This is a genomic window from Stenotrophomonas sp. NPDC077461 (assembly GCF_049545475.1).
Classification (GTDB): Bacteria; Pseudomonadota; Gammaproteobacteria; order Xanthomonadales; family Xanthomonadaceae; genus Stenotrophomonas; species Stenotrophomonas nematodicola.
Window position 1 is genome coordinate 296,048 of record NZ_JBMWDO010000001.1, and the last position, 57,671, is coordinate 353,718.

Annotated in this window: 45 protein-coding genes and 1 pseudogene (1 of these 46 cut by a window edge); 25 read left to right on the plus strand and 21 right to left on the minus strand. The window is 67.8% G+C overall.

What is annotated here, in order from left to right; genetic code table 11:
• Window positions 1-534, plus strand: the 3' portion of a protein-coding gene (locus tag ACPEH8_RS01380; protein ID WP_136004201.1) for a sulfurtransferase. Its footprint begins 372 nt before the window's first position; the window shows 534 of its 906 coding nt (coding positions 373-906); its start codon lies beyond the left edge, outside the window; the stop codon is at window positions 532-534.
• 13 nt (window positions 535-547) lie between these two features.
• Here the strand turns inward: ACPEH8_RS01380 and ACPEH8_RS01385 are convergent, their stop codons facing one another.
• Window positions 548-1,126, minus strand: coding sequence for an N-acetylmuramoyl-L-alanine amidase (locus tag ACPEH8_RS01385; protein ID WP_423665855.1), 579 nt, complete (start codon window positions 1,124-1,126; stop codon window positions 548-550).
• Window positions 1,127-1,183: 57 nt separating this feature from the next.
• On the opposite strand from ACPEH8_RS01385, the gene ACPEH8_RS01390 reads away from it, so the two are divergent.
• The 3 genes from ACPEH8_RS01390 to ACPEH8_RS01400 all read left to right on the plus strand — a co-directional run bounded on the left by ACPEH8_RS01390 (window position 1,184) and on the right by ACPEH8_RS01400 (window position 4,569).
• A complete protein-coding gene (locus ACPEH8_RS01390; RefSeq protein ID WP_017357554.1) occupies window positions 1,184-1,714 on the plus strand; it encodes an alpha/beta hydrolase in 531 nt (176 codons plus the stop codon).
• A gap of 158 nt (window positions 1,715-1,872) precedes the next feature.
• Complete coding sequence (gene rlmKL, locus ACPEH8_RS01395; protein ID WP_026071020.1) at window positions 1,873-4,017, plus strand: bifunctional 23S rRNA (guanine(2069)-N(7))-methyltransferase RlmK/23S rRNA (guanine(2445)-N(2))-methyltransferase RlmL; 2,145 nt, start codon at window positions 1,873-1,875, stop codon at window positions 4,015-4,017.
• 15 nt (window positions 4,018-4,032) lie between these two features.
• The gene (locus ACPEH8_RS01400; RefSeq protein ID WP_136004196.1) at window positions 4,033-4,569 is read left to right on the plus strand and encodes a GNAT family N-acetyltransferase; all 537 of its coding nucleotides are present in this window, start codon (window positions 4,033-4,035) and stop codon (window positions 4,567-4,569) included.
• Between the two features lie 196 nt (window positions 4,570-4,765).
• On the opposite strand, the gene ACPEH8_RS01405 is transcribed toward ACPEH8_RS01400, so the two are convergent.
• Genes ACPEH8_RS01405 through ACPEH8_RS01415 form a run of 3 tightly spaced genes read right to left on the minus strand, consistent with a single transcriptional unit; the run spans window position 4,766 to window position 7,052 of the window.
• Entirely contained in the window at window positions 4,766-5,101 is a 336-nt protein-coding gene (locus ACPEH8_RS01405) for a DUF3325 domain-containing protein (protein WP_153164399.1), read from the minus strand.
• Window positions 5,098-6,732, minus strand: coding sequence for a PepSY-associated TM helix domain-containing protein (locus tag ACPEH8_RS01410; protein ID WP_423665857.1), 1,635 nt, complete (start codon window positions 6,730-6,732; stop codon window positions 5,098-5,100). Before ACPEH8_RS01410 ends, ACPEH8_RS01405 begins: the two co-directional genes overlap by 4 nt.
• Window positions 6,729-7,052, minus strand: coding sequence for a DUF3649 domain-containing protein (locus tag ACPEH8_RS01415; RefSeq protein WP_243746332.1), 324 nt, complete (start codon window positions 7,050-7,052; stop codon window positions 6,729-6,731). The genes ACPEH8_RS01410 and ACPEH8_RS01415 overlap by 4 nt, the downstream gene beginning before the upstream one ends.
• Window positions 7,053-7,520: 468 nt before the next feature.
• Between ACPEH8_RS01415 and ACPEH8_RS01420 the strand changes: the two genes are divergently transcribed.
• Entirely contained in the window at window positions 7,521-8,717 is a 1,197-nt protein-coding gene (locus tag ACPEH8_RS01420; RefSeq protein WP_423665859.1) for an aminotransferase class V-fold PLP-dependent enzyme, read from the plus strand.
• Window positions 8,718-8,723: 6 nt separating this feature from the next.
• Here the strand turns inward: ACPEH8_RS01420 and ACPEH8_RS01425 are convergent, their stop codons facing one another.
• From ACPEH8_RS01425 to ACPEH8_RS01440, 4 genes are all read right to left on the minus strand, one after another.
• Window positions 8,724-9,125 (minus strand): DUF4124 domain-containing protein, encoded by a 402-nt coding sequence (locus ACPEH8_RS01425; protein ID WP_017357058.1) that lies wholly within the window; start codon window positions 9,123-9,125, stop codon window positions 8,724-8,726.
• A 98-nt stretch (window positions 9,126-9,223) separates the two neighbouring features.
• Entirely contained in the window at window positions 9,224-10,516 is a 1,293-nt protein-coding gene (locus ACPEH8_RS01430) for a DUF445 domain-containing protein (protein WP_017357059.1), read from the minus strand.
• Window positions 10,517-10,643: 127 nt separating this feature from the next.
• The gene (locus ACPEH8_RS01435) at window positions 10,644-11,519 is read right to left on the minus strand and encodes a plasmid replication/partition related protein (RefSeq protein WP_136004188.1); all 876 of its coding nucleotides are present in this window, start codon (window positions 11,517-11,519) and stop codon (window positions 10,644-10,646) included.
• A 92-nt stretch (window positions 11,520-11,611) separates the two neighbouring features.
• Window positions 11,612-12,964: an aspartate aminotransferase family protein gene (locus ACPEH8_RS01440; protein ID WP_423665861.1), complete on the minus strand. Its 1,353-nt coding sequence runs from the start codon at window positions 12,962-12,964 to the stop codon at window positions 11,612-11,614.
• Between the two features lie 112 nt (window positions 12,965-13,076).
• On the opposite strand from ACPEH8_RS01440, the gene ACPEH8_RS01445 reads away from it, so the two are divergent.
• Window positions 13,077-14,579 (plus strand): aldehyde dehydrogenase, encoded by a 1,503-nt coding sequence (locus tag ACPEH8_RS01445; protein ID WP_017357062.1) that lies wholly within the window; start codon window positions 13,077-13,079, stop codon window positions 14,577-14,579.
• A gap of 106 nt (window positions 14,580-14,685) precedes the next feature.
• On the plus strand, window positions 14,686-15,960 hold the full coding sequence (locus ACPEH8_RS01450; RefSeq protein WP_017357063.1) for an MFS transporter: 1,275 nt from the start codon (window positions 14,686-14,688) through the stop codon (window positions 15,958-15,960).
• Here the strand turns inward: ACPEH8_RS01450 and ACPEH8_RS01455 are convergent, their stop codons facing one another.
• Together ACPEH8_RS01455 and ACPEH8_RS01460 are read right to left on the minus strand one after the other, a co-directional pair.
• Window positions 15,961-16,422 carry a bacteriohemerythrin gene (locus ACPEH8_RS01455; RefSeq protein ID WP_017357064.1) on the minus strand — a complete coding sequence of 154 codons (462 nt, stop codon included), beginning with the start codon at window positions 16,420-16,422 and terminating at the stop codon, window positions 15,961-15,963.
• Between the two features lie 70 nt (window positions 16,423-16,492).
• Window positions 16,493-17,845: a GGDEF domain-containing response regulator gene (locus tag ACPEH8_RS01460; protein WP_153164393.1), complete on the minus strand. Its 1,353-nt coding sequence runs from the start codon at window positions 17,843-17,845 to the stop codon at window positions 16,493-16,495.
• A gap of 243 nt (window positions 17,846-18,088) precedes the next feature.
• On the opposite strand from ACPEH8_RS01460, the gene ACPEH8_RS01465 reads away from it, so the two are divergent.
• Window positions 18,089-18,499 (plus strand): hypothetical protein, encoded by a 411-nt coding sequence (locus tag ACPEH8_RS01465; RefSeq protein WP_037591605.1) that lies wholly within the window; start codon window positions 18,089-18,091, stop codon window positions 18,497-18,499.
• Between the two features lie 82 nt (window positions 18,500-18,581).
• On the opposite strand, the gene ACPEH8_RS01470 is transcribed toward ACPEH8_RS01465, so the two are convergent.
• Both ACPEH8_RS01470 and ACPEH8_RS01475 read right to left on the minus strand, forming a co-directional pair.
• Window positions 18,582-20,177 carry an MASE1 domain-containing protein gene (locus tag ACPEH8_RS01470; protein ID WP_423665863.1) on the minus strand — a complete coding sequence of 532 codons (1,596 nt, stop codon included), beginning with the start codon at window positions 20,175-20,177 and terminating at the stop codon, window positions 18,582-18,584.
• A 466-nt stretch (window positions 20,178-20,643) separates the two neighbouring features.
• Entirely contained in the window at window positions 20,644-21,930 is a 1,287-nt protein-coding gene (locus ACPEH8_RS01475) for an NAD(P)/FAD-dependent oxidoreductase (RefSeq protein WP_136004183.1), read from the minus strand.
• Between the two features lie 141 nt (window positions 21,931-22,071).
• Here ACPEH8_RS01475 and ACPEH8_RS01480 point away from each other — a divergent pair.
• The 7 genes and pseudogenes from ACPEH8_RS01480 (at window position 22,072) to ACPEH8_RS01510 (ending at window position 30,046) form a co-directional block, all read left to right on the plus strand.
• Window positions 22,072-22,831 (plus strand): annotated as a pseudogene (locus ACPEH8_RS01480) (gamma-glutamyl-gamma-aminobutyrate hydrolase family protein).
• Window positions 22,828-24,225 (plus strand): glutamine synthetase family protein, encoded by a 1,398-nt coding sequence (locus ACPEH8_RS01485; RefSeq protein ID WP_017357070.1) that lies wholly within the window; start codon window positions 22,828-22,830, stop codon window positions 24,223-24,225. The pseudogene ACPEH8_RS01480 and the gene ACPEH8_RS01485 overlap by 4 nt, the downstream one beginning before the upstream one ends.
• A 135-nt stretch (window positions 24,226-24,360) precedes the next feature.
• Window positions 24,361-25,464 (plus strand): polyamine ABC transporter substrate-binding protein, encoded by a 1,104-nt coding sequence (locus ACPEH8_RS01490; protein WP_136004178.1) that lies wholly within the window; start codon window positions 24,361-24,363, stop codon window positions 25,462-25,464.
• Between the two features lie 132 nt (window positions 25,465-25,596).
• Window positions 25,597-26,730: an ABC transporter ATP-binding protein gene (locus tag ACPEH8_RS01495; protein WP_017357072.1), complete on the plus strand. Its 1,134-nt coding sequence runs from the start codon at window positions 25,597-25,599 to the stop codon at window positions 26,728-26,730.
• Window positions 26,727-27,638: an ABC transporter permease subunit gene (locus tag ACPEH8_RS01500; protein ID WP_136004177.1), complete on the plus strand. Its 912-nt coding sequence runs from the start codon at window positions 26,727-26,729 to the stop codon at window positions 27,636-27,638. The genes ACPEH8_RS01495 and ACPEH8_RS01500 overlap by 4 nt, the downstream gene beginning before the upstream one ends.
• Window positions 27,635-28,480: an ABC transporter permease subunit gene (locus tag ACPEH8_RS01505; protein WP_017357074.1), complete on the plus strand. Its 846-nt coding sequence runs from the start codon at window positions 27,635-27,637 to the stop codon at window positions 28,478-28,480. Before ACPEH8_RS01500 ends, ACPEH8_RS01505 begins: the two co-directional genes overlap by 4 nt.
• Before the next feature lie 201 nt (window positions 28,481-28,681).
• Complete coding sequence (locus ACPEH8_RS01510; protein ID WP_423665865.1) at window positions 28,682-30,046, plus strand: NAD-dependent succinate-semialdehyde dehydrogenase; 1,365 nt, start codon at window positions 28,682-28,684, stop codon at window positions 30,044-30,046.
• Between the two features lie 79 nt (window positions 30,047-30,125).
• Here ACPEH8_RS01510 and ACPEH8_RS01515 read toward each other — a convergent pair whose 3' ends face one another.
• The 8 genes from ACPEH8_RS01515 to ACPEH8_RS01550 form a co-directional block, all read right to left on the minus strand.
• Window positions 30,126-31,124 carry a magnesium and cobalt transport protein CorA gene (locus tag ACPEH8_RS01515; protein WP_017357076.1) on the minus strand — a complete coding sequence of 333 codons (999 nt, stop codon included), beginning with the start codon at window positions 31,122-31,124 and terminating at the stop codon, window positions 30,126-30,128.
• Window positions 31,125-31,139: 15 nt separating this feature from the next.
• The gene (locus tag ACPEH8_RS01520) at window positions 31,140-32,402 is read right to left on the minus strand and encodes a DUF4105 domain-containing protein (protein ID WP_017357077.1); all 1,263 of its coding nucleotides are present in this window, start codon (window positions 32,400-32,402) and stop codon (window positions 31,140-31,142) included.
• Window positions 32,403-32,410: 8 nt separating this feature from the next.
• Window positions 32,411-33,292, minus strand: coding sequence for an HlyC/CorC family transporter (locus ACPEH8_RS01525; RefSeq protein ID WP_017357078.1), 882 nt, complete (start codon window positions 33,290-33,292; stop codon window positions 32,411-32,413).
• A gap of 64 nt (window positions 33,293-33,356) precedes the next feature.
• Window positions 33,357-33,917, minus strand: coding sequence for a hypothetical protein (locus tag ACPEH8_RS01530; RefSeq protein WP_051008651.1), 561 nt, complete (start codon window positions 33,915-33,917; stop codon window positions 33,357-33,359).
• A gap of 75 nt (window positions 33,918-33,992) precedes the next feature.
• Window positions 33,993-34,700, minus strand: a complete 708-nt coding sequence (locus ACPEH8_RS01535) for a hypothetical protein (RefSeq protein ID WP_423665867.1) — start codon at window positions 34,698-34,700, stop codon at window positions 33,993-33,995.
• Between the two features lie 3 nt (window positions 34,701-34,703).
• The gene (gene ybeY, locus ACPEH8_RS01540) at window positions 34,704-35,189 is read right to left on the minus strand and encodes an rRNA maturation RNase YbeY (RefSeq protein ID WP_017357081.1); all 486 of its coding nucleotides are present in this window, start codon (window positions 35,187-35,189) and stop codon (window positions 34,704-34,706) included.
• 56 nt (window positions 35,190-35,245) lie between these two features.
• Window positions 35,246-35,503: a hypothetical protein gene (locus tag ACPEH8_RS01545; RefSeq protein ID WP_423665869.1), complete on the minus strand. Its 258-nt coding sequence runs from the start codon at window positions 35,501-35,503 to the stop codon at window positions 35,246-35,248.
• Between the two features lie 310 nt (window positions 35,504-35,813).
• Window positions 35,814-36,797 (minus strand): PhoH family protein, encoded by a 984-nt coding sequence (locus ACPEH8_RS01550; protein WP_153164385.1) that lies wholly within the window; start codon window positions 36,795-36,797, stop codon window positions 35,814-35,816.
• Window positions 36,798-37,399: 602 nt separating this feature from the next.
• On the opposite strand from ACPEH8_RS01550, the gene ACPEH8_RS01555 reads away from it, so the two are divergent.
• The 9 genes from ACPEH8_RS01555 (at window position 37,400) to ACPEH8_RS01595 (ending at window position 54,989) form a co-directional block, all read left to right on the plus strand.
• Window positions 37,400-40,627, plus strand: coding sequence for a type VI secretion system Vgr family protein (locus ACPEH8_RS01555; protein WP_423665871.1), 3,228 nt, complete (start codon window positions 37,400-37,402; stop codon window positions 40,625-40,627).
• A gap of 3 nt (window positions 40,628-40,630) precedes the next feature.
• A complete protein-coding gene (locus ACPEH8_RS01560; protein WP_136004173.1) occupies window positions 40,631-43,966 on the plus strand; it encodes a phospholipase D-like domain-containing protein in 3,336 nt (1,111 codons plus the stop codon).
• On the plus strand, window positions 43,963-45,588 hold the full coding sequence (locus ACPEH8_RS01565) for a hypothetical protein (protein WP_262071635.1): 1,626 nt from the start codon (window positions 43,963-43,965) through the stop codon (window positions 45,586-45,588). The genes ACPEH8_RS01560 and ACPEH8_RS01565 overlap by 4 nt, the downstream gene beginning before the upstream one ends.
• A 693-nt stretch (window positions 45,589-46,281) precedes the next feature.
• Window positions 46,282-46,692, plus strand: coding sequence for a hypothetical protein (locus ACPEH8_RS01570; protein WP_136007018.1), 411 nt, complete (start codon window positions 46,282-46,284; stop codon window positions 46,690-46,692).
• A gap of 90 nt (window positions 46,693-46,782) precedes the next feature.
• Window positions 46,783-50,163 (plus strand): phospholipase D-like domain-containing protein, encoded by a 3,381-nt coding sequence (locus tag ACPEH8_RS01575; protein WP_423665873.1) that lies wholly within the window; start codon window positions 46,783-46,785, stop codon window positions 50,161-50,163.
• The gene (locus ACPEH8_RS01580; RefSeq protein ID WP_423665875.1) at window positions 50,160-51,800 is read left to right on the plus strand and encodes a hypothetical protein; all 1,641 of its coding nucleotides are present in this window, start codon (window positions 50,160-50,162) and stop codon (window positions 51,798-51,800) included. The genes ACPEH8_RS01575 and ACPEH8_RS01580 overlap by 4 nt, the downstream gene beginning before the upstream one ends.
• A 98-nt stretch (window positions 51,801-51,898) precedes the next feature.
• Entirely contained in the window at window positions 51,899-52,870 is a 972-nt protein-coding gene (locus tag ACPEH8_RS01585) for an HlyD family efflux transporter periplasmic adaptor subunit (RefSeq protein ID WP_136007013.1), read from the plus strand.
• Window positions 52,871-52,941: 71 nt separating this feature from the next.
• Entirely contained in the window at window positions 52,942-53,877 is a 936-nt protein-coding gene (locus tag ACPEH8_RS01590; RefSeq protein ID WP_423666146.1) for an ABC transporter ATP-binding protein, read from the plus strand.
• Window positions 53,874-54,989 carry an ABC transporter permease gene (locus ACPEH8_RS01595; protein WP_017356125.1) on the plus strand — a complete coding sequence of 372 codons (1,116 nt, stop codon included), beginning with the start codon at window positions 53,874-53,876 and terminating at the stop codon, window positions 54,987-54,989. Before ACPEH8_RS01590 ends, ACPEH8_RS01595 begins: the two co-directional genes overlap by 4 nt.
• Window positions 54,990-55,020: 31 nt before the next feature.
• Here the strand turns inward: ACPEH8_RS01595 and miaB are convergent, their stop codons facing one another.
• Window positions 55,021-56,466: a tRNA (N6-isopentenyl adenosine(37)-C2)-methylthiotransferase MiaB gene (gene miaB, locus ACPEH8_RS01600; protein ID WP_423665877.1), complete on the minus strand. Its 1,446-nt coding sequence runs from the start codon at window positions 56,464-56,466 to the stop codon at window positions 55,021-55,023.
• 207 nt (window positions 56,467-56,673) lie between these two features.
• On the opposite strand from miaB, the gene ACPEH8_RS01605 reads away from it, so the two are divergent.
• A complete protein-coding gene (locus tag ACPEH8_RS01605; protein ID WP_136007008.1) occupies window positions 56,674-57,618 on the plus strand; it encodes a lytic transglycosylase domain-containing protein in 945 nt (314 codons plus the stop codon).
• The last annotated feature ends 53 nt before the right edge of the window (window positions 57,619-57,671 follow it).

Here is a 57,671-nt window from a genome sequence, read left to right on the forward strand (position 1 = left end):
TGGTGGCTGCTGCGGCTGATCGGGCACCGTCGGGTCGCCGTGCTCGATGGTGGACTGGCCGCGTGGCAGGCCGCGGGCCTGGCGCTGACCGCCGAGGTGCCGCAGGTGCCGGCGTTGCCGCCCTATCCCGGCCAGTTCGACCGCAGCCAGATCGCCTCGGCTGGCGAGGTGGCCGCACGCCTGAAGCACGCACCGGGCTGGTTGCTGGATGCCCGGGCCGGCGAGCGTTTCCGCGGCGAGGTGGAGCCGCTGGACCCCATCGCCGGGCACGTCCCCGGCGCGGTCAACCGCCCGTTCGCGTTGAACGTCCACGACGGACGCCTGCGCCCGGCGGCGGATCTGCAGGCCGCGCTGCGCCCGCTGATCGGCACCCACGATCCGGGCCAGGTGGTGCTGATGTGCGGCTCGGGCGTCACCGCCTGTCATCTGCTGCTGGCGATGGAAGTGGCCGGCCTGCATGGCGCCCGCATCTACGCCGATTCGTGGAGCGGGTGGGTCAGCGATTCCAGCCGCCCGGTCGCCACCGGCCCCTGAAACACCTCCCGGGTCAGGGGCGGTGCGCATCCAACGGTTGCAGCGGCACCGCCGCCAACACGCGCGGCCACGGGAACAGCGGCCCGGGATCGCGCTTGCGCGGCACGCGCCGCTCGGGGTCGTCGCTGGCCACTTCCTCGCGGGTATCCAGCCATTCGTGACCGGCGATGTGCCGCAGCGCGGGCAGCGTGTCGCACAGGTGCTGCAGCAGGTCGATCAGCGCGGCGATCTGCGCCTCGGTGTACGGCTCGTCCATCGCCTGGTGGCGTGAATCCAGCCAGTGCGGGTAGCGGCCGGTGTTGACCAGCTCGATGCCGACCGAGCGCGGGTTGTAGCCGCTGACATGGTGGGCGATGCGGTCCAACGCCACGTACTGGACGATGCGGCCATCGCGGTCGATGTAGTAGTGCCCGCTGTTGCCGCTGCCGCTGTCGTACAGCACGCGCTCACCGTACTGGCGGGCCATCGCCAGGTCGGGCAGCTCGGTGCAGTGGATGACCACCAGATCGATGTCGGCCGGCGCGCGCGCGCCCAGCCGTGCCACGTAGGGCAGGGGCTGAAGGTCGATCGGGGGCGGTGCGCGGCCGGGCATGGCGCGATGCTAGCATTCCGTCATGAACGCTCATATCCACTCCCACAGGACGCGTGCATGAGCCGCGGCCACTGCATCCTTTCCCACGGGTTCGAAAGCGGCCCGGACGCCACCAAGGTGACCGCGCTGGCCGAGGTCGCCCAGCGGCTCGGCTGGACGCACGAACGCCCCGACTACACCGATCTGGACGCGATGCGCGCGGTAAGCAGCGTCGGCGACGTCCGCGCCCGCCTGCAGCGCCTGGCCGGCCTGGCCACGGCGGCTGCCGCACGTGGCCCGGTGGTGCTGGCCGGTTCCAGCCTGGGCGCCTACATCTCGGCCATTGCCTCGCTGCAGGTGCCCACCCGTGGTCTGTTCCTGATGGTGCCGCCGACCACGATGGGACCGATGCCGGCGCTGGATGCCGCCCCGGTGCCGACCAGCGTGGTGCACGCCTGGCACGATGAACTGATTCCGCCGGCACAGGTCATCGCCTGGGCGCAGGCCCGTTCGGCGCGCCTGCTGCTGGTGGACGACGGGCACCGGCTGAACAATCACGTCGAGGCCTCGGCCCGGGCGTTCGAGGACCTGCTGCAGTCGCTGGGGTGAGGGGGGAGCCGGCCAGCGCCCGGCACCCCCCACGCCACACGCCCCCGCCAGCCGGGCAGAGCCCGGCTCTACCGTACAATGGCCGTCCCGGCGTCGCGCCGGGTCGCTTGCCGTGCCCGGTGGGCACCTCCTTTCCGCTGACCTGCGATACCGATTCCGTGAAATTCTTTGTTTCCTGCGCCAAGGGCCTGGAGTACCTGCTCGCCGACGAACTGCTGGCGCTCGGCCTGGACAAGGCCACCGCCACCATCGCCGGCGTCAACGCCGAAGGCGAGCTGCCGCAGGCACTGAAGGTGGTGCTGTGGTCGCGCCTGGCCAGCCGCGTGCTGTGGCCGCTGACCGAATTCGACTGCCCGGACGAAGGCTCGCTGTACCAGGGCGTGTCGGCGATGGCGTGGGACCAGCACATCAGCCCGGAGCTGACCCTGTCGGTGGACGCGCACGTGTCCGGGACCGAGATCACCCATGCGCGCTTCGCCGCGCAGCGGGTCAAGGACGGCGTGGTCGACAGCCTGCGCGCCAAGGGCCTGGAACGGCCGTCGGTGAACACCGAGTTCCCCGATGTGCGCATCAACCTGTCGCTGCGCAAGGGCCGGGCAAGCATCTCCATCGACCTCGGTGGTGGCCCGATGCACCGCCGTGGCTGGCGCATGGCGCAGAACGAAGCGCCGCTGAAGGAAAACCTGGCCGCGGCCGTGCTGATGCGCGCCAACTGGCCCAAGATCCACGCCGAAGGCGGTGGCCTGCTCGACCCGATGTGCGGCAGCGGCACGCTGCTGATCGAAGGCGCGCTGATGGCCGCCGACGTCGCCCCGGGCCTGCAGCGCCACGGCAGCATTCCGCCCAGCCGTTGGCTGGGTTTCGACCGCGACGCCTGGAACACGATGATGGCCGAGGCGCGCGCTCGAGAGACGGCCGGGCGTGCCGCGCTCAAGCAGGTGATCCACGGCAGCGACATCGATCCGCATGCGATCCGTGCCGCCCGGGAAAATGCCGAGACCGCCGGCGTGGCCGAGGCGATCTGGTTCGGCGTGCGCGATGTAGCCGACATGCAGGTGCCGCCGCAGGAAACCGGCTGCGTGGTGTGCAACCCGCCGTATGACGAACGGCTGGCCGCCGATGCGGTGCTGTATCGCCGACTTGGCGATGCGCTCAAGCGTGCGGTGCCGCAGTGGCGGGCCAGCCTGCTGTGTGGCAGTGCCGACCTGGCGTTCGCCACCGGCCTGCGCGCCAACAAGAAGTACCAGCTGTTCAACGGGGCGATCGAATGCGCGCTGATCGTCTGCGATCCGATCGCGGTGCCGCAGCGCGACAACGCCGGCCAGCCGCGCGAGCTGAGCGAAGGCGCGCAGATGGTGGCCAACCGCCTGCGCAAGAACATCAGGAAGTTCAAGAACTGGCGCGCCCGCGAGGCAATCACCTGCTACCGCGTGTACGACGCGGACCTGCCCGAGTACGCGGCCGCGATTGACGTCTACGAAGAAGACGCCGGCGCGCGCCGCACGTTCCTGCACGTGCAGGAGTACGCGGCACCGGCGACGATTCCCGATGTCGATGTGCGCCGCCGCCGCAACGAGCTGCTGTCGGCCGCGCGCGAGGTGTTCCAGGTGCCGGCCGAGCAGGTCGCGCTGAAGTCGCGCGAGCGCGGCAAGGGCGGCAGCAAATACGGCCGCTTCGAACAGCGCGGTGAGTTCGTGCTGGTCCGCGAGAATGACGCACTGCTGCGGGTGAATCTGTTCGATTACCTCGATACCGGCCTGTTCCTGGATCACCGCCCGCTGCGCTGGCACATGGCCCGGGAAGCGGTCGGCAAGCGCTTCCTCAACCTGTTCTGCTACACCGGCGTGGCCAGCGTGCAGGCGGCGGTCGCGGGAGCGGCGTCGACCACCAGCGTGGACCTGTCCGGCACCTACCTGCAATGGTGTGCCGACAACCTGGCGCTGAACGGCAAGGGCGGCAGTCAGCATCAGCTGATCCAGGCCGATGCGCTGGCCTGGCTGGAAGCCGAACGGCACCGCTTCGACGTGATCTTCTGCGATCCGCCGACCTTCTCCAACTCGGCCCGCGCCGAGGACTTCGACGTCCAGCGCGAGCACGTGCGCCTGCTGCGGGCGGCCGTGGCGCGGTTGAGCCCGGAAGGCGTGCTGTACTTCTCCAACAACTTCCGCCGCTTCAAGCTGGACGAAGAAGCGATCAAGGAATTTGCCGAGTGCACGGAAATCTCCGCCGAGACCATCGGCGATGATTTCGAGCGCAATCCGCGCATCCACCGCGCCTGGGAACTGCGCCGCTACGGCGCGTGACGGCAAGGGGCTGACATGGACGACAGCCAGCTTCTCGCCGACGGACTGCTGCTACGTCCGTTCGAGGATGGCGATGCCGCCGCGTTCGCCGCGGCGGTGCGGGAATCGGCCGAGGGCATGCGGCGCTGGATGCCGTGGTGCTCCACCGATTACGGCGCCGAGCAGGCACTGCAGTGGTTCCAGGCCTGCCGCGATGGCCGCGCAGCGGCCACCGCCCATGAGTATGGTGCGTTCGACCCGGATACCGGCGCGTTTGTCGGCGGCGCCGGGCTCAACGCCATCCGGCACGATCACCGCTTCTGCAATCTGGGGTACTGGGTGCGGCAGTCTCGCCAGGGTCAGGGCATCGCCACGCGCGTCGTGCACGCGCTGGCGACCCACGCGTTCGCGCACATGGGCATGCAGCGGGTGGAGATTGTCGTGGCGGTGGGCAACCTGGCCAGCGAGCGGGTGGCGGTGAAGTCCGGGGCGCTGCGCGAGAGCGTGGCGCGCAACCGGCTGGTCATCGATGGCCAGTCTGCACCGGCCCACGTGTTCTCGCTGGTGCCCTGACCTGTGGTGGCGGCACCGGATTCCGGCCGCGCGCCGTGCGCGTCACACCATCAGAAGGCGGCCTTGCGCCTACGCCAAGGGCCGATGACCGCGCTCATACCCGCCGATTGCGGCCTGCCAGTACGGCGGGAGCCCGAGGTGGTCTTCGAGCCGCCACTGGCGACAGGGGCAGCGCTGCATCGCGCCGGTCTGCACGTCAGCGCGCGAACAGCGTCACCGCCAGCCCGACCGCCGGCAACGCCCACGCCAGCGGCGCGATCCAGCGGGGGCGGAAGGGGTACAGCCCGAACGCGATCAGAATGCCGCTGATCGTCAGCGCCCCGAGCCACAGCACCGGGCCGGCGGCCCAGCCGTGGTCCACCACACACAGGCCGAACGACAGCGCCAGCAACGCCCAACCCAGCCAGCGCCATGCGCGCCTGCGGGTCGGCGTAGCGGCGGCCTTGCCGTGCAGGTCCGCCTGGTGCCTGTCCATCGCCAGCGACAGGGCAGTGAACGCCGAGAAGCTCACGGTGATCGCCAACAGCATCATGCGCCCACCTCCGCGCCGGCATGCTGCTGCGCCTTCGCCGCCGCCTGCCGCTTCTTTCCGGCCGCGCTCAGCGCCGGCTGCCAGCGCTGCATGCGCAGGCCGCAGTAGGCGAGCATCGCGCCGAAGGCGAGCATGGTGAGGTCGAACCCGGCCAGCACCCAGTCGCCGCTGCGCAGGGTCACGCCCAGGTGCGCGTGGGTGGTCAGCGCGTTCATCACCGGGATCAGCGCGAACAACGCCGCGCCCAGGTACAGCTGCCAGGCCCACATCATCCGCTTGGGCCAGATGAACGCGGCCAGCAGCGCCGCGCCCCACGCGTAGAAGAACACGTCGGCTTCGGCCGCCGACCGTTCGGCCATCTGCAGCGGCAGCAGCCGGTTGCCCCAGAAGTACGCCGCGAAAGCGATCGGCAGGCCGGCCACCGCGCCGATGTTGAGCGCATCCACCAGGCGCAGACCAAAGCCGATCTTCCCCGACTTGGCATGCTTGGGCCGTTCCTTGACCGCCCACAGCACCACGCCGCTGGCGACCATCAGGCAGCCAACCAGCCCGGACAGGAAGAACAGGGCGCGCAGGCCCCAGTCGGCAAAACGCGCCAGGTGCAGGCCGTACATCACGCCACGGGTCTGGGTGGCGCCACCGGCGGCCGGACTGGCCTCGAGCAGCGCACCGGTCACCGCGTTGTAGCGCAGCGACGGCGTATCCACCGAAAGGCGCTTGCCGTCGCGCTGCTGGATGTCGATCACCGCGTTGGCCGCGCCCGGGTGGTACAGGGTGAAGCCGCCCACGTCGGCGCCCTTCCATTCGGCGCGCGCGCTGTCCAGCAGCTGCTGTATCGGCAGTGCCACAGCACGTCCCTCGGACGGCGTATCAATGTCGGCGAGGCGCGCGAACGCCTCGCTGAAGAACGCGTCCTCATCCTTGGGGTAGGCCACGCTCACGCCCCACGGCAGGTACATGAACATCAGTGTCACGATGCCCGTGTAGGTGATCATCGCGTGGTAGGGCAGGGCCATCACCGCGCTGACGTTGTGGAAGTCCAGCCACGAACGCAGGCCCTTGTCCTTCCGGAACGTAAAGAAGTCCTTGAAGATCTTCTTGTGGGTGATCACCCCGGTGATGATCGCCACCAGCATGAACATCGCGCAGAAGCCCACGAGGTAGCGCGCCCACAGCACCGGGATGTAGTGCAGGTCAAAGTGCAGGCGGTAGAAAAAGTCGCCCCCGCGGGTCTCGCGCGCGGCCACTTCCTGACCACTGTTGGGGTCCACCGTGGCGTCGCCGAAACGCCCGCCGCCGCGGCGGCGGCGCTTCTCGCCCTCGGCCGACGGCTTGACCATCGATTCGGGATTGCGCCAGAACATCCGCATCGCGGGGTTGCGCGGGTCGGGCAGGCTCACGTTCCAGCTTTCGGCCTGGGGCGCCTTGTGCTGCAGGAAGGTGATCGCGCGCTCGGCCGCCACATCGGCGTCGACCGTGCTGCGCGGCAGCTCCGGGCGCATCCAGCGGCTGATTTCCTCGCGGTAGTAGCTGGCCGTGCCGGCCATGAAGATCAGCAGCAGCAGCCACCCGACCAGCAGGCCGGTCCAGGTGTGCAGCCACGCCATTGATTGGCGGAATCCGTTCTTCATGCGCCCGCCCTCATCACAGCGGTGCCCAGCCAGAACAGTGCGGTGGGCATCAGGATGCCGACCCAGGCGCGCAGTGCGGTGCGCGTGGCGAACGCCCACAGGGCGGCACACGCGCACAGCGCGATGGCGACCAGCATGCCGGTCAGTACCGCCTGGCCGCGGGCGATCGGCAGCGCGACGGCGAAGAACATGGCGCAGGTCGCTGCCAGCGCATAACCGCCCAGGATCGCGGCCATCGAGCGCGACAGCACGCCCAGCCAGGGGCGGGCGAACACGGCGGTGAAACGGGTATGCCAGCTGGCGTTGGGCGTGCTGTTCACGGAAACCTGCAATAGCGAGTCGAACAACGGGCATCACCAGCCGCAGCCGGTGACAGGTAAAGGTGGCCGTCCGTGGCCGGGGCGGCGCCGTGCCGGCGCGTGGCCGGCAGGTCCGCATCCAATGCCGCGGTGGCAGCATCCAGCGCAGGGTCAGCCGCACACTGCGCGGTTCCGCCCACCCGGCAACGAGATGGCGCAGGCACGCCTGCCTCCGCCCGTCTGCCCGCTGCCAGGGGGACAATGCCGTTGGCGGCACACCCGGGGACGGACGCGGATGGCGTGGGGCAGTACACGGGGCGAAGCGAGCCGGTGCACATCGCGCGGCACTGGCCGGGTGGGGCTGGGCATACAACCAATGCTTGAATGATAGTCATTATCATTACGTTCGACAAGCGTCATCAGTCCGTTCGATGGTGACGCTGCGATACTGTGGTGATGGACGCTTGCGAATGGCTTGACCGTGCCGACGTGCCAGACCCGAACGGGCGTACGCCCGACGACCTTGCCGCCGATGACCGGTGGTGGCAGCGGGTACAGGCGCTGTACGACCTGGACGATGCGGTGGTGATGCTCGACAACGGCTACTGGGGCGCGATGGCGCGGCCGGTGCTGCAGGCCTGCCAGGACTGGACGGCGCGGGTGAATGCAGGCAACGCCTGGTTCGGTCGGCGGGCATTTCCGCCGCTGCTGGAGCAGGCACGCGCGCAGGTGGCGGGGATGCTCGGCGTGGACCCCGACGAAATCGCGATCACGCGCGGTGCGACCGAGGCCATGCAGGTGCTGATCGCCGGGTACCGCCGGCTCTCGCCGGGCGACACGGTGATGCATGCCGACATCGACTACGACAGCATGATCACCGCCATGCAGTGGCTGGGCGAACGACGCGGGGTGCGCAGCGTAGCAATTGCCATGCCGGAGCCGTTCACCCACGCGGCGGTGCTGGAGACCTATCGCCAGGCGCTGGCGGCGCACCCGCGCACGCGGCTGCTGCTGTTGACCCACGTCAACCACCGCAACGGCATGCTGCTGCCCGTGGCGGATATCGCCGCGCTTGCCCGTGCCGCCGGGGTGGAGGTGGTGCTGGATGCGGCGCACGGCATCGGCCAGGTCGATAGCGTGCTCCCGGCGCTGGGCGTGGCGTTTGCCGGCATCAATCTGCACAAGTGGATCGGCGCGCCGGTCGGGTTGGGCGCGTTGTACATCCGGCGCGACCGTATCGCCGATGTGGCCCCCTACCTGGGCGAGCATGACGACGGCCGTATCGATGCGCGGGTCCACACCGGCACGCTCAACTTCGCCGCGTGCCTGGCCCTGCCCACGGCGCTGGCCCTGCACGCGCGGATCGGCGTGGCCAACAAGCGGGCGCGGCTGCTGCGGCTGCGCAATCAGTGGCTGGAGGCGCTGCACGGGGACGACCGCATCGAACGGCTGGCCTCGCCGGACCCGCGTCTGTCCAGCGCGATCGCCGCATTCCGCCTGCGCGGTCAGACCACGATGGCGGCCAACACCGCTACCGCCGAACGCATGCTGCGCGGGCATGGTGTGTTCGTGGTGCCGCGCGACGGCCTGGCATCGGGCGCCTGTCTGCGCGTGACGCCCGGGATATTCACCCCGCCGGCGCAGATCGAGACGCTGGTGGCGGCGATACGTGCGGTGGCTGGCTGAGGCGGGTCAGCGCGCGGCGCAGGCCTGGCGTACCGCGTCGTTGACGCGCTGCGGAGCCTTCTGCCCGCTGAGGGTTTCGGCCAGATCGCGGCGGAAGCGCAGTTCCTCGCATTTCTCCGGATCGGCGGCCCCATCGATCACCGTGCCGCGGATCGGCGCAGCCGTGCGCCCGGCGTCGGCCTGCATGCGTTGGCGTGCCTCGTACAGTTCGCGCTGCGCGCGGCTGCGCTCTTCCCAGCTGAGCTTGGGGTCCTTGATGATCGGCCGCGTCACGCCGGTGTCCTGGTCGGCCGGGCAGGGCACCGACTGGTAGATGGTCTGTCCGTTGGCCGCGCATTTGTAGATGCGCCCGGCCTCGGCGTTGCCCGCCAGCGCGCACAGCGCCAGCAGCACGATGGTGTTGCGCATGGATCCCCCCAGGCAGGCCACTCCGGCCCCGAATGCGCCGCAGAATACGTGAGCTGCGGCACAAAAACACCCGGTCAAAGCGTCAAGTACGCCGTTCTCTACCAGTGCAGCCAGACGGTCAGGGCGTGCAGGAGCAGGCCGATCAGCCCGCCAACCAACGTACCGTTGAAACGGATGAACTGCAGGTCGCGGCCGACGCTCAGTTCCAGCTGTTCCACCAGGTGGCGTTCGTCCCAGCCTTTGACGGTCTGCGCGATGTGCTGGGTGACGCCCTCGCGCAGGCGGCTGGTGAGACGTTCGGCGCCGTCCATCAGATGCTGGTTGAGCGCCTCGCGCAGGGCCGGATCGTCCTGCAGCGATTGTCCGACCGCGGCCAGGCTGCGGCGCAGGTGGCCGGCCAGCGCCGAGTCCTCGCTGGCGAGGTCCTCGCGCAGGCTGGCATGAATGCGCGCCCACAGGCCCTGCACATAGTCCTGTACCGCAGGGTGGTCGATCATCTGCTGCTTGAGGTCCTCGACCCGGGCCGCCAGTGCCGGATCGCTGCGCAGGCGCTGGATGTACTGGCCCAGCCACATTTCGTAATCGCGCCGCAGCGGATGCTCCGGCTGTGCCAGGATCTGCTGCAGTTCGGCCAGCACCGCATGCGCGAGCCGTTCGGCCAGGCTGTCGCCGATTTCATCGATGGGTTTGACCCAGTTGACCGTGCTGGCCAGCTTGGGCCACTCGCGCTGGATGTAGCGCACGATCAGCGCCGACGCGCGCTGCTTGACCGCTTCGTTGCCCAGCCAGTCGCCGACCCGGGTCAGGCCCTCGTCCAGCACCCGCTGGTGCCGGTTGTCGGCGGTCAGCAGGCCCAGCAGCTCGCCGGCCGTGGCAGCCGCGTTCCATTGCCGCAACTGCTGGATCACGAAGGCCTGGATGCTGCGCCGGACCGCCGCCTCGTCAAGGAAATCCAGCGCCTGCAGCGCCCAGCCGCGCGCCATGTCGGCCAGCATCCGCGCCCGCGCGGGCTCGGCCAGCCAACTGCCCAGCCGGCTGGCCGGGTCGAACACCTGCAGCCGCGCCAGCAGCGCCTGGGGTTCCAGGAACTGGTCGCGCACGAATACCGCCAGGCTGTCGGCGATACGGTCTTTGCTGTGCGGAATGATGGCCGTATGCGGGATCGGCAGGCCCAGCGGGCGGCGGAACAGGGCCACCACCGCAAACCAGTCCGCCAGCGCACCCACGGCGGCGGCTTCGCAGAACGCGCCAACCCACGCCCAGACGCCTCGCTCGCCCATCCAGTGGCTGAGCACGAAGCCGGCCAGCATGGCCAGCAGCATCGCCAGCGCGATCAGTTTGAGGCGACGCAACTGGCGTCGGCGTGGGTCGGGGGTCGAAAGGGGCGTCATCCCGGCAGTCTACCCAACGGCAGGGCGTTCCCTGCCGAAACGCCGGGCGTGCGGACCAATCAACCGCACCCGCCCGGGGACCGCACTCCACCGCGATGCCGGCCGTTGGCCGGCAATGCGATGAACCTCAGGCCTCGGCCAGCTGCCGGCGCAACGCCGCCAGCTGCTGGCGCAGGGTGTCATTTTCCAGCGTCAGCGCGATCACCCGCTGGCGCAGCTCGGCCGGGCCTTCGCCCAAGGCGGTGAGCGCATCGGCGATTTCGGCGGCGCGGCTCGGGTCGACCTCGGCGTCTTCGTCCGCACTGTGCAGCACCTCCTGCGCTGGCTTGCGCGGCTTGCGCTTGGCGTCGCGCACGCGCTTGGCGGCCTGCTTCAGCTCATCCTTGCCCGCCGCAGCCGCCGCGCGCTGCTCGTCTTCAGGCAGCGCCGCCACCGCGGCGGCGGCGCTGATCGAGATCACGCCGGTCTTCACCGCTTCCACCAGTTCCGGCGCGGCCTGCTTGTGGATGCGCTCGATCATCGTGACCTGGCTGTTGCTCAGGCGCGCTTCGCGGGCCATCTCGGCCCGGCTCACCTTCGGTGCCGGCGCCCACGGCGGGCTGTCGGCATCGTCGGCAGCCGCGTCGGCGGTGGCCGTGCCATCGCTTTCCTTCTGCAGCTGCGCCTGTTCCAGGCGATGGCGCTCGGCCAGGATGTCGCGTTTGCGCAGGGCCAGCACGCCGCGCTGGAAATCCGAGACGCTGCGGCGGCCCAGGTGCTGCTCGATCATCCACAGGTGCACATCGTCCATCGACTGGAAGCGCGTGTTCTGCACGGTCTGGAACGGGAGGTTGTGCTTGCGGCAGATGCCGTAGCGGTTGTGGCCGTCCACCAGCACATCGCCCCACAGCACCAGCGCATCGCGGCAGCCCTCGGCCAGGATGCTGCGCTCCAGCGCGTCGTGCTCGTCCGCGGTCAGTGGGTCGATGTAGGCCTTGAGTTCTTCTTTGACGACAATGTCCATGCAATCCGATACGCGAGCCAAACGTGACCGACCATTGTAGTGCCGGTCGCCCGCCGGCACCCTGATCGACATGAACCGCGTCCGGCTTGACATCACCGGGTGGCGCGGATCACCTCTCCCAGGATGTCCACGATCCGGTCGATCTGCGCCTTGTCGATGATCAGGGGTGGCGACAGGGCGATCACATCGCCGGTGCAGCGCACCAGCAGCTGCCCGTCGCGGAAGCAGCGCTCGAATACGTCATAGCCGCGGCTGCCCGGCGCGTCCTTGCGCGGCGCCAGTTCGACGGCGCCGATCAGACCGAACGTGCGGATGTCGATCACGTGGGGCAGGCCGCGCAATCCGTGCAGGCGGGTCTGCCAGTACTCGCCCAGTTCGATGGCACGCTGGAACAGGTGTTCCTCCGCATACGTGTCCAGCGCCGCCAGTGCGGCGGCGCAGGCCAGGGGGTGACCGGAATAGGTGTAGCCGTGGAAGAACTCGATCGCTCCCGGCGGACCCTGCATGAAGGCCGCATGGATCGCGTCGCTGGCCAGCACCGCGCCCATCGGCACGCTGCCGTTGGTCAGGCCCTTGGCCATCGTCAGCAGGTCCGGGGTGACCCCGAACCGCTGCGCGGCGAAGGCGTTGCCGACCCGGCCGAAACCGGTGATGACCTCATCGAACACCAGCAGGATGCCGTGCTGGTCACAGAGTTCGCGCAGTCGCTGCAGATAGCCCGGGGCTGGCAGGATCACGCCGGCCGAGCCGGCAATCGGCTCGACAAAGACCGCCGCGATGGTGGACGCGTCGTGCAGGGCGATCAGCCGCTCCAGGTCCTCGGCCAGCTCGGCGCCATACCGGGGCAGGCCGGGACTGAACGCATTGCGCTCCAGGTCCAGGGTATGGCGCAGGAAATCGCTGCCGGCCAGCAGCGGGCCGAAGGTCTTGCGGTTGTTGGGCAGGCCGCCGATCGACAGACCGCCAAAGCCGACGCCGTGGTAGGCCTTCTCACGGCCGATGAAGCGGGTGCGCTGCCCGTCGCCCCGCAGGCGATGGTAGGCCAGCGCGATCTTCATCGCGGTGTCGACCGCTTCGGAGCCGGAGTTGGTGAAAAACGCATGATTCAACGTCGCCGGCGCCAGCGCGGCCAGGCGCTGGGCCAGCACGAACGGCAGGGGCGAGCCCATCTGGAAGGGCGGCGCGAAGTCCAGCGTCGCCGCCTGCTGCTGGATCGCCTGCACGATGCGTGGCCGCGCGTGGCCGGCGTTGCAGCACCACAGTCCGGCGGTGCCATCCAGGATCGGGCGGTCGTCGACATCGTGGTAGTACATGCCCTCGGCCCGCACCAGCAGGCGGGGGGCCGCCTTGAACTGGCGGTTGGCGGTGAACGGCATCCAGTACGCGTCGAGATCGGCCGGCATCTGCCGGGACAGCGCGCTCAGTGACGATTCGGAACGAGGCATGGCGGCTCCGCAGGGTCTGGATGGTCACGACTCTATCGCAGACGCCTCACGGCGTGCCGTGAGGGCGGCAGGTATAACCGCGATAGCCCATCCGATCAAACGAGGAGCGTCCATGACCGCCGCACGCACCCGCGCCGACTGGCAGCGCCAGGCCGAGGGCCTGCACATCCCCGACCAGGCCTTCATCGACGGGCGCTACGTCGACGCCGCCAGCGGTGCACGCTACGCCTGCATCAGCCCGATCGATGGACGCGTGCTGGCACAGGTGGTCGATGCCGACCACCTCGACGTCGACCGTGCGGTCGCCGCCGCCCGTCGCAGCTTCGAAGCGGGCCATTGGTCGCGGGCCGCCCCGGCGCAGCGCAAGCAGGTGCTGCTGAGGCTGGCCGAGCTGGTCGAACGCGATGCGGACGAACTGGCGCTGCTGGAGACCCTGGACATGGGCAAGCCGGTGCGCGACGCGCGGCAGGGCGACCTGGCGGGGGTCCTGCGCTGCCTGCGCTGGACCGCCGAGGCGGTCGACAAGGTCTACGGCGAGGTAGCGCCCACGCCGCTGGATACGCTGGGGCTGATCACCCGTGAGCCGATCGGCGTGGTGGCGGCCATCGTGCCCTGGAACTTTCCGCTGCTGATGGCCTGCTGGAAGATCGCCCCGGCCCTGGCCGCTGGCAATTCGGTGGTGCTCAAGCCGTCCGAGCGCTCGCCACTGAGCGCGCTGCGGCTGGCGGCGCTGGCGGCCGAAGCGGGCGTGCCTGACGGTGTGTTCAACGTGCTGCCCGGCCACGGCCAGCGCACCGGTGAACCCCTGGCGCTGCACATGGACGTGGATGCGCTTGCGTTTACCGGCTCTACGGCAGTCGGCCGGCGGCTGCTGCAGTGCGCCGGCCAGTCCAACCTCAAGCGGACATGGCTGGAATGTGGCGGCAAGAGCCCGAATCTGGTGTTCGCCGACGCACCGGACCTGGACACAGCGGCGCAGGCCGCGGCCACCGCGATCTTCTACAACCAGGGCGAAGTGTGCACGGCAGGCTCGCGCCTGCTGGTCCAGCGCTCGATCAAGGATGCGTTCGTGGCGCGCGTGCTCGCCTACGGGCGGCACATGCAGCCGCAGCATCCGTTCGAGCCGGACGCCGCGATGGGCGCGCTGGTCGATGATGCCCACGCCGACCGCGTGCTCGACCACGTGGCGCGGGGGGAGGCCGAGGGCGCCCGCCTGCTGCTTGGCGGTCGGCGGGTGGAGGTGGTGGCAGGCGGCAGCTATGTGGAGCCCACCGTGTTCGATGAGGTCGACCCGCAGCACGCCATCGCCCGCGAGGAGATCTTCGGTCCCGTGCTCGCGGTGATTCCCTTCGATCATGAGGAGGATGCGCTGCGCCTGGCCAACGATTCGGTGTATGGCCTGGCCGCAGGTGTCTGGACGCGCGACCTCGGCCGCGCGCATCGCGTGGCGCGCGGCCTGCGTGCCGGCAGCGTCTGGGTCAACCAATGGGACGGTGGCGACATGACCGCGCCGTTCGGTGGCTACAAACAGTCCGGCATCGGCCGCGACAAATCCCTGCATGCCTTCGACAAGTACACCGAGCTGAAGGCCACCTGGATCCATCTGGGCGCGTGAACCGCCGCAGCGGGCGTCGGCGGCGGACAGTCACGTCTGCAACCATCGTCCCGCCGCAGGCAACGGGCGTGGCAGAATCCGGCAGCTGCCCCTTTTCGTGTGTCCGATGTCGACTCCTGCCGCGCCTGCCGTCAATTCGCCCCGCCGTGTGCTGCTGGCCAGCCTGATCGGCACCACCATCGAGTTCTTCGATTTCTACATCTACGCCACGGCGGCGGTGCTGGTGTTTCCGCACCTGTTCTTCCCCGACAGCAGCGATGGTGCGGCCCTGCTGCAGTCGCTGGCGACCTTCGCGGTGGCGTTCATCGCGCGGCCGGTCGGCTCGGCGGTGTTCGGCCACTACGGCGACCGCATCGGGCGCAAGGCCACGCTGGTCGCCGCGCTGCTCACGATGGGCGTATCCACGGTACTGATCGGTGTGCTGCCCACGCATGCCAGCATCGGCCTGTGGGCGCCCGCGCTGCTGGCACTGTGCCGGTTCGGCCAGGGCCTCGGGCTGGGCGGAGAGTGGGGCGGGGCAGTACTGCTGGCGACCGAGAACGCGCCGCCTGGCAAGCGCGCCTGGTACGGCATGTTTCCGCAGCTGGGCGCGCCGCTGGGCTTCCTGCTGTCGGCCGGCGTATTCCTGCTGCTCGGACGCGCGATGAGCGATGCCGACTTCCTGCAGTGGGGCTGGCGCGTGCCATTCCTGGCCAGTTCGCTGCTGGTCGCGGTCGGGCTGTGGGTGCGCCTGAACATCCACGAGACGCCGCAGTTCCAGGCCGCACTGGACCGCAACGAACGGGTGCGCCTGCCGATGTGGACGGTCATCTCCGCGCATCCGATGACCCTGCTGCTGGGCACGCTGGGCGCGTTCGCCACCTTCGTGCTGTTCTACCTGATGACCGTGTTCACCCTCGGCTACGGCACGACCGTGCTGCATTATGCGCGCGAGGACTTCCTGCTGCTGCAGATGGCCGGCATCCTGTTCTTCGCCGCCGGCATCCCGTTGTCCGCGCGCTACGGCGACCGCTGGGGCACGCGCCGGACGATGATCGTTGCCAGCGGCCTGATTCTGGCGTTCGGCGTGCTGTTCGCGCCGCTGTTCCAGGCCGGCAGCCCGTGGATGGTGCTCGTCTTCCTGTCGCTGGGGCTGTTCCTGATGGGGCTGACCTACGGCCCCTGCGGCACCTTCCTGGCTGAAATCTACCCGGTGCAGGTGCGCTACACCGGCGCGTCGTTGTCGTTCAACCTGGCCGGCATTCTGGGCGCTGCACCCGCGCCGTACGTGGCCACCTGGCTGGCCGAACGCTTCGGCCTGGTCGCGGTGGGCTACTACCTCTGCCTCACCGCGCTGGTCACCATCGTCGCGCTGCTGGCGATGGGCCGGCGGGCGCGCTGATCAGCCGAAGAAGCGCTTGAGCGTGCGGCCCAGCCAACTGCCCTGCTGGTGCTCGCGGGCGAACTGGTTGAGGTGCTGCTTGACCTGCGGCGCATAGGCCTTGTCGTCGCCACGGATGTGGTTGAACAGCCAGCGCGACAGCATCGTGCGCAGTTCATCGGTGATGTCCTCGCCGGCCTGGAAACGCAGCCGGTACTCGGCCACGCGCTTGCCGAAGATCTCGTGCACGCGCTTGTGCGCGGCGCAGAACGGATAGCCGGCTTCCTCCATCAGCTCTTCCTCGAAAGCGAAGTGCGACATGGTGTAGTCCACCAGCTCGTCGATCACCTCGGCGACGGCCAGTCGCTCCAGGCTCTTCTGCGCGACATGCAGGTGGTTGAGCATCTCCACGATGCGCATGTGCTGGTGGTCGATGACCTCGATCCCGATGTTGAGATCGTCCTGCCAGACCAGAAGTGCCATGATGCGTTCCCTGTGCTTTTCAACTGGGCACGACTCTAGGCACGACGCGGCCAGGCCGCGTTGATCTCGATCAAGGCGCCAGCGCGGGTTCGCACGCGCGGGCGCCGGCACTGGTCGCGACCGTGGTGCAGTTGACCCGGTTGCGGCCGCCGGCCTTGGCCAGGTAGAGCTGGCGATCGGCTTCGGAGATCAGCCGGTGCAGCGAATCGTGCTGCGGGCGCAGGCAGCACAGCCCGATGCTGACGGTCATGCGCAGGGTCGTCTCGCCCAGGTTCACTTCCAGCGCGGCGATCGCCTGGCGCAGGCGCTCGAAGTAGGTCAAAGCCGCCTCCTGGTCCAGCCCCGGCACGAGCAGGCAGAACTCCTCCCCGCCGAACCGCGCGATCAGGTCCTGGTCGCGCGCGTGGGCGGCGACCGCAGCGGCCACCGCACGCAGCGCATCGTCGCCGGCCTCGTGGCCGTGGGTGTCGTTGATGTGCTTGAAATGGTCGATGTCGATCATCGCCACCGCCACCTGTTCGCCGTCCAGGTGCAGTTGCGGCAGCTGGCGCTGGCTCTGTTCCAGGAAGCAGCGGCGGTTGGGCAGCCCGGTGAGGAAATCGCGCGTGGCCAGGTCCTGCAGGGTGCCGATCAGCTCCAGCTGGTCCACGTTCTGCGAGACGCGGCAGAAGAACTCCTCGCGCGAAAATGGCTTGCGCAGGAAGTCATTGGCGCCGTTCTTGAGGAAGCGTGGAATCAGCGACGGATCGGTGTTGCCGGAAATGCCGATCACCGCGACCTTGTCGCGCGAGCGTAGCGTGCGCAGGCGGCGGGTGAACTCCACGCCTTCCATGCCAGGCATTTCCTGGTCCACCACCGCCAGGCGGATCGCCGGATGCGCCTCGATCGCCTTCAGTCCCTCGGCACCGTCGGCGGCCTCGTACACGTCGTGGCCGTACATGCGCAGCAGGGAGGCGGCGTACATCCGCGCCGACAGCGAGTCGTCCACCACCAGCGCGGCGATGCGCCGGTTGCGCTCCAGCCGCTGCACCAGCCACACGAGATAGTCGATGCTGCCGGGCGTGTTCTTCAACACGTAGTCGATGATCTGCTGCTGCAGCACACGCTTGCGCAGGTCTTCGTCGTAGACGCCGCTGACCACCACCGTGGGCAGCCCGCGCGACAGGAAGAACTCCACCACTCCATCGCGGTCGCCATCGGCGAGCACCAGCCCGGTCAGGACCAGGAACCAGCCCTGTTCCTCGTCCAGCAGCCGGCCCGCCTCGGCCAGGCTGGTGGCCACCGACACCGGTAGCTCCAGGCGTTGCTCGATCGCTTCGCGCAGCATGCTGGTGAACGTTCGCGAGTTCTCCACCAGCAGGATCCGCTGGGGCAAAGCATCACCGGGGTCGCTGTCGAAAGCGCCCTGCAACAGTGCCGGCATGAGGCGTACGCTCGGAGTCGAGTGGGTCGGCAGGGATAGCGGCCATTTCATATGAAACTTTAGGCGCGACGCAAGGCGGGACCAGGAGCATGATGGCCATCGGTCCGCCGGCAGGCAGGGCCAGCAGGACAATCGCGCCATTCCGGTTCGATATCGGGACGATGCGCAGGTAATATGCCAAGCGATGTTTTCATTGGCCCCAATCAGGAGGTGGACGTGCCTTTTCTACGTATAGGTAGTGCCGTGGCCAGCGTGATTCTGGCGGTGGTTCCGGCGTTGGCGTTGGCTCAGTCTGATGGTCATGGGGCTCCCCTGGCAAGAAGTGGGCTGGGCCAGACGCATCCAGTTGCCGTCAACCTGAGTCTCGACCCGGAGTGGCGGGTGTACGGGTTCCAGCGTGATGGCATCTCGTACTTCCAGGTCAACGATCTGGTTGGACGGGTACAGTTGATCATTGGACGTGCGGATGACGCGTTCTGGACGCTGCCCGCTGGCGAAAGCCCGGCCCGTGTGTCGTTGCCACTGCAACGGGTCCAGACTCCGGCGAACGCAGCCAGGTCCGAGGTCTATCGGGGAGCCGGCTTTACGCTGGTTCGTTACGGTCATGGCGCCGATGCCGTCTGGTCGGTAGAGGTCGCAGACCAGCAGCCATAGCGTTCCGGGGCGCATGTGGCCATGACGCGCTGCCGCGTGATACGCGGCAGCATCCGTTCCCGCACACCGGGAACCGTTCTTCCTATTGACCAGAGCGGAGACTCTCCCGAACCCAGTGCTGCTGGGGGAGGTCTGCCGCTCTGGCGGGTGTGCGCGTCGATGGCTCCGTCAGCACGATCCTGATCCGATTGCGGCGGCACTGCACAAGGCCGCCGTAGGCAAGCGGCAGGCCGGCCAGATGCTCATCGACCCTGGTAACGGTTGTTTCAGACAGCGCGTGTGCCGGATCGAGCAGTGCGACGACAACGAGGATTCCCCGCCGGGGCCCGAAGCGCCCGCAGCGGGCCCGGACCGTTATCTGTCCGTACTCGTGCTCGAGCAGCATGGAAACCGCTTCAGTGGTTCCCCGATAGGCGGCCAGTTGCAGCCCGGTGCTCAGGAGGCACGGGTCGCCTTCCAGGCGAGGCCGGGTCACCCGATTGCTCAGATCCCAGGATTCACGCACGCCGCCGGCCTGCAGCGCGACGTACAGGCCCAGCTGATCCAGTGTGGTGGGATAGACCATGCTTGCCTGCGCACGGAACAGTCGTGAATGTACTGTTGCCGTGTTCAACAGCCTGCCTGCTATTTCATTGTGGCCGTGCAGTTTCAGCCAGTTCACCACTTCTTTGAGCGACACATCAATGCCGTCGCCGAGTTTCTTCAGGTGAAGCGCACGTTCGCGCAGGCCATTCTCGGTCGCGATATGTGAATTGCGGGCCAGCTTTATGGCCTTTCCCGCCCCGTCTTCATGGATCCGGTAGCGATGATAGTAGTGCGTGATGCGCGACCCGAACAGAAGAAGGGCGATGCCGGCCACAGCCAGGACCATCTGCGACGTGAAGGTCGTCGGATCAAACGCCAAAGGATGCGGCTTGGGTGTCGTCAGCCCGATGATGAGATTGAGTGATGGAACGGCCAGCGCCGCTCCACGCCACCCAAGCAGGCAGGTAAGTGCTATGGCCGGTAGTGCCAACAACAGCTGCATGCCGGTCTTGGCGGTCGCCGATTCTGCTGGAATCAGCGACGAGGAGATGCCGATCAGGATCATTACCGCCACCGCAATGATGCTCGGCGTCAGGAAACGGCCTGTCCGTGCGGGCTCCGCGCGTCTCAATGCCCAGAGCAGGGCAAGCGGGACCACCGTCAGGATGCCGATGAAGTCTCCCACGATGTAGCGCGCTGCGCCGGCCAGCAGCGGCACATCCGGTGTCGGCCAGAGCAGGTGCATCAGCGCCAGGTTCAACGATGTAACGGCGACGGCCGATGCCGCGCCAACCGAGAGCAGCCAGACCTGGGTGGTGGCGGCCATCATGCGGCGATGCAGTCGTACGATCAGTGCCACTGTGGGCATCAGGGAGACGGAAGCGAGTATCACCCAGGTCAGCCCGTACTTTTCCACCATCGGGTAACGCATCTGGGCAAAGTAGGCGTACTCGCCGAGGAACAGGTAAGGCCAAAGGCGTGGCGGGCAGAGCAGCAGCGCGGCCACCCGTATGCCCGCAGGCAGGTAGAACTGGTCGAGGGACAGCTTGCGCGCGCCCCAGCATGCAAAGGCATACACAACTGCGAGAGCAAGTCCGACCGGGCGGATGTGCAGCTTCAGCTGAAGACCATCTTTCCACCATTCGCCTCGCACGCCTTCCCTCCTGTCCGTGCCCCGTCAACATCCATGCGGCGCAATACACTATGAGTGGACGGTATCCACACGGGAAGGATTATGCAATTGCGCAGGACAGTTGCCGGATTGCGGTGACCGTGGGTTTCAGCAGACGCGGCGCAGCATTCGGCCTTGAGTGTGATTTGCGTCTCTATTTTCTCTGCGGGTTGCCGCAGCGCACGTGGGTATATAGGCCGATGACGTGCGCTCCGGCAGGCGAGGGCATATACCGCGGCCAGAGCGAGGCCAGCGGGCCGAATGCGCAGGTTCAGTTGACGTCCGTTTCTCCACCAGTCCCATCGTGCGACGCCCCGGCGTGTCGTATGAGGCCGGTCTTCCGTCGCGGCGGAGAATCCATCCAGACGGCATTCCCGGAGAACGGGACAGTATCGGCAGTTTCCAGCGGTTGCAATCGCGACGGGAAACTGCGCGCGATCACCTCCGATCACCACAACGCGTCGCGCAGCTTGTACCAGGACATCGCCGCCACCAGCAGCGGGGTGCGCAGCGCACGCCCACCCGGGAAGCGGCGGTGCGGGATACGGGCAAACACGTCCAGCCGTTCCGACTGCCCCGCGATGGCCTCGGCCAATATCACCCCGGCCAGCCCCGCGGCCGCCACGCCGTGGCCGGAGAAGCCCTGCGCGTAATACACCGTGGGGTCCAGGCGCCCCCAGTCGGGCGCGCGGTTGCGGGTGATATCCACCAGGCCGCCCCAGACATAGTCCATTCCCACATCGGCCAGCTGCGGAAACACCTGGTGCATGCGCCGCGTCATCACGCCGCGCAGGCCCGGCGGCGGCAGCGCCGAGTAGCTGGCCCGGCCGCCGAACAGCAGCCGGTGGTCGTGGCTGAGACGGAAGTAATCCAGCGCCCAGCTCACGTCGGCCACCGCCATGTCGTTGCGGATCAGGGCCTGCGCGCGGGCCTTCCCCAGTACCTGCGAGGCACCGATATAGGTGCCCACCGGCATGATCCGTGCTTCCTGCGCCGGCGCGATGCCCTGCAGCAGGGCGTTGCCGGCGATCACCACATGGCTGGCGCTGACGCTGCCGGCGGCAGTGCGCAGCCGCGGGCGCGTGCCCCGTTCCAGCCGCAGCACCGGCGAGTGCTCGTGGATGACCGCGCCGGCGCATGCCGCCGCGCGTGCCAGGCCCTGCGCATAGGCCAGCGGATGCAGGTGGCCGCTGGCAGCATCGAACATCGCCCCGCGATAGCGCGGACTGTCCAGCTGCTGCTGGAGCTGGCTGCGGTCCCACCACTGCAGCGGATAATCGTAGCGTTCGGCCAGTGCGACCAGGCCCGCGCGCAGCCCGCGTTCCTGGCGGGCGTTGATCGGCACGCTGGCATGGCCGTCCCGCCAGTCGCACTGGATCTGGTGGCGCTGGAGTCGATCGCGCAGCAGGCGCATGCCGTCGCGCGAAAAATCGAACAGCAGGCGGGCATCGGCCGGGCCGACCAGGCGTTCCAAGGTGTCCACTTCACAGCCATAGCCGACGATGGCCTGGCCACCATTGCGTCCGGACGCGCCCCAGCCGACGCGCTGCGCTTCGAGCACGATCACCCGATAGCCGCGCCCGGCCAGCGCGAGCGCGGCGGACAGGCCGGTGTAGCCGGCACCCAGCACGCAGACGTCGGCGACATGGTCGCCATGCAGCGGCGCATGCAGGGCCACGTCCGGCACGCTGTCGGCGTACCAGCTCGGCGCATGCGCGACGGCGGTGCTGCTCATGCGCGGCACCGGCAGGGAAGGGAGGGGGCGTCAGTCATGCGCACAGCATGCCAGCAACGCCGGCAACGCATCGTGGAGGTCGCGCTTGCGTGGCCCGCGCGCGTCGGCGTACCGTGCAGCCAGGTCATCCGAGCACGATGCATGGACCCGTCACCCTGGGTCGGCCTGCCCACCGACAGCCTGCAGCTGGGCCATCACCGGTTTGCGATGGCGGGCGAAAAGTACGTGCAGGCGCTGGTCCAGGCGGCCGGCGTGGTGCCGGTGCTGCTGCCCAGCCTGCACCCCGCCTTGCCGGCCAGCCCCTGGCTGGACCGCCTGCAGGGGCTGTTGCTGACCGGCGCGGTCAGCAACATCGACCCCCGTCACTACGATGGTCCACCGTCCTGGCCTGGCAACCCGCACGACCCGGCGCGCGATGCCAACGCGTTCGCGCTGCTGCAGGCGGCGCTGGCGCGTGACCTGCCGGTGCTGGCGATCTGCCGCGGCTTCCAGGAGCTCAATGTCGCGCTGGGGGGGCAGCCTGCACCCACGGGTGCAGCGGGTGCCGGGCATGCTCGACCATCGTGAAGACCCCGCTGCCACGGTCGACGTGCAGTACGGGCCGGCCCACGCTGTCGTGCTCACACCGGGCGGTTGGCTGGCCGGCTGGGCGGGTGCGGAGACGGCGAGGGTCAACTCGGTGCACGGGCAGGGCATCGCGCGGCTCGCGCCGGGGCTGCAGGTCGAGGCGCGGGCGCCGGACGGGCTGGTCGAAGCCGCGCGCAGTCCCACGCATCGTTTCGTCCTCGGCGTACAGTGGCACCCGGAATGGCGTGTCGCCAGCGATGCGTTCTATCACAGTATTTTCCGTGCCTTCGGCGATGCTTGTCGCCGCTACTCCTCTACAGCAGACCGGTCATGACCACCCGAACGCGCTCGCGCAAGAAATCCGCCACGCCGCCCGTCCCGCAGGAGAGCGTGCTGTTGCGCTGGCTCAAGGACCGGCGCATCACCGAAGTGGAGTGCCTGGTGCCGGACATCACCGGCAATGCGCGCGGCAAGATCATCCCGGCTGACAAGTTTTCCCACGACTACGGCACGCGCCTGCCCGAGGGCATCTTCGCCACCACCGTGACCGGCGAGTTCCCCGACGACTACTACGAACTGACCTCGCCGTCGGATTCGGACATGATCCTGCGCCCGGACCCGGACACGGTCCGCATGGTGCCGTGGGCCACCGATCCCACCGCGCAGGTGATCCACGACTGCTACACCAAGACCGGCCAACCGCACGAACTGGCCCCGCGCAACGTGCTGCGGCGGGTGCTGGACGGCTACACCGCACTGGGCCTGCGCCCGGTAGTGGCACCGGAGCTGGAGTTCTTCCTGGTGCAGAAGAACACCGACCCGGACTTCCCGCTGCTGCCGCCCGCCGGGCGCTCGGGGCGCCCGGAGACCGCACGCCAGTCCTATTCCATCGATGCGGTCAACGAGTTCGATCCCATCCTGGACCTGATGTACGACTACTGCGATGCGATGAAGCTGGACGTGGACACGCTGATCCATGAATCCGGTGCGGCGCAGCTGGAGGTCAATTTCACCCATGCCGATGCGATGGACCTGGCCGACCAGGTATTCCTGTTCAAGCGCACCATGCGCGAGGCGGCGATGCGCCACGGGGTGTACGCCACCTTCCTGGCCAAGCCGATGGAGACCGAGCCGGGCAGTGCCATGCACATCCACCAGAGCCTGATACGTATCAGCGACGGCCACAATGTCTTCAGCGGCGACAACGGCGGTGAGGACTTCAGTCCGATCTTCGGCCACTACCTGGCGGGCCTGCAGAAGTACGTGCCGATGGCGATGGCGTTCTTCGCCCCCAACGTGAACTCGTACCGTCGGCTGGTGTTCGGCGAGGTGTCGCCGAGCAACGTGCATTGGGGCTTCGACAACCGCACCTGCGGGCTGCGCGTGCCGATGGACACCCCGGAGAACATGCGCGTGGAGAGCCGCTTCGCCGGGTCGGACGCCAACCCGTACCTGGCGATGGCCGCGACGCTGGCGGCCGGCCTGCTCGGCATCCGTGAGCAGGGCTCGCCGACCGCGCCGATCGGCGGCAGCGCCAAGGAGCTGGGCTACGACCTGCCGCGCTCGCTGGGCGAGGCGCTGGACGGGCTGGAGGGCTGCCCGGAACTGCGCGACATGCTTGGCGAGCGCTTCTGCCGGGCCTATGTCTCGGTCAAGCGCAAGGAGTACGAGACCTTCTTCCGCGTCATCAGCTCGTGGGAGCGCGAATTCCTGCTGCTCAACGTCTGAAGGCCGTGACGCACCCGGTGCGGCAAGGCCGTGAGGGCCGCGTGCTGGGAAAATGGGCGCGCGCCCGGTAGGCTGGCACCCGTCTTGCCGGTCCGGCCGGTTCCCCCATCTCGCACCTGACCTGTGGAGAGTCCGATGAAGCTGCGAATCCTCACCCTCGGCATTGCCGTGTCCCTGCTCAGCGCCTGTGGCGGCGGCAAACAGGAAGACGCCAAGGTGCTGAACGTCTACAACTACAGCGATTACATCGCCGAGAACACCATTCCGGACTTTGAGAAGAAGACCGGGATCAAGGTGACCTACGATGTGTTCGACAGCGATGAGATGGTCGAGACCAAGCTGCTGGCCGGTGACAGCGGCTACGACGTGGTGGTGCCGACGCTGAACTTCTTCGGGCGCCAGATCAAGGCCGGTGTGTTCCTGCCACTGGACAAGAGCAGGATTCCGAACCTGGGCAACCTCGACCCGGAGATGATGAAGCGCATCGCCCAGCAGGACCCGGGCAACCAGTACGGCGTGCCCTACATGATCGGCACCACCGGGATCGGCTACAACGTGGAGCTGCTCAAGCAGCGTTTCGGGGGCAGCACCGAGATCGCCAACAGCTGGGATCTGGTGTTCAAGCCGGAGAACATCGCCAAGATGAAGGACTGCGGCGTGACCATTCTGGACACCCCGTCGGACATGATCCCGATCGCGCTGCATTACCTGGGCGAGGATCCGCACAGCAACGATCCGGCCACCCTGCAGAAGGCGGCCGCGCTGCTCAAGAGCATCCGCCCGTACGTGCAGAACTTCCACTCCTCGCAGTACGTGGGCTCGCTGGCCAACGGCGGTACCTGCCTGGTGGTCGGCTGGTCCGGTGACATCATCCAGGCCCGTGACCGTGCCGCCGAGGCCGACAACGGCGTCACCGTGGCCTATTCGATCCCGCGCGAGGGCGCGCCGCAGTGGTTCGACATGCTGGCCATTCCCAAGGACGCCAAGCACCCGGAGGCCGCCTACGCCTTCATCAACTACCTGCTCGAACCCAAGGTCGCCGCGGCCAACACCAACTTCATCCACTACGCCAACCCGGTGACGGCGGCCACGCCGCTGGTGGACGCGGCCATCCGCAACGACCCGACCATCTACCCGCCGGCCGACGTGGCCGCCAGAATGTTCACCTACTCGATCAACACCCCGGAAGTGGACAAGCTCTACACGCGGCTGTGGACCGAGGTCAAGACCGGGCGCTGAACCGCCCCCGTCTGGTACACCCCTTCAACCGCCGGCCCTGTGCCGGCGGTGTCGGTTGCGGCCCATGACGCGGCCGCGACCGTTAAAATGGGATCCTCCCCCCGTCCCGACGCGCGCCCGGAGCCGCTCCCCATGCCACTAGAAGCCAAGCCGGAAGGCGAGGTCGTGCCGGTCCTCGAACCGGGCTATCTGTCCATCCGCGCGCTGCGCAAGGAGTTCGACGGCTTCGTCGCGCTTGACGACGTCAGTCTGGACGTGAAGAAGGGCGAGATCTTCGCCCTGCTGGGTGGGTCGGGCAGCGGCAAGTCGACCCTGCTGCGCTGCCTGGGGGGCTTCGAGACGCCCACCGCCGGCAGCATCGACCTGGATGGCCAGCGCATCAATGCGCTGCCGCCGTACCAGCGCCCGATCAACATGATGTTCCAGTCCTACGCGCTGTTTCCGCACATGACCGTGGAGCAGAACATCGCGTTCGGCCTGAAGCAGGACGGAATGGCGCGCGATGCGATCCGTACGCGCGTGGGCGAGATGCTGGAGCTGGTGCAGATGGGCAGGCTGGCCAAGCGCAGGCCGCACCAGCTCTCCGGTGGCCAGCAGCAGCGCGTGGCGCTGGCGCGATCGCTGGCCAAGGGGCCCAAGCTGCTGCTGCTGGACGAGCCGATGGGGGCGCTGGACAAGAAGCTGCGTTCGCAGATGCAGCTGGAGCTGGTCAACATCATCGAGACCTCGGGGGTGACCTGCGTGATGGTCACCCACGACCAGGAAGAGGCCATGACGATGGCCACCCGCATTGCGGTGATGGACGCTGGTTGGATCCAGCAGGTCGGCAAACCGGACGAGATCTACGAGCAGCCCGCCAACCGCTTCGTCGCCGAGTTCATCGGGTCGGTGAACCTGTTCGACGGCGTCATCGACGAGGACCTGCCCGAGTACGTCACGGTGCGCACCCCGCTGTTCCCGGCGCCGATCTATGTCGCCCACGGGATCACCGGTTACGAAGGCCAGCCGGTCGCCTTCGCGCTGCGTCCGGAGAAGGTGATGATCGGCAAGGACGAGCCCGAGGGCGCCACCAACAAGGCCCAGGGCGTGATCGAGGACATCGCCTATTTCGGCAGCCATTCGGTGTACCACGTGCGCCTGCCCAGCGGCGCCAAGGTGCTGTCCAACTTCGCCAACTCGCAGCGCTGGGCCAGCGACGGGCTGACCTGGGGCGACAGCGTGTGGGTGCATTGGCGCGACAACGACGGCGTGGTGCTCACCGCATGAACGCCACGGGCTGGAAGCGTTGGCTCCCCGGCACGCGCAGTGGCGTGATCGCTGCGCCGTACCTGTGGCTGCTGCTGTTTTTCGCGGTGCCATTCGTGATCATCCTGATGATCTCGTTCGCGCGCACCCAGGTCGGCTCGCCGCCGTACACGTGGCTGCTGGAGTATGTGGACGGCGCGTTCTCGCTCAATCTCAACCTCGGCAACTACGCCGCGCTGGTCAAGGACAACCAGTACGTGCTGGCCTACCTGAGTTCGATCAGGATTGCGCTGGTCTCCACACTGCTCACGCTGCTGATCGGTTATCCGATGGCCTACGTGATTTCGCGGATGTCGCCGGCCGCGCGCAACGTGGCCATGATGCTGGTGGTGCTGCCGTCGTGGACCTCGTTCCTGATCCGCGTGTACGCGTGGATCGGCATCCTGGACCGCAACGGCCTGCTCAACCAGTGGTTGATGAAGCTGGGCCTGATCGATGCGCCGCTGCAGATCCTGTACACCCCGACCGCCGCGTACATCGGCATCGTGTACTGCTACCTGCCGTTCATGGTGCTGCCGCTGTACGCCAATCTGGTCAAGCTCGACCATCGTCTGCTGGAGGCCGCCTATGACCTCGGCGCCAAGCCGTGGCGGGCGTTCCTGAGCATCACCCTGCCGCTGTCGCGCAGCGGCATCGTCGCCGGCTGCATGCTGGTGATGATCCCGGCGGTGGGCGAATTCGTGATTCCCGAAATGCTCGGTGGGCCGGACACGCTGATGATCGGCCGGGTGCTGTGGGGCGAGTTCTTCAACAACCGCGACTGGCCCACCGCCTCGGCGGTGGCGATCGTGATGCTGGCGCTGCTGCTGGTGCCGATCCTGGTCTTCAACCGCTTCCAGCAGCGCGAGCTGGAAGGGAAGCTGTCATGAGCATGGTGCGCGGCAACCGCTGGCTGGGCTGGGGCGTGCTGGGGCTGGGCTTTGCCTTCCTGTACCTGCCGATCCTGCTGTTGATGGTGTATTCCTTCAACGCCTCCAAGCTGGCCACGGTGTGGTCGGGGTTCTCCACCCGCTGGTACGGTGAGCTGTTCAACAACCGGCAGATCCTGGATGCGTTGTGGATCAGCCTGGAAGTGGCGTTCTGGACCGCCACGGCTGCGACGGTGCTGGGCACGATGGCGGCAATGGTGATGACCCGTTTCCGCCAGTTCCCGGGCAAGACGGTGTTCGGGGCGCTGATCACCGCGCCGCTGGTGATGCCGGAAGTGATCCTCGGGTTCTCGCTGATGACCCTGCTGGTGTCGATGGGCGGCATTCCCGGTTTCCCGAGCCGCGGCGTGGTCACAATCTGGATCGCGCATGTCACCTTCACCCTGTCGTTCGTAACGGTGGTGGTGTCCTCGCGCCTGCAGGAACTGGACCGTTCGCTGGAAGAAGCGGCGATGGACCTTGGGGCAGGGCGCCTGAAAGTGTTCTTCCAGATCACCCTGCCGATCATCGCACCGGCGCTGGTGGCCGGCTGGCTGCTGGCCTTCACGCTGTCGCTGGACGACGTGGTGATCGCCAGCTTCGTGGCAGGCCCGAACTCCACGACATTGCCGATGAAGGTGTTCGCCTCGGTGCGCATGGGCATCAAGCCGGAGATCAACGCGCTGGCCACCCTGATGGTGCTGGCGGTGTCGGTCGCCGCCGTGATCGGCTGGTACATCACCGCGCGCGGCGAGAAGCGCCGCCAGCGCGATCTGCAGATGGCGCTGCAGGACAAGGGGTGAGGCAACGGTCCTGCCAACCCAGCCACGCCGGCGCCCGGCAACGCACCCCACCATGCCCGCCCGGACGAAGCGATTGCCCGCGCTGTGGCTCTGGCTCCTGCGACGCCATGACGCACCCCGAGCCCGGCGCCCGCCAGCCGCGGCAACATCCGGATCACACCTCCGGGCGCAGAATGACGGTCTGTCTTCCGGAGTACCACGATGACCGTTGAAATCGTCAATCCCGCGACCGGCCAGGTCACGTACCGTCACGAACTGCTTGATGCCGTCGGGATCGAACAGCGTCTGGCGGCGGCGGCAACTGCCTTCCCGCTGTGGACGGCGCGCTCGCTGCAGGAGCGTGGTGGCATCCTGCGCGGCATCGCCGCGCAGCTGCGCGCCCGCAGGGATGACATCCAGCAGGCAATGACCGGCGAAATGGGCAAGCTCAAGGGCGAGGCGCTGGCCGAAATCGAGAAGTGCGCGCAGGCCTGCGAGTACTACGCCGACCACGCCGCCGATTACCTCAAGCCGCAGTTGATCGACACCGAGGCCCAGCGCAGCTACGTGCGCTACGAGCCGATCGGCTGCGTGTTAGCGGTGATGCCGTGGAATTTTCCGATCTGGCAGGTGTTCCGCTTCCTCGCCCCGGCGTTCATGGCCGGCAACGTGGCGCTGCTCAAGCACGCCAGCAACGTGCCGCAGTGCGCCGATCTGATCCTGGCGGTCTGCCGCGATGGTGGCCTGCCGGACGGTGTGTTCGATGTGCTGCATATCGACAACGACCAGGCGGCCGAGGTGCTGCGCGACAGGCGAGTCAAGGCGGTCACGCTGACCGGTAGTGAGCGCGCGGGGCGCTCGATCGCCGCCAATGCCGGCGACCAGCTCAAGAAGTGCGTCATGGAGCTGGGGGGCAGCGACGCGTTCGTGGTGCTCGACGACGCCGACCTGGACAAGACCGTCGCCGCCGCGGTGAAGTCGCGGTTCGACAACAGCGGGCAGACCTGCATCGCCGCCAAGCGTTTCGTGGTGGTCGATGCGATCGCCGATGCCTTTGTGGCGAAGTTCGTCGCGGCGGCCGCCGAGCGCGTCTACGGCGACCCGCAGGACGACAGGACCACGCTGGCGCCGATGGCGCGTGCCGACCTGCGCGATGAGCTGCACAGGCAGGTGCAGGCCAGCGTGGCCAAGGGCGCCACCGTGCTGCTTGGCGGCGAGCCGGTGGCCGGTTCGCATGCCGGTTACCCGGCAACCATTCTCGACCATGTGGCACCCGGCATGCCGGCCTATGACGAAGAGCTGTTCGGACCGGTCGCCGCGATCCTGCGCGTGCGCGATGATGCCGACGCGCTGCGCGTGGCCAATGACACCACCTTCGGTCTTGGTGGCAGTGTGTGGAGTGGCGATCCGGTGCGTGGCGAAGCGATCGCCAAGCGCCTGGAATGCGGCGCCGCATTCGTCAACGCCATCGTCAAGAGCGACGCACGCCTGCCGTTCGGCGGCACCAAGCGCTCCGGCTTCGGCCGCGAGCTGGCCGACCACGGCATCCACGAGTTCATGAACATCAAAACGGTCTACGTCGCCTGACGACGCGGGGCGAGGTGGCGGCCCGCAAATACGGGAACGGGCGTGGCCGGCATCTGCGGGAGCCGGCCAGCGGCCGACACTACAGCCAGCGTACGCGCTTGAACAGGCGGTACAGGCCCACGCAGACCGCGCCCACGCCGATGATCATCGCCGGGTAGGCCCACGGCTTGTCCAGTTCGGGCATGTGGGTGAAGTTCATGCCGTACCAGCTCGTGATCAAGGTCGGGGCCGCGAGGAGTGCGGCCCACGCGCCCAGGCGCTTGACCGTCTCGCCCTGGGCCAGGGTCACCAGCGACAGGTTCACGCTCAACGCGGTGCCCAGCATCTCGCGCAGGGTGTCGATCACATCGCTGATGCGCACGGCATGATCGTGCACGTCGCGCAGGTACAGCTTGACCTCGTCCGGCACCAGTTCGCCCTGGTAGCGCTTGATCTGCGAGAGCATGTCCTGCAGCGGGGCCACGGCCATGCGCATCTTGTTGAGGTCACGCTTGAGTTCGTACAGCCGCACCACGGTCTGGCGCTTGTAGCGGTCGGCGAAGATGTCCTTCTCCAGCAGCTCCAGCGTGTCGCGGTAGCGCTGGGTGATCGGCAGGTAGTTGTCGACCACGAAATCCAGCACCGCGTACAGGCAGTACGAGGGCCCCATCCGGCGCAGCAGCTCCGGCTCGCGTTCCACCCGCGCGCGCGGCGCGGCGTAGGACAGCGACGCGCCGTGGCGCACCGTGACCAGGAAGCGCGGGCCGAGGAAGGCATGGGTCTCACCGTATTCGATGCGCTCGTCGACCATCTGCGCGGTGGTGACCACCACGAACAGCGAATTGCCGTACGCCTCCACCTTCGGACGCTGGTGCGCGTTGCGCGCATCCTCGATGGCCAGCGAGTGCAGGCAGAACTCTTCCTGCAGCTTCAGCAGCACGCGGTCGTCAGGCTCGTACAGGCCCACCCAGACGAAGCCGTTGCCGCTTTCGATCACGTCGCTGATCGCATCCAGGCTGATGTCGTGGCGCTTGCCCTGGTCGTCGTAGTGCACGCAGTTGATGACGCAGGCGGGATTGGCGATCGGGACGGTCTGCATGGCGGGCATCGTGCGTCAGCGGGTCGTGACGGGCAAGTCACGGCGGCCCAGTGCCCAGGCCAGGGCGATGTGGATCGGCAGCAGCAGCACGATCCACTGCAGGTTGTACTGCGCCTGCAGGGTCAGCCAGTGCAGGACCAGGCCCAGCCCGGACAGCAGGGCCACCGCCCACAGCACGGCGCGGAAGCCGCGCCACGGCTGGCGGCCGCGCAGCAGGCTGATGGCGCCGGGCAGCAGCAGCAGGCACAGCGGCGAGAGCTGCAGCAGGTTGCGGTTGGCCCACGCAGCCTGGTGGGCACTGAAGCCCCACAGGTAGGTCAGCAGCGCACCGGCAATGCCGCAGAACAGCCAGAACGGCAGCGCGATGCCGCCCAGCCAGCGCCGCCGCGCACGCAGCGCCACCACGCCCGCGGCGGCAATCAGCCCACACAGCAGCCAGGGCCACCAGCGGCGTGCCGATTCGGCCGGCTCCGGTGCGATCCGGTGCGGCAGCAGCACCTGCTCGGCCTGCACCAGCGGGCGACCGTCGCTGTTGCGCGCCTGGCGGAGCGCATCGGCCAGGCGCATCGGCACGAACGCTTCCTGCCAGCGCGACAGCGGCGCATCGGCGAACGGTCCCAGACCGATATCGAAGCCCAGCCACATCCAGGGCGACGGCGAGGCCAGCCGCACCGATTCGCTGCGGTAGGTGTTGCCGCGCGAGCGCCCGGACAGCTGTGAATGCAGTCCGCCGCCGAGGGCCTGGTCGACCGCGTCGCGCACCATCGTGGCGCAGTTGGCGGTGTAGTAGTCGTAGTGGTAACGCGCGTTTTCCGGCTTGGCGCGCTCGGCCAGCGAAGCGGCCAGTGCGCGCGCCTGCTGCGGGTCCAGGTCCAGCCACTGGATGCTCGCGCCGCGGCCGCTCTCGCGGTAATAGGACAGGTCCTGCTCCAGCGGCAGCGCCACCAGGTAGTACATCATCTCGCCGCGCACGAAGCGGCCGATGAAGTCCGGTTCGGACGGATCGAAGTAGCCGAAATTGTAGGAAGTGGCCGCGCCGGTCACCGGGTCCACCACCACCAGCGCATCGTGGCCGAAGCGCTCGAAGAAGATCTCGCCCGGCTGCATGGTCACCACGCCGATGCGCGGTGCGGGCGTGGCAGGGTCAGCGGCGACAGGCGCCGGCGGCGGGGCAGGGGCCTCCTGGGCCAGCGCCATCGACGGCAGGCTGGCCAGGGCAAGTACCCACGACAGGAACAACAGGCGGCACAACGGCCACCGCATCAGCAGGGGCCGCATGGCGTGGGTCAATCCTCGTCCTGTACGTCGGGGGCCAGCACGGTCACGTGGAAGGCCTGCACCCGGCGCGCATCGGCACGCGCCACCCGGAACACGAAGCGGTCCAGGGTCAGTTCGTCGCCGGTTTCAGGCAGGTGGCCGATGGCTTCGGTCACCAGGCCGCCGATCGTGTCGTAGTCATCGTCGGGGAAGGCGGCGCCGAAACGCTCGTTGAAATCCTCGATCGGGGTCAGCGCGTCGACCACGTACTGGCCGTCGGCCTGGATCGCGATCTGCGCGGTGTGGTCCTCGGCCTCGTCATGCTCGTCGTCGATCTCGCCGACGATCTGCTCCAGTACGTCCTCGATGGTGACCAGCCCGGCGACACCGCCGTACTCGTCGACCACGATGGCCATGTGGTTGCGCGAGAGCCGGAACTCTTTCAGCAGCACGTTGAGCTTCTTGGCCTCGGGGATCAGCACTGCCGGGCGCAGCAGCTCCCGGATGTTGGCCGGCCCGTTGTCGGCCACCACGCCGCGCAGCAGGTCCTTGGCCAGCAGGATGCCGAGGATGTCGTCCTTGTTGTCGCCGTGGACGGGGAAGCGCGAATGGCCGGATTCGACCACCTGCTTCATCAGGTCCAGGAAGGGCGCTTCGACCGGCAGGGACACCATCTGCGAACGCGAAATCATCACGTCGCCGACGGTGAGCTCGGCCACCGAGATCGCACCTTCCATCATGCGCAGCGTGTCGGCGGCGATCAGGCCGTCTTCCTGTGCGGTGTGCAGGACCGCCACCAGCTCGTCGCGGGTGTGGGGTTCGCCGGAGAAGGCAGAGGTCAGGCGTTCCAGCCAGCTGCGCTTCTTCTCAATGTGCTCCACGGAGGAGCTGCTACTGTCGTCTTCAGACATCTCTGGAAAAAAGGCACCCGGCGAGCCGGGCGTTGGATTTAGTCTAGCAGGATGCGCGGCGCTGTCAGCGCCCCCCGGCAGGGGCCGCATTCACCGACGGGACGGGCAGGGCGGGTGGCGGTTCCGGCGCCTCCTCCTCCGGCGGCAGATCCAGACTGTAGGTGCAGCCGGCAAGGGTCTTGCCCGGGTGGCTCTTGACCGTGGACAGACTCAGGATCACCGACTCGATCTGCGCCTCGCCGGTCCTGGGGTCGGTCACATCGCGACTCACCAGCTCGCGGCCGGCCATGAACTTGTCCGGGCTGTCGACCGCGGTCTCCAGCGCCAAGCTGCCGGCCAGGGGGCGAGGGTCGGGCAGGTCCAGGATCGCCATGATGCTCGCACCGGCCACGGCGACGTACTCGGTGCGCTGGCCGAACACCGTCAGCGGGGCGGCCAGGCGGAACTCGGTCATGAACTGGTTGGTCTGCGGCAGTGGCTGCAGGCCGCTGGCCACCGCCTTGAGCGGGTCGGCGACCACCGGGGCCACGGCGGCGTAGTCGGCCACGCTCTGGCGGCATTCGATCAGGGCCGGCAGGTCCAGCGTGGGGGTGGCGCCGTCGGCGGCCAGCGGCAGCAGGCCCATCAGGCCGGCCAGCGCGGTGGAAAGGTGGGGCATCACGAGGCTTCCATCACAAACGACAACGGCGACAGGCGCCGATCATGGCATTCCCGCCGTCGGCGCAGGGGCGCGCCGCCAGCGGCCCAGCGCCCAGCCGATCGCGGTCAGCAGCAGGAACAGCAGCGTCCAGTGTGACAGCCAGGCCTGCACGTTCAGCGCGCCTGCCGCGATCCGCCACAGCGTTGAACCGCCCTGTTCCAGCTGCACGGCCGCCGGCGGCAGCAGGCGCACGCACAGCACGGCCAGGCCGAACAGGCCACCCAACTGGACGGCACTGGCGCGGAAGAACGGCTGCTGCTCCGGCGTCGGACGGCCACGATGCAGCGCCCGGTACACCGTGCGCCATGCCGAAGGTGCGGTCAGTACGGCGAGCAGGCCGAGCACCATCAGCGCACTGACGCCGCCCGGGCTGTGGGTCGGCTCGGACGGACCCGCCAGATACCGGGGCAGCACGAATCCGACCAGCTGGCTGGCCGCCAGGCTGGTGGCGCAGGTCAGGGCGATGGCGAGGCGGACGCGTCGCTGCGTGGTGGCGCTCAACCGCGCCCAGGCGGCCCGCCAGCCACGACGGGCCGGCGCCAGCAGGGCGACCGCCAGCACGGCCAGCACCGCGCAGATACCGAAACGCACCCCGCCCAGGCTCGACGGCGCCATCAGGAAAACCAGCGCGCACCCCAGCAGCGCCAGCACGAACAGCGCCGCCGGCCAACGCGCGGGGCGGCGGTCGAACAACGGTTCGTCGCGCATGGTTCAGCGCTCGCCGGCGTAGGGGTCGGCGATGCCGAGTTCAGCCAGGATCTCGCGTTCCAGTTGCTCCATCGCATCGGCTTCCTTGTCGTCTTCGTGGTCCCAGCCCAGCAGGTGCAGCACACCGTGCACGGTCAGGTGCGCGTAATGCGCGTTCAGCGCCTTGCCCTGTTCCACGGCCTCGCGGGCCACCACCGGCGCGCACACCACCAGGTCGCCCAGCAGCGGGAACTTGACCCCCTTGGGAAGGCCCTCGGGCACGTCGGCGGGGAAGCTCAAGACGTTGGTGGCGTAATCCTTGCCACGGTAGTGCCGGTTCAGCGACTGGCCCTCCTTGGCATCGACCAGGCGGATGGCCAGGTCGGCTTCACGGATGCGGCCCTTCAGCGCGGCGGCCACCCATTTGCGGAAGCTCACCGCCGAGGGCAACCCGGCACGGGGCAGGGCGTAGCTCACGGCGACATCGAGGCGGACAGGACCCTTGGTCATGGCGATACCGGCATTTCAGAACAGTCAGGAACCGACAGTATCGCGCGTGCGGGCCGTCACTGCGACGTCCAGTCCGATGCCTGGTAGTGGATCGGAATGACATCGGCCCCGACGGTGTGTTCGGCGATGCCGGCCGCATCGGCCGAGAGGTGGCAGCTGTACCCCTTGTGCGCCATCACCTGGCGGCTCAGTTCGGCAGCGGACTGCGCCGGTGTCGCGTTGACGTCGAGGTTGATGGTCGCGTTGGCGCAGCCGCCGACGTTGACCACCTGCATCGCCGGCACCAGCGCGCGCGGCACGGCCGGCGAGTGCATCGTCGGGCGCCATCCGCCCGGCGGCATACACGTACACGTTGACCACCACGTCCGGCTGTTCCTTCAGCCGATACAGGAAGCTGGCACCGGCCAACCGCTTGTCGGGATCGTAGCTGCTGCGTTCCAGGGTGAAGCCGCCGGCCGCGTGCGGGGCAACGACATAGCGGGTGTCGACGTATGCCTGCGGTGCCGCCGGCGCTTCGGCGGCTGCCGTGGCTACTGCCGCAAGCGGCAGCAGAACGAAGACGAGCCTCTTCCGTGGATCAGGCATGGCACTCCCTGTGCGCGCGGCGATAGAGCGGGTCTGCGGCTACTCCGCGCCCGGTTTCACCTGCTGCAGGTCGCGGCGATCATAGGCGCTGACGATGCGCGCCACCAGCGGATGGCGCACCACGTCACGCGCCTCGAAGAAGGTGAAGCTCACCCCTTCCACGTCGCGCAGCACCTCGATCGCGTCGCGCAGACCGGACTTCACGTGCTTGGGCAGGTCGGTCTGTGTAAGGTCGCCGGTGACCACCGCAGTGGAGCCGAAGCCCAGCCGGGTCAGGAACATCTTCATCTGCTCCACGGTGGTGTTCTGTGCTTCATCCAGGATCACGAATGCGTCGTTGAGCGTGCGTCCGCGCATGTAGGCCAGCGGCGCGATTTCGATGATGTTCTTTTCCAGCAGCTTGAGCACCTTTTCCACGCCGAGCATTTCGTACAGGGCGTCGTACAGCGGGCGCAGATAGGGGTCGACCTTCTGGCTGAGGTCGCCGGGCAGGAAGCCCAGCTTCTCGCCGGCCTCGACCGCCGGGCGCACCAGGATCAACCGCTGCACGCGCGATTCGTTGAGCGCCTCCACCGCACTGGCCACGGCCAGGAAGGTCTTGCCGGTGCCGGCCGGGCCGATCCCGAAATTGATGTCGTGGGTGGTGATCTGGTGCAGGTAGCGCGCCTGGTTGGCGCCCCGCCCGCGCACGGTGCCGCGCTTGACCTTGATCGCCACGTCCTGGGCCTCGTACGCGCGCTCCACCACGTGCTCCACGTTGGCCCGGTTCAGGCGCAGGTGGATGGCATGCGCATCGAAGCTGACCTCGGCCGCTTCGGCAAACAGCGCCTCGATGAGCGTCTGCGCCTCCTCGACGACGGCCTTCGGGCCGGTGACGCGGAACACATGCCCCCGGTTGGCGATCTCCACCCCGAGCTTGAGCTCGATCTGGCGCAGGTGTTCATCGAAGGGGCCGGCCAGGTTCGCGAGCTGCTCGTTGTTCTCCGGGGCCAGGGTGAAATCGCGTTGGGACAGTGCGGTCATTGCGTCTGGCGGCCCTCGATCCAGGGACCGGGCCGCGGGCAGGGAAAGGGGCTACAGAGTAGCGCGCGCTCCGGGTGCCTGCCAGCGCCGCCGGTTGTCCACACCGGGTGTGGAGGTCTCGTTGGCAAAGCTGTGGATATCCATTGGCAGCCCTTGTGCGGGCAGGCGGAAACAGCGGTGGTGAAAAAACCGCCGGTCGCGTCGCCGGTTGTCCACACAGGATGTGGACCTGGAGGCGATCAACCTGTGGATAGCATGGCAAGCGCCTTGTGCCGCAGGGCATGTGGCCGGGTGGTCAGGAAATGACCAGTACAGCCCCGCGCGTGAGGCGGATTCGCGTCAGGGATTTCTGACTTTGGCGTAAGAATTGCACTAAGGGTTTCACCGGAACCCGTGCGGGGCGGCCATCTGCGATATTCTTGCGCCGGGCAGACCGGTCGCCGGATGCGCTCATCGCACAGGGGGTGCGTGGGCCATCCCGGGTGCGACGCTGTTCGCAGAACATGGAGGTGCACGATGGCAGTCCACGAACCGGACCGCCGTGGTGCACGTTGGTTTCGGGACCAATGAGTCGGCCGGATGGCCGCGAATGGACGGGTACGATGCAGGATGCAGTCGCAGTGTTTTCCGCGCTGACGGGCGTGGCAGGAATGGACGGGGAAAGCCGCCCGCATCGCCTGGCGCTGGCCGCCGGCGCGCCGCTGCTGGTGGAGCGCTGGTGGGGTCACGAGCAGTTGTCGGACGGCTTCGAATGGTGGGTCGATGTCCTCGCCACCGATGCCGATCTGGATCTGGATGGCTGGCTGGGCACAACGGCCACGCTGCGCTCGCGGCAGACCGGTGGCCACGACGCGGTGCGCAGCGGCGTGGTCCGCGAAGCGGCCTGCATCGCCGCCGATGGTGGCCTGGCCCGGTATCGCCTGTGTCTGGTGCCCTGGACCTGGGCGATGGGCCAGGGGCGGCACAGCCGGGTGTTCCAGGAACGCACGGTACTGGAGATCCTGCAGAGCGTGTTCGAGCCGTACAGCGCGCATGCCGCCTGGCGGGTCAGCGATGAAGTGGGGGACTTCCTGGCGGCAGTGCCGGCGCGCAGCTACTGCGTGCAGTACCGCGAGTCGGACCTGGACTTCATGCAGCGCCTGCTGGCCGAGGAAGGGCTGGGCTGGCGCATCGAGGAGGACGAAGGTGCTCCGGCCGGCCACGCGCTGGTGGTGTTCGCCGACAGCGGCGCGCAGGCGCAGGACGCCACTGCCGAACGTGACGGTGGGCTGCGCTTCCACCGCAGTGATGCCACCGAGGCCACCGACAGCGTGCTGGCATTGGGCCGTACCCAGCGTGTCGGGGTGACCCGGCTGGTGCTGGCCAGCGACGACTACGTGTCGCGCCAGGCCCGCCAGGGGCAGACCCCGGTGCTGGCGGCGCAGCAGGACGGCACCGCACTGGAAGACTATGCCCCGGTGGGCGCCTACGCCTTCGCCGGCCGCGCCGCGGCCGAGCACTACAGCCGCCTCGCCGCGCAGGCGCACGAATCGCGTGGGGCGTCCTGGCTGGGCAGCAGCACCGCGCCCAGCCTGCGCACGGGGACGTGGTTCGGCGTGCGCCAGTGGCCGATGGCCGACCGTGGCGGTACCCCGTCCGTGCTGGTGACCCGCGTGCTGCATCAGGGCAGCAACAATTTTCCCACCGCCACGCGCGAGGCACTGCAGCAGCGCCTGGGTGAGCCGATGCCGGCGTCGAGCGGCACCGATGCAGAGCGCTTTGCCCGCCTCCAGGCCCGCGCCGAATCGCTCGGCTACGCCAATGCGTTCGACGGCGTGGATCGTGGCCAGCCGTGGCGCCCGGCGCGCGAGGATGGCACCGGTCTGCGCCTGAATCCCCGTCCCATCGCGCCGGGTTACCAGACCGCGCGCGTGATCGCGGCCGACGGCAGCGACACCGGCGAGGTGTCCTGCGACACGCTCGGCCGGATCAAAGTGCGCTTCCATTTCCAGTCCCCGGGCAGCGGCGACGACGGCAGTGCCTGGCTGCGCGTGGCGCAGCGCTACGCCGGCCCGGGCGTGGGCAGCCAGTTCCTGCCACGCGTGGGGCAGGAGGTGCTGGTGGCCTTCCTCGAAGGTGACATCGACCGGCCGCTGGTGGTCGGTGCGCTCTACAACGGCCGCGGCGAAGCCGGCGTTGCCCCGACCCCGGCCGGCGCTTCGGCGTCCTCTGATCTTGCGGCCTATGCGCAGGCAGGCGACACCCGTCCCAGCGCGCAGGGCAACCTGGCCGGTGGCCACGCGCCGGCCTGGCATGCGATGGGCAAGGGGGACGACGCGCACCGCAACGCCGCCGCGCTGTGGGGCATTCAGTCGCGCGAGTGGCATGGCGAAGGCCATTCGCGACTGGTATTCGACGACAGCGATGGCCAGCTGCGGCTGCAACTGGCCACCACCCACGCCAGCTCCCAGCTCAACCTCGGCCATCTGATCCACCAGGCCGACAACTTCCGCGGCAGTCTGCGCGGCGAAGGCAACGAACTGCGCACCGATGCCTGGGGCGCGGTGCGTGCGCGCGCCGGCCTGTGGCTCACCGCGCAATCGCGTTCGGCACAGGCGCCGGCCGGCGAAGCGGCGGCGCAGGCCGCCCTGCTGACCCAGCTGCGCGACCTGGGCAAGGCGCAGGACCAGGCCGCCAGGACGCATCGCAGCGTGGTGCTGGCCAGCCATGCCGGCGTGGCGGGGCAGGGCGACGAACCGGCGCCGCTGGCGCAGCTGCTGCGCAGCACCCGCACCACCGTGGGCGGCGACGCCTTCGACACCGGCCGCACCGATGCGCCGGCATTCGCCAGCGATGCCGGCCCCGGGCGGCTGCCGCATACCGGTGAGCCCACGCTGGGCCTGTCGGCCAGCGCCGGCATCGCCCAGGTCGCCGGGCAGAGCCTGCACTGGGCGGTTGGCGAGGTCCTCACCCTGGCCAGCGGCCTGGCGTCCGAAGGCATCGTGCAGGGCAGCGCACGCCTGCACGGTGGCCAGGCGCTTGGCGCACTGGCCGCCACGATGGGCACGCCAACCGGCAACAGCCTCAGCGTGGTCAGTGGCCTGGGCGAGCTGGTCGTGCAGGCCCAGGACAACCGGATACTGGTGCAGTCGCGGGCCGGCCTGCGCATGGCCAGCGCGTCCGCCGCCGTCGAGCTGGCAGCACCGACCACGTTGCACGTGGCCACCGCTGGCGGCGCCAGCATCACCCTGGAAGGCGGCAACCTCACGGTCACCTGTCCAGGCACCATCACCGTCCATGCCGGCAGCAAGTCGTTCGTCGGCCCGACCAACCTGACCTATCCGCTGCCAACCATGCCGCGCAGCGAATCGCCCGAGGTGATGCCGACCTTCGCCTTCCGTCTGCAGGATATTCCCGGTCCACAGGGCGTGGCGCTGGCCGGCCAGCCGTGGAAGATCGTGCGCACCCGGCAGGCCGCCACCGACACCCCCGACAACCTGCACGCGGTGGACGCCGACGAGTGGGTGGAGGTGCTCAAGGAGGGCAGCGCCGACGGCGACGGCAAGGTCACGTTGGACGATGCCGACTGCAAGGCGGTCTGGGATGCGGTGGCCCGCTTCCCGGGGCGCCTGTATCTGGTGCACGGCATCGACGCGATCCCGCTGCAGATGCGTCAGTTCAGTACCGGCCCGGGTGTCCGCGAGATGGTGGAAACCCTGGATGCCAACAACTACAGCAAGGATCTCCAGCTGCTGCCCGACAGCGACGCGCTGCGCGCCATCCGCCATCGGGTCGAGTACGAGTTCCAGTCCCGTTTGACTGCTGCGCCCAAGCAGCGCAAGGAGATCTGAGTCATGGCCGATGGGACCAACACCAGCACCGTCGCGCGCAACGCGCTGACCTGCCAGACCGGCCAGCAGAGCACGTCCAGCGGTGATTACTATGCGCCGCCGGATCGGCAGTTCGCACCGGTAAGGCATGGCAATGCCGTGCAGTCCTATACCGACGGCCGTTCGGCCATGCATGCGATGGCCGAGGCCATCCGCGGCGCGAAGAAATTCATCTTCATCGCCGACTGGCAGATGAACTTCGATACCGAGCTGACCGGGCGCGGAGAGAGCCAGCACCGCGGGCGCCTCAGCGAACTGCTGTTCGACGCCATCAACCTGCGTGGCGTGGACGTGCGCGTGCTGCTCTACGACAGCATCGAGGCGGCCGCCTACACCCATGAAAACGAAGCCCGGACCGCGCTGTACAAGATGCGCGATGAAAACACCCCGGGCAACATCGAAGTGGGCCTGCACAACCCGGCCACCGGCCGCTCCGACGCGTTCAATATTGCGTTCTCGCACCACCAGAAGATCCTGGTGATCGACGGCAGGATCGGTTTCGTCGGCGGTCTGGACGTCGCGCATGGCCGCTGGGACGATGGCAACTTCGACGTGGTCTGCGACCCGGCGCTGCATGTCATCAACGATCACTACAACAACAGCGTGACAAAGGCGCGCGGCATGACCCAGGACGAGTGGGAGCTCACCCGCGACATCATGGATACCGGCCCCGACGCCGCCGGGCGCAAGCGCCCGGGGTTTGCGGCGGCCTATCTGCCCAACATGGCCACAGCGATGGACCTGCTCAAGGAGCAGTGGGAGAAGGGGGCCGCCCTGGCGGAAATCCTCGACTACGCCGACAAGGCCGGCATTCCCGACGCCGCCGAACATGCGGTGACCGAGAAGATCCGCGGCCTGGTCATTCCGGGTTACTCCACCGCCACCAGCCTGGTCCAGACCCTGGGCACCCTGCTGGAGGGCATCCAGAAAAGCCTGGCGCAGGCCGACCTGAAATACTCGGAGGTCCTCGCCTCCGGCAACCGCAGCTACGACGAACTGGGCAAGGGCAATGTCAGCGGCGCGGCCGACCATGCCTTGAATGCGGCCAAGGCCTTCGTCGACATCCAGGCCAAGGGCTTCATGGCGCGCTGGGATGAGCTGAAGGCGACCGTCGAGGCCGTCCGCGAGACCGGTGGCAAGGTGATCGACCGGGCGGGTGACTACATCGATGATCCGTCTGAAATCGGCAAAGACGTGGACAAGCTCAAGGCGGCTGCGCTGGACGCCCTGCAGAAGGCCAAGGATGCGTTCCTGGCGTTCGAGAAGTGGCTCAACGAGCCCATCGACCGCGCGCAGATGCTGCTGGATCCAGGACGCCACGCGCGCATGCCCTGGCAGGATGTCCACGCCCGGCTGGAAGGTCCGGCCGTGTTCGACATCTGCCGCAATTTCATGCACCGCTGGAACGCGATGGTCTGGCAGAACCAGCGCGGCGACCGGGCGGCGGGCCAGAAGATCCGCGACGCCACCAATGCGGGCATCCGAACGGCCAACAGCATCGGTGCCGCCATTCCCGAACAGGTCTCGTTGGCACGCGGTCGCGAACTGACGCCGCTGTCGGGGAAATGGCTGGAGGCGATGGGTGGGCGGCAGGCACTGTTCGGCGACGTATCGCGACGCGGCACCGCGGGTGGCATCACCGTGCAGGTGGTCCGCTCGTCCGGTACGGCGCTGCATACGATGGAACGCGACGCCTGCAGGGAGCACGGCCTGGACATGAATGATGCCGGGTTGAGCCCCTACTGGGACCGGAACCAGCCCATGCGCTCCATCCAGGATGCGATGCTCAACTGCATCGAATCTGCGCAGGCCTATGTCTATGTGGAGACCCAATTCCTGATTTCAGACTGCGGCTTCTCCGATGCCGAACCCGGGCGAAAGCTGGACACCATCATCACCGGCGGCCGTCGCGGCGAATTGACGCCGGCGCAGGACAAGAAGGCCAAGATCGCCGACCGCGGACTGGGCGCCACCCAGGGCGTCGCCGATCGGCTTGGCGCCGGCAACGCGATCAAGGACATCCGTGAATTCCGGCAGGGTCAGCCGTCCGCCGCGCACAACAAACTGGTCGCCACCCTGGCGTCGCGCATCATCAAGGCGATCGGCTGCGGCCAGGACTTCCACGTCTACGTGACCTTGCCGGTTCACCCGGAAGGCAGTCTGTTCGATGGCGCGGTGCTCAAGCAGCAGTACTGGGTGCAGCAGAGCCTGCTGCGGGGTCGCGACAGCCTCATCCGGCAGATCGCGCGCGCGCTGGTGGCACGCAAACTGAAGATCCGCCGCGAGAGCGTGAGCGAAGCCGATCTGCGGGCAGCGGTCGCCGAAGGTGGCTGGAAGGACTACCTGACGATCCTCAACCTGCGCAGCTATGGCGTGTTGAAGGACACCAACCACGACAATTACCGCAGCGCGCCGCCAACCGCCGAGGGCAGCAACGCGAATCCGCCGCTCTATCTGGTCACCGAACAGTGCTACGTGCACTCCAAACTGCTGATCGTCGACGATGCGGTGGCGATCATCGGCAGTGCCAACTGCAATGACCGCAGCCTGGAAGGCACTGGCGACACCGAGATCGCGGCCGTCATCGTGGACACGGAGAACAGGGTGCGCAATCTGGGCAATGGCGCGATGGTGGTGACGCGCACGTTCGCCCGCGACCTGCGTCTGCGGCTCTGGAAGAAGTTCCTGGGCAAGTCCATCGAGACCGGCCCTGTGCTGGGGCGCGTCGCCAAGGACCTGGGCTACACCAATGCGGCGGGGAGCGCCTATCACCCGCCGATCCTGCCGAGTAAGGGCGACGTATCCTTCATCGAACAGCCGGCCAGCCGTGCGTGCTGGACCGCCATCCAGAAGCTTGCCGACGCCAATGCGGCGGCGTTCGAGGAGGTGTTCCAGAACGTGCCGCGCAACAGCATGGGCACCTACGATGCGGTGTTCCAGGGTTTCGCCACGGCCGGCATGGACGAGAAGCGGGAGAAGGTCCGGCGCTACATCTACGCCCAGCCGTCAGATCTGCAGGCCGGCTACATGTCGGTGCCAAGTGTGATGGACGGCGAGGTAACCCGGACCGTGGGGCGTCACAATGTCAGCAAGGGCCTTGCGCGACTGCGTGATGGTGTAAACGCGGTACAGGGGTTCTGGGTGACCATGCCGCTGGAGTGGGGGCACAACATGGACGACCCGGCCGCCGCAATGCCCAACCAGATCATCGCCGCCGTGCCGCCGCACCGTGGCATCAACGACGAAGGAACACGCATGGCATCGGTCAACCCGATCAAGACGGGCACGGAGCAGGTATGAGATTCAGGCGCTGCGTGACGGGGGCGGTGTCGATCGCACTGGGAGCGGTGGCGTTCCAGGCGACGGCCGCCTGTACGGACCGGACCGACCCGCTGGCGTCGCCCGTCGCAGGTGTGACCCTGGTGTTCAACGACGGCGCCGCCGCGCGGGTAGCGCTGCAGCACGGCCAGATCCAGGAAGACGGCCGTCTGCGGCAGCCGGCATTGGTGCCGTCCGCCGCCAGGCTCCCGGCGGGCCGGTTCGGTCCGGCCGAGGGCCAGGTGGTCTATCTGGAATCGGACGACAAGGGCGGCCGGCGCGTGTGCCGGCTGGAGCAATGGGAAAGCCGGGTGTACAGCCCCCTGGAGCGCGCGCAACCGGATGGAAAACCCGGTCTGCGTCGCGACCCGGCCGGCAAGGTGCAGGCGGCTTCCTCGCGTCCCATGCCCGGGCAGCAGCGAAATCCGATCCTGGCCAAACTGACTCCCCACTACTTCATGACCCGCGTCGATGCCTTCTTCTACGACGCGGGTGGGCACCTGGTCGAGGCGCGCATGCATGAGACGCCGGAAATCACGGTGGCCAGCAATCACGCCGCGCGCTCGGTGGTGGCTGACCGGTTGACCTTCTGTGCCCGCTACGACGCGCAGGGGCGGATGACGATGGCCAGCGGCCCGAGCGAGGCAGTGAGCGTCCAGCCGGGTTTCCAGTGCAGCCAGGTCGCGCCGGACACGGCGGCGATGACCACGTATGCCTATTATCCCGACGGTACGCTGCTGTCGCAGCTTCGCACCCCGGGTCCCGGGCAGGCGGACGACGACACGGCGTCGCAGCCGCCGAGCGCGCGCGGTCGAGGGCAGGGCAACGCGTGGCTGAAAGACAAGGACGCCAGGCGCCAGGAGGCACTGTTCAATTTCATTCCGAAGCAGGGCATCTACACGTTCGCCACGCATGACATGGGATTTGCCACCTTCGATGCCCAGCCGCCTTACGAGCAGCGCAGCACGGATGGCAGCGCCAAGCTGGCATATGACTTCCCGACCCAGCCTGTCCCGCTCTCGGTCATCGACGATCAGTTCGCCTCGCTCGACAGATACCCGCGCATCCGCACCTACCCGCATCGCAGCGGTTCCACGGTAATGGAGTTCTTCGATGCCAACCGCCGCGCACCGCGCCAGCGTCAATGGCGCGGTGCCGACCTGAACCGCCAGGAGATGTATGGCGCGGACGGCAAACTGACCCGGGTGATCCACTACGGGGGCATGCCGCAGGAAGTTGCCAGGGAAGATCTCAAGCGCTACGCCGAAAGCGGCGTGCTGAAGGTCACGCCCACCACCAGCGGCTACGCCAGCTATCGCGTCTACGACTACGACGCCACGGGCAGGGAGCGCCTCGTCTTCGTCTGCTGGCAGCACGATGTGCCGAGCAACAGGCCGTTGCGTCACTTCCCGTGGTGGACGCCCGATCCCACGCCCAAGCGCAGCAAGGAAGATGCCCTGATCTATGGCATGAAGAACGTCGCCAACCGCTGCGGCACGCCGGACGGAAAGATGCTGATCCAGGGGCTGGCGCAGATCAATGCGTACATGGCCAAGCAGTACGGCTACGACGTGGAGAAGCTGAGCTACGACGAGGTGCGGTAAGGCATCGCAGGCACATCGACCCGCACCGGAGACGAGATGGCTTGGTCTGCATCAGCTGTGAGCGTGAAGCCCGGTGTGCTGGGTCTGCTGGTGGTGGCACTTTGGGCTACCTCGGCGCGGGCCGGCGCGGCCTGCTCGGACCGCGCCGATCTCCTCGCTTCGCCCGCGAGATGGCAACGGTGGTCAGCGTGTGTGCCGACTGGAACAATGGGAGAGCCGTGCCTGCAGTCCGATGGAGCGTCCGCGGCCAGACGGCACGCCTGGCCTGCGTCGAGACGAGAGCGGCACCATACGGGCAGTCCCTTACGGATATGACGTGGAAACGCTGAGCTACGATCAGCTGCGGTGAGGCGACTGCGTAGGACCTGAGTACGCGTGACTCCTTGTGCACATGCTCGCACACGCCGGTGCCTTCCCTCTGAGGGCAGGCACCGGCGTGCCCTGCCTGGCCGGCATCACGAGGCCTCGTGACCAGGTTGAACGCTGCTGCTTGATGACCCTCGTAGGCGTCCTTGGCCACGACGCAGTGGATGCCCGCAGCACGCCCGAAAGAGGTGAGACGCCGAAGGCCGCAATGGCCCGTCAGGAGATTCTCCTGCCAGACGCGTCCCCTGCAGCGCGGCTGGGCCGCGTACGGCGACGATCCCGATCCCGGTCTTCTGCCGAGACGGCAGCGTGCCGTCGAATCCGCGCATGTCCGGGTCTGCCCTGGCCGATGACGACACCCCGTCGTGGCAGCAGGATCATGCGACCTACAGCGGCGACGACCGCTGCAATGCCTGCGATTGCGATGAAAAAGGGCAGGCAGTCCGCAGCCGTCATCTGCTGGCAGCACGACATCCCCGGCAACACGCCGCTAGGCTCCTTCGCGCGATAGCCGCTGAACTGCACGCTCGGGCGCTGCAGCCATCACGCGCTCATCCACTGCATGAACCGCGCCGCGACTCGTCGCGGTACGCCGGACGCAACAGGCTGTCCCGGCGGCCGGCACAGGTCGACGAATACAGCGGCAGTCAGTTCGGCCGCAAGGCGGAGATGTCGCGTGCGGAAGTGGAACGCGAGCCGGTCCCTGTCGGTCTGGCCCGCGTCCACCACCGTTTTTGAAGCGGGGGACAGCAGAAGCAGTCGGTACGACCGGGGCAGTTCCTGCCCGGGCTGAACACCAGGCGCGGACGGCGCAAGGAGAGGTTGATCATGGCAGATGGCACCCATACCCATACCCGTACCGTCGCGCACACTGCGCTGACGTGCCGGAACGGTCAGCAGGGCACGTCCAGCGGGGACTACTACGCGCCGGCAGAGCGGCAGTTCGCACCGGTGCGGCACGGCAATGCCGTGCAGTCCTTCACCGATGGCTGTTCTGCCATGCATGCGATGGCAGAGGCCATCCGAGGGGCGAAGAAGTTCATCTTCATTGCCGACTGGCAGTTGAACATCGATACGGAGATGACCGAGCGCGGAGGGGGCGGAGACGGGCGGCTGAGTGAACTGCTGTTCGACGCCATCAATCATCGCGGTGTGGACGTGCGCGTACTGCTCTATGACAGCATCGAGGCGGCCGCGTACACGCACGAGAACGAGGCCCGTATCGCGCTGTACAAAATGCGCGACGACAATACCCCGGGCAACATCGAAGTAGGTCTGCAGAACCCGGCCACCGGTCGCGCCGATGCGTTCAACATCGCCTTCTCGCATCACCAGAAGATTCTCGTGGTGGATGGAGAGATCGGCTTCCTTGGTGGGTTGGATATCGCGCACGGCCGCTGGGACGACGGCAACTTTGATGTGGTCTGCAATCCGGCGCTGCATGTGCTCAACGATCACTACAACAACAGCCTGTCGCGTTCGCGCGGCATGACGACCCTGGAGGTCGATCTCACCCGAGACCGGATCGACGACAGTCTGGAGGCGTGCGGCAGGGTCCGTCCTGGCTTCGCTGCCGCGTACCTGCCCGGACTGGCGATTGCCGTTGATCGCATGAAACAGCAATGGGACGAGGGCGCGGCGCTGTCGGAACTTCTCGACTATGCCGACAAGGCCGCCATCACGCCACTGCTGGAGGAAAAGGGCAAGCAGGTACTCAGCGACGCGATCATCTCAGTGCTTCAGGAAATGTCGGACGTCAAAGGCATCTCCGAGATGATCACCGTCGTGCGGACGGTGGGCGGGGTTCTCAATGCCATCAGGATCGATCTGGACCAGGCCCGGCACCGCTATCGTGAGGTGATTGCCGCCGGCAACCGCACCGTGGACCAGGCCGGGAACGGCGATGTCACAGGTACCCTTGAGGCAGCGTCGGACATTGTGGACGCATTCACGGCCATTCACGCCAAGGATCTGGAGGACTGGATCGCAGGGAAGTCTGCGATGCTCACGCGATACCACCGACGTTTCGTGAAGGGGCTGGATCGGATGATGATCTACCCCGGCGATCCATCCCAGATGGACGCGGACATCGAGAAGGCCAAGGCCAAAGCGCTGGAGAAGCTCGCCAGTGCCAGAAAGAAGTGGGACGACCTTCGCACCTGGCTGGCGACCGACGTAGACCGCACCCAGGCACTGCTGGACAGCGGTCGCCAGCCGCGCATGCCGTGGCAGGACGTGCATGCCTGCATTGAGGGGCCGGCAGTCTTTGATATCTGTCGCAACTTCATGCATCGCTGGAACGCCATGCTGTGGCAGAACCAGCGTGGCGCAAGGGGCGGGGGCCGGGCAGCGGTGGGGGGCATCAATGCGGGCATCGATTGGGCGGCGGAGCATGGGAAGGCGGTACCAAGGCAGACGTCCCTGGGGCGCGGCCTGGAGCTGACGCCCCTGGGTGATGCTTGGTTGCAGCGCATGGGGGGTGCCCAGGCGCTCTTCGGAGACCTGTGCCGTCCTGGCACCGCCGGTGGAGTCAGCGTGCAGATCGTGCGCTCGTCTGGCACCGCATTGCACGACATGGAGCGCAGGGCCTGCCGCAGGTACGGCCTGGACCTGGACGACGGCAGCAATCTGACGCCCTATTGGGAGCGCGATCAACCCATGCACTCCATCCAGGACGCGATGCTCAATTGCATCGCATCGGCCAGGGCGTTTGTCTATCTGGAGACGCAGTTCCTGATCTCAGGCTGCGGCTTCTCCGATGTCGAGCCCGGACGCCCGCTGGACAGGCGCATTCGCGATAGTCGGCGCGGTCCGTCCACGGAGGAGGAAGAGACCAAGGCACGGCGGATCACGCGGGGGCTGGGGATGGTGGGCGGGCCGGTGGACGCTGCGCTGCCCGGTACGCCGGTCGCGGACATGCTCGCCTTCAAGCCGGGTGTGCCATCGGCGGCGAGCAACCCACTGGTCGAAGTGATCGCCACCCGTATCGCCAAGGCGATCCGCAGCGGGACGGGCTTCCATGTCTACATCACCTTGCCGGTACACCCCGAAGGCAGCGTGACCGACGGCGCGGTGGTCAAACAGCAGTACTGGGTGCAGCAGACCCTGCTGCGAGGGCAGGACAGCCTGATCCGGCGGATCTGCCGGACGCTGGCAGCCAGGCGCCTGGGTATCCGCGATGTCAGTGTGAGCGAGGAGGATCTGCGTGCGGAACTCCGCCAAGGTGGGTGGAAGGCCTATCTGACTGTCCTGAACCTGCGCAGCTATGGCGTGCTCAAGGACACCAACCATGACCTGTACACCACGGGCCCCCGAACCGCAGGCGGCAGCGAGGCGAATCCGCCGCTCTACCTGGTGACCGAACAGTGCTACGTACACTCCAAGCTGCTGATCGTGGATGATGCCGTGGCCATCATCGGCAGCGCCAACTGCAATGACCGAAGCCTGCTGGGCAATGGCGACACGGAAATTGCGGCGGTGATCGTTGATGGCGAGGCAACGCTGCGTGATCTGGGCAACGGCCTCCACGTGGGCACGCGTGCGTTTGCACGGGATCTTCGGATGCGCCTATGGAGAAAGTTCCTGGGAATGTCGATCGACAGCAGTGAGAAAATGCGGCAGATGGGCAAGCCTGATGGCTACACCAATGCAGCCGGAGACAGTTTCCATCCGCCGTTCGTGATGCAGCCTGACGATCTCGTTTCCATCGTAAAGCCTGCCGATCCCATTTGTTGGAAGGCAATCCAGAAGCTTGCAGCCAACAACGCTGCGATCTACGAAGAGGTGTTCAGGAACGTGCCAACGGATGCTATGCCCCGCTACGATTCGGTGCTCGAAGGGTTTCCATCTGCTGGATGGAACGAAGAGAAGAAGGCAGTGGAACGTTATGTTCACACGCAGCCGCCGGATCTCCAGCCGGCCTACATGGCCGCTCCAAGCGTGATGGAGGGCGATGTCACCACGGTAGTGGGGTGTCACAATGTTGCCAAGGGGCTTGCTCGCCTCCGAGGCAGGAAGGGCGACCCTGTGAAAGCGGTTCAAGGCTTTTGGGTAAGCATGCCCTTGGAATGGGGCCACGGCATGGATGACCCGGCGTCGGCGTTGCCCAGCCAACTGATCGCTGCTGCCCCCACCCACACCGGCCTGCATGCTAAAGGAACCCACATGGCTTCGGTTCTATCGACCCGCAACGGCAGGAAGCAAGGATGAGCATTGCACGCCGACTGGCGCCCGTTGCGCTGCTCACGTTGGTGCTGTCTGCACAGGCCGCTGCCAACTGCTCGGACCGTGCCGATCTGCTCGTGTCGCCCGTCGCCGGTGTGAGCCTGATGTTCACAGGCACTACGGGCCAGTGGGTCTCCCTCTTGGGGCCGCAGACCTATGACGAGGGTACTGTGGATGTTCCCGCCCTGGTGCCGACCGTGGCGGAGCTGAAGCGGGGCATGTTGGGGGCCGCGGAAGGCCAAGCGGTGTATCTGGAGCCGGATGGCAACGGTGGACAGCGCATATGCAGGGTTGAGCATTGGGAGAACCGAACGTTCGATCGGATGCAGCCACCACAACCCGATGGCACGCCGGGGCTGCGTCATGACAGGGAAAACAAGGTGCGGGCCGTTCCGTATCGCCGCCGGCCAGGCCAGGAGCGGAACCCGATCCTGGCCGAATTGACCCCGCACTACTACATGTCACGTGTGGATGCGTACTTCTACGATCAGGACGGGCATCTGGTAGAGGCCAGGGTCCAGGACACCGAGGATGTGAACGCACTCCGCCAGCGCTACCCCAATGAGCTGAGGATCGACCGCCTGGCATTCTGCGCGCGGTACAACGCCCAGGGGCAATTGATCTGGACCACGGGAGGGATGTTCGAATCGTTGGTCAAGGTGCCGGGCGCCCAATGTGCCGGGCTTCAGACCGGGCGGATGGAAACCACTTCTTATAGCTACCAGGCCGATGGCAGCCTGCTGGCACGACTCTTCGTGCCGAAAAAAAGGGATGCAGCCGAGCCCAGGGGCGAAGGGCTTGCACTGGACGCGGACGAGTGGTGGGGGCAGGGTACCGCATGGCCCAGCGCCTCTGTCCCGCAGCACGAGCGGAAGCTCGTGTATTTCGGCTTTACGAACAAGGCGGGAATCCTCGGGCTGTACACCGAAAACATGGGGCTCGCGGCCTATGACGCGCAGCTGCCGTACAAGGAATTGTTGCGCGATCCGAACAGAAAGCTGAGGTATGACTTCCCGCAGCCGGTTCCGCTGTCCGTCGTTGATGACCACTTCGCCACCCTCGACAAGTACCCGCGTGTGCGACGCTACCCGCACCAAAGCGGTTTGAATGTCATCGAATTCTTCGATGGAAACAGTCGAACGCCTCGGCTTCGTCAATGGCGTTCGGTGGAACTCAGTCGCCAGGAGACCTACAACGCCGAGGGAAAGCTGGTCCAGGTGATCTACTCCGGTGGCCGGGCACTCAAGGTCTATCCAGAAGACCTCCAGCGCTACGCTGAAAGCGGCGTACTCAAGGTCACACCTACCAGAAGCGGCTACGCCAGTTATCGTGTCTACACCTACGATGCCAGCGGCAAGGAGAGCCTGACCTTTGTCTGCTGGCAGCACGATGTGCCCAGCAACAGGCCGCTGCATCGTTTTCCGTGGTGGACGCCTGATCCCGCACCGACACCCACGCGCGGCCGCGAAGCGGCGCTGATCTACGGCATGAAGAACGTCGCCAACCGCTGCGGCAGGCCGGATGGCACGATGCTGATCCAGGGGATGGGGCCGATCAACACGTATATGGCCACGCAGTTTGGATATGACGTGGAGCAACTGGTCTACGACAAGGGTCGCTGAGGCCGGTGGCAACACTGCAAGCCCGCCCGCGCCTCCTTCACGGCTGACCACCGGGTCGCGAGGCAGCATGGTGCGGTCCGCACCGATCGGTACCTGTGATGGCTGCTTCGCTCTGCTCCCGCCTGCTTCGTCTCGGTGTGCCGGCGGCACTGCTGCTCCTCGCCGCCTGCCGGCCGGCGCCGCCCGAGGCCCTGGGCACGCTCGAATGGGACCGGATCACGGTGCCGTCGCCGGCGGCCGAAACCATCGTGGCGGTGTCCGTGCGCGAAGGCCAGCGCGTGCCGGCCGGTGCGCCCCTGCTGCAGTTGGAGACCACCCGCACGGCCGCGCAGATGGCCGCGCTGCAGGCGCAGGCGCAGCGCGCCGGGCAGGCACTGGAGGAACTCGAACACGGGCCACGGGTGGAGGAGGTCGCGCAGGCCCGCGCAAACGTGGCCGCCGCCAGGGCGCAGGCCGTGGACGCAGCGGCGTACTACGCCCGGCTGCAGCCGCTCGGCCAGCAGCGGCTCGTGGCGGCCGCCGACGTGGATCGCGCGCGTGCCGCCGCCGGCAATGCCGACGGCCTCGTGCGTGCGGCCGAGCAGGCGCTGCTGGCACTGGAACACGGCACGCGCCTCGAGCAGATCGGGCAGGGCGCCGCAGCGCTGGAGGCCGCGCAGGCGCAGCAGGCCGAGCAGGCCGTGACCCTGCGCAAGCTGGCGCTGGTCGCGCCGCGCGCTGGCGTGGTGGACGCGTTGCCGTATCGGCTCGGCGACCAGGCCCCGGTCGGTGCGCCGCTGGCGGTACTGCTGGTGGGCGAACATCCCTACGCACGTGTCTATCTGCCATCGCCGCTGCGACCGTCGGTGGCCGTCGGCTCGGGCGCGCAGGTGTACGTGGAGGGCCGCGAGACAGCGTTGTCCGGACGGGTCCGCGCGGTCCGCAGCGATCCGGTGTTCACGCCGTACTACGCGTTGAGCGGCGATGACGCCGCCCGCCTGAGCTACCTGGCCGAGATCGAACTGATCGACACCGATGCCGCCACGCTGGCGCGACTGCCGGCCGGGCTGCCGGTGCGGGTGACATTCTGATGGCCGTCGACCCCGTCGACCCCCAACGGTCCGCGCCGGCAACGGGCAAGGGCGGGCAGGGCGACCTTGCCATCCGGGCGCGCGGGCTGACCAAGCGCTTCGGTGCACTGGTGGCGGTCGACCATGTGGACCTGAGCGTGCCGCGCGCCGCTGTCTACGGCTTCCTCGGCCCCAACGGATCGGGCAAGTCCACCACCATCCGCATGCTGTGTGGCCTGCTGACCCCGTCCGAGGGCGACATCGAGGTGCTCGGTCTGCGCATTCCCGAGCAGGCCGAAGCGCTGCGGCGGCGCATCGGCTACATGACCCAGCGGTTCTCGCTGTTCGAGGACCTGACCGTGCGCGAGAACCTGGAGTTCCTCGCGGCGGTGCAGGACATGCCGCGCGCCGACGCGCGACGACGTATTGGAGAGCTGGTCGAGCAGTACCACTTCCAGGACCGCCAGACGCAGTTGGCCGGCACCCTCAGTGGCGGCCAGAAGCAACGGCTGGCCCTGGCCGGCGCGGTGATCCAGTCGCCGGAGCTGCTGTTCCTGGATGAACCCACCAGTGCGGTGGACCCGGAGTCGCGGCGCGACTTCTGGGAAAAGCTGTTCGACCTGGCCGACACCGGCACCACGCTGCTGGTGTCCACGCACTACATGGACGAAGCCGAGCGCTGCCATCGCCTGGCGATTCTGGATCAGGGCGTGCTGGTGGCTGATGGCAGCCCGGCCACGCTCACCGCCGCGCTGGAAGGACGTACGTTGGCGGTTTCGGCGCCGCAGCCGCGTCAGGCACAACGGGTGCTGGCGGCCGTGCCGGGGGTGCTCAGTGTGGCGCAGATCGGCAACAGCCTGCGGGTGCTGCTGGCGGTGCAGGACGATGCGCAGGGCAGGCTCGAGGCAGCCCTGCGACGCGGCGGCCAGCAGGCCGAGGTGATGCCGGTGTCGGCCAATCTGGAGGATGTCTTCGTCTCGGCCACGCGCGGACGCGAGGGTGGCCAGGCCGGGGACACGGCGGCATGAGTCTGCGCCGGCTCTGGGCAATCATCCTCAAAGAGCTGCGGCAGATGCGGCGCGACCGTATCACCCTGGCCATGATCGTCGGTATTCCGGTCATGCAGCTGGTGCTGTTCGGCTACGCGATCAACCTCAATCTGCGCAACCTGCATGCCGGGATTGCCGATCAGGCCGGGACCGCCGCGTCACGCGCGCTGGTGATGGATATGGTGGCGACCGGGGTGATCGCACCCACGTTGGCCGCGCGGACGCCGGATGAGCTGATGGCGGCGCTGCGGCACGGCCAGATCAGCGTGGGCGTGGTGATTCCGCCCGACTTCGAGCGCCGCCGCTTCGAGGGGCGCGAGGCGGTGCAGGTGCTGGTGGACGGCAGCGACACCGTCGTGCAGAGCGCGGCGATCCAGCTGGCGCAGGTACCACTGGACAGCCAGCCGCTACGCAACGACCGGCCGCTGCGCAGCGGTGCGGTGGGCGGTGGCGGGCAGATCAGCGTGGTGGCGTTCTACAACCCGCAGCGGCGCTCGGCGGTGAACATCGTGCCGGGTCTGATCGGCATCATCCTGACCATGACGATGGTGATGTTCACGGCGGTGGCGATCGTGCGCGAACGCGAACGCGGCAACATGGAGTTGCTGATCGCCACACCGTTGAGCCGCAGCGAGCTGATGATCGGCAAGGTGCTGCCGTATGCGGCGATCGGTCTGATCCAGACCACGCTGGTGCTGCTGCTGGGCCTGTGGCTGTTCGAGGTGCCGATCCGCGGCAGCGTGGTGGACGTCTATCTGGCGGCGATGCTGCTGATCACCGCCAACCTCACCCTGGGCCTGCTGATCTCGACCAAGGCGCAGTCGCAGTTCCAGGCCATGCAGATGACCATGTTCGTGTTCCTGCCGTCGATCCTGCTGTCCGGTTTCATGTTCCCGTTCGCGGGCATGCCGCGAACGGTGCAGTGGCTGGCCGAGGTGCTGCCGCTGACGCACTTCCTGCGCCTCATCCGCGGCATCATGCTGCGCGGCGCGCGGATCTGGGAGCTGTGGCCGGAGGTGCTGGCGCTGCTCGCCTTCATCGCAGTGATGATGACCCTGGCGATCCTGCGCTTCCGCAAACGCCTGGATTGAGTGGATGCCGACCGGCAGTCGGCACGCTCCCTCAGGCGACGACCATCCGTCCGCGCAGCGAATTGCTGTACGCCTCGGTGATCTCCACATCCACGAACTGGCCGATCAGACGCGGGTGCCCCGCGAAGTTCACCGAACGCATGTTCTCGCTCTTGCCGGTCAGCTCGTCCGGGTTGCGCTTGGACGGGCCTTCCACCAGCACGGTCTGCACGGTGCCGACCATCTTCTCGGAGATCGCCGCGGCCTGCTCGTTGATCCGCGCCTGCAGGCGCGACAGGCGCGCGTGCTTTTCAGCATCACTGATCGTGTCTTCCAGATCGGCGGCCGGCGTGCCGGGGCGGCGCGAGTAGATGAACGAGAAGCTCTGGTCGAAGCCGATGTCTTCGATCAGCGTCATGGTCTTCTCGAAATCGGCCTCGGTCTCGCCCGGGAAGCCGACAATGAAGTCCGAGCTGATCGAGATGTCCGGCCGCACCGCACGCAGCTTGCGGATCTTGGACTTGAACTCCAGCGCGGTGTAGCCGCGCTTCATCGCCGACAGCACCCGGTCGCTGCCGGCCTGCACCGGCAGGTGCAGGAAGTTGGCCAGCTGCGGCACGTCGCGGTAGGCGTCCACCAGCGAGTCGCTGAACTCCAGCGGGTGCGAGGTGGTGAAGCGGATCCGGCCGACGCCGTCGATCTCGGCGATGGTGCGGATCAGCAGGCCCAGGTCGGCGAACTCGCCGTCGCCGTACGGCCCCCGGTAGGCGTTGACGTTCTGGCCCAGCAGGTTGATCTCACGCACGCCCTGTGCGGCCAGTTGCGCCACTTCCACCACCACATCCTCGAACGGGCGGCTGACCTCGGTGCCACGGGTGTAGGGCACCACGCAGAACGAGCAGTATTTGGAGCAGCCTTCCATGATCGACACGAAGGCCGAGCCACCATCGGCACGCGGCTCGGGCAGACGATCGAACTTCTCGATTTCCGGGAAGCTGATGTCGACCTGGGACCGGCCCGATGCACGGCGCTGGCGGATCAGCTCCGGCAGGCGGTGCAGCGTCTGCGGGCCGAACACCAGGTCCACGTGCGGGGCGCGCTTGATGATCGCCTCGCCCTCCTGCGACGCCACGCAGCCGCCCACGCCGATGATCACGCCCCGGCCGTTGTTCTTCAGCGCCTTCCAGTAGCCGAGCTGGCTGAACACCTTCTCCTGCGCCTTCTCGCGGATCGAGCAGGTGTTCATCAGCAGCACGTCGGCCTCGGACGGGTCGTCGGTCAGCTCCAGCCCTTCTTCGGCGGCCAGCACGTCGGCCATCTTGGCCGAGTCGTACTCGTTCATCTGGCACCCGTGGGTCTTGATGTACAGCTTGCCGCGGACGGGGCCGGTGACGGCCGGCCTGGCGCCGGGCAGCGGCAGCAGGTCGGGGCGGGGAGGGGTGGAGGGCACGGCGGAGCCGGCCGACGTCGGCACGGTCGAAGCTGGCGTCCCGGTCATGGCGCTTATTCCAGTCGGGTGGGCGGGCAGGCAGCCTGAACGGCTGCGGTGAGCCGCCCATTGTACCGGGTATCTGCCGGCCAGACCGACGCCCGTCCCGCCCGCAGGCCGTCCCGGACGCCCCGATCCGTGACGTGCATCGGCTCCTGGGATACCCGGCCCGTCAAAGACTTGGCAAGCCGGGGTGAAACGGAGACACTCCGCTGCATGAAGGGGATCTTGGGGATCTTTGCGCTGGCCTTGGCTGCGCTGACCGCTGTGCCGGCCAGTGCGGGCACGCTGTACAAGTGCGTTGGCGCCGACGGCATTCCCAGCTACGTAAGCAAGCGTGTCTCCGCCGCGAGCTGCAGTGTGGTCAGCAGCTACCGTCCGGACCGCAGTGCGCCCCGCCGCCAGGCCGTGGCCGCGCCGGTCCCGCCGCCTGCGCCGGTGGCGCAGGCCGTCGCGGCCGCTCCGGCCGATGGCGCCAACGCCGGCACCGCGATCACCGCCACGGCATCGGCGGCGCCCGCCGCGACGGTACTCAGCGCTCCGTCCGCGCCCGCCGCGCGCAAGGGCAAGGCCCAGCGCGTGGTCAACGGGCAGGTCTACACGTATATGAAGGATGGCGTGCGCCACTACACAAGCGCCCGTCCGGCGCAGGTGGCCAGCCTCGGCCAGGTGCGTACGATCCACTACAGCTTCATCGAGCGCTGCTATGCGTGCGGTGCCCAGCCGGGCGTCAACTTCGGCTCGGTGCGGCTCAATACCACCGCCTTCCAGGCCGAGATCGCCGCCGCCGCGCGCGAGTTCGGGGTCGAGGAAGCGGTGGTCCGCGCCATCATCCACGCCGAGTCGGCCTACAACCCCACCGCGCTCAGCCGCGCCGGCGCGCAGGGCCTGATGCAGCTGATGCCGCCCACTGCCCGCCGCTTCGGGGTCACCGACTCGTACGATGCCGCGCAGAACATCCGGGGGGGCGTGCAGTACCTGTCGTGGCTGCTCAAGCGCTTCAACGGCAACCTGACCCTGGCTGCGGCCGGCTACAACGCGGGTGAGGGTGCGGTGGACCGCCACGGCGGCGTACCGCCCTACAGTGAAACCCAGTATTACGTGAAGCGCGTTGCCCTGCTGGCCGACCGCTATCGGGGCGCGACAGCGTCCACGCAGTAGTGCCCGCTGGCCGCTTCGCCGCACGCCGAGACCGTCCGGAAGTGCCGGCTGCT

Bases quoted from the DNA above. Each gene is read 5' to 3' on its own strand.
- ACPEH8_RS01385 (WP_423665855.1), bottom strand. From the start codon at position 1,126: ATGCCCGGCCGCGCACCGCCCCCGATCGACCTTCAGCCCCTGCCCTAC.
- ACPEH8_RS01390 (WP_017357554.1), top strand. From the start codon at position 1,184: ATGAGCCGCGGCCACTGCATCCTTTCCCACGGGTTCGAAAGCGGCCCG.
- ACPEH8_RS01400 (WP_136004196.1), top strand. From the start codon at position 4,033: ATGGACGACAGCCAGCTTCTCGCCGACGGACTGCTGCTACGTCCGTTC.
- ACPEH8_RS01405 (WP_153164399.1), bottom strand. From the start codon at position 5,101: ATGATGCTGTTGGCGATCACCGTGAGCTTCTCGGCGTTCACTGCCCTG.
- ACPEH8_RS01410 (WP_423665857.1), bottom strand. From the start codon at position 6,732: ATGAAGAACGGATTCCGCCAATCAATGGCGTGGCTGCACACCTGGACC.
- ACPEH8_RS01425 (WP_017357058.1), bottom strand. From the start codon at position 9,125: ATGCGCAACACCATCGTGCTGCTGGCGCTGTGCGCGCTGGCGGGCAAC.
- ACPEH8_RS01430 (WP_017357059.1), bottom strand. From the start codon at position 10,516: ATGACGCCCCTTTCGACCCCCGACCCACGCCGACGCCAGTTGCGTCGC.
- ACPEH8_RS01435 (WP_136004188.1), bottom strand. From the start codon at position 11,519: ATGGACATTGTCGTCAAAGAAGAACTCAAGGCCTACATCGACCCACTG.
- ACPEH8_RS01440 (WP_423665861.1), bottom strand. From the start codon at position 12,964: ATGCCTCGTTCCGAATCGTCACTGAGCGCGCTGTCCCGGCAGATGCCG.
- ACPEH8_RS01445 (WP_017357062.1), top strand. From the start codon at position 13,077: ATGACCGCCGCACGCACCCGCGCCGACTGGCAGCGCCAGGCCGAGGGC.
- ACPEH8_RS01450 (WP_017357063.1), top strand. From the start codon at position 14,686: ATGTCGACTCCTGCCGCGCCTGCCGTCAATTCGCCCCGCCGTGTGCTG.
- ACPEH8_RS01455 (WP_017357064.1), bottom strand. From the start codon at position 16,422: ATGGCACTTCTGGTCTGGCAGGACGATCTCAACATCGGGATCGAGGTC.
- ACPEH8_RS01460 (WP_153164393.1), bottom strand. From the start codon at position 17,845: ATGCCGGCACTGTTGCAGGGCGCTTTCGACAGCGACCCCGGTGATGCT.
- ACPEH8_RS01475 (WP_136004183.1), bottom strand. From the start codon at position 21,930: ATGAGCAGCACCGCCGTCGCGCATGCGCCGAGCTGGTACGCCGACAGC.
- ACPEH8_RS01485 (WP_017357070.1), top strand. From the start codon at position 22,828: ATGACCACCCGAACGCGCTCGCGCAAGAAATCCGCCACGCCGCCCGTC.
- ACPEH8_RS01490 (WP_136004178.1), top strand. From the start codon at position 24,361: ATGAAGCTGCGAATCCTCACCCTCGGCATTGCCGTGTCCCTGCTCAGC.
- ACPEH8_RS01495 (WP_017357072.1), top strand. From the start codon at position 25,597: ATGCCACTAGAAGCCAAGCCGGAAGGCGAGGTCGTGCCGGTCCTCGAA.
- ACPEH8_RS01500 (WP_136004177.1), top strand. From the start codon at position 26,727: ATGAACGCCACGGGCTGGAAGCGTTGGCTCCCCGGCACGCGCAGTGGC.
- ACPEH8_RS01505 (WP_017357074.1), top strand. From the start codon at position 27,635: ATGAGCATGGTGCGCGGCAACCGCTGGCTGGGCTGGGGCGTGCTGGGG.
- ACPEH8_RS01510 (WP_423665865.1), top strand. From the start codon at position 28,682: ATGACCGTTGAAATCGTCAATCCCGCGACCGGCCAGGTCACGTACCGT.
- ACPEH8_RS01515 (WP_017357076.1), bottom strand. From the start codon at position 31,124: ATGCAGACCGTCCCGATCGCCAATCCCGCCTGCGTCATCAACTGCGTG.
- ACPEH8_RS01520 (WP_017357077.1), bottom strand. From the start codon at position 32,402: ATGCGGCCCCTGCTGATGCGGTGGCCGTTGTGCCGCCTGTTGTTCCTG.
- ACPEH8_RS01525 (WP_017357078.1), bottom strand. From the start codon at position 33,292: ATGTCTGAAGACGACAGTAGCAGCTCCTCCGTGGAGCACATTGAGAAG.
- ACPEH8_RS01530 (WP_051008651.1), bottom strand. From the start codon at position 33,917: ATGGGCCTGCTGCCGCTGGCCGCCGACGGCGCCACCCCCACGCTGGAC.
- ACPEH8_RS01535 (WP_423665867.1), bottom strand. From the start codon at position 34,700: ATGCGCGACGAACCGTTGTTCGACCGCCGCCCCGCGCGTTGGCCGGCG.
- ybeY (WP_017357081.1), bottom strand. From the start codon at position 35,189: ATGACCAAGGGTCCTGTCCGCCTCGATGTCGCCGTGAGCTACGCCCTG.
- ACPEH8_RS01545 (WP_423665869.1), bottom strand. From the start codon at position 35,503: ATGCACTCGCCGGCCGTGCCGCGCGCGCTGGTGCCGGCGATGCAGGTG.
- ACPEH8_RS01550 (WP_153164385.1), bottom strand. From the start codon at position 36,797: ATGACCGCACTGTCCCAACGCGATTTCACCCTGGCCCCGGAGAACAAC.
- ACPEH8_RS01555 (WP_423665871.1), top strand. From the start codon at position 37,400: ATGCAGGATGCAGTCGCAGTGTTTTCCGCGCTGACGGGCGTGGCAGGA.
- ACPEH8_RS01560 (WP_136004173.1), top strand. From the start codon at position 40,631: ATGGCCGATGGGACCAACACCAGCACCGTCGCGCGCAACGCGCTGACC.
- ACPEH8_RS01565 (WP_262071635.1), top strand. From the start codon at position 43,963: ATGAGATTCAGGCGCTGCGTGACGGGGGCGGTGTCGATCGCACTGGGA.
- ACPEH8_RS01570 (WP_136007018.1), top strand. From the start codon at position 46,282: ATGTCCGGGTCTGCCCTGGCCGATGACGACACCCCGTCGTGGCAGCAG.
- ACPEH8_RS01575 (WP_423665873.1), top strand. From the start codon at position 46,783: ATGGCAGATGGCACCCATACCCATACCCGTACCGTCGCGCACACTGCG.
- ACPEH8_RS01580 (WP_423665875.1), top strand. From the start codon at position 50,160: ATGAGCATTGCACGCCGACTGGCGCCCGTTGCGCTGCTCACGTTGGTG.
- ACPEH8_RS01585 (WP_136007013.1), top strand. From the start codon at position 51,899: ATGGCTGCTTCGCTCTGCTCCCGCCTGCTTCGTCTCGGTGTGCCGGCG.
- ACPEH8_RS01595 (WP_017356125.1), top strand. From the start codon at position 53,874: ATGAGTCTGCGCCGGCTCTGGGCAATCATCCTCAAAGAGCTGCGGCAG.
- miaB (WP_423665877.1), bottom strand. From the start codon at position 56,466: ATGACCGGGACGCCAGCTTCGACCGTGCCGACGTCGGCCGGCTCCGCC.
- ACPEH8_RS01605 (WP_136007008.1), top strand. From the start codon at position 56,674: ATGAAGGGGATCTTGGGGATCTTTGCGCTGGCCTTGGCTGCGCTGACC.